A 57671-nucleotide genomic window follows, 5' to 3' on the forward strand; every position below is an offset into this window, starting at 1 on the left:
CGGTGACCCGATCGCCGACGCACTGCAGAACGACAAGAACTTCTGCGACATCATGTACGGCCCCTCGAAGGAGGACGCCAGCCCGGTCGGCCCCGCAGCCACCGCCGGACCGCCTCGCAGTCGCCGCGGCCGGTCCCGCGGGCATGGTCATCCCTTCAGGCGCGCCTCCAGTTCCTCAACCGTGGTCACCGGCCGGTCGCAGACGAACCCCCGGCACACGTACGCCGCGGCCCGCCCGTCGATCAACGGCCGCTCCGCCAGCAGCGGCACCCCCGCCTGATCCGGCGCCCCGAAGACGATCACCGTTCCCGGCGGCGCATGCCGATGTGCCGCCCTGATCAGCGGGTCCTGCGGATCCCGGGTCGCGACGGCGATCTCGTACGGCCCCGCCAGCACCGCTTCCGCCACCGCCGCCGCGTAGCCCGCGAAGCGCGGATGCTCCCCGATCAGCGGCCCGACCGTCTCCAGCGCCTTGTCGGCAGCCTCGCGGTACCGGGACTCGCCGGTCAGCGCCGAATACGCCACGAGCCCCGCGCACACCGCCGACAGCCCGGACGGCGTGGCGTTGTCGGTGGGGTCGGCGGGCCGGGTCACCAGCCGTTCCGCGTCGTCGGCCGTGTCGTAGAAGCCGCCGTCCCCGGTGCCGAAGTGCGCGAGCGCGACGTCCAGCAGCGAACCCGCGAGCGTGAGCCAGCGTCCGTCACCGGTCAGCTGGTGCACGGCGCAGAAGCCTTCCGCCACCGCGCCGTAGTCCTCCAGGACACCGGCGGGCTCGCCGGCCACGCCGTCGCGGGAGACGCGGCGCAACCTGCCGTCCACGAGATGACGGTCGGCGAGGACACCGGCGAGCTGCACGGCCGCTTCCCGCGAGGCGGGCGCGTCGAGCACCAGGGCGTGCTCGGCCAGAGCCGTGATCGCCAGGCCGTTCCAGGAGGCCACGACCTTGTCGTCGCGGGCCGGTTGCGGACGCCGGACGCGGGCGGTCAGCAGCCGGTCGCGTACGCCGCGCCAGCGCTGGACGATCTCGTCGGCGGCGTCGTCGATGTCCCGGGCGAGGACCAGCACGCTGCTGCCGTGCTCGAACGTGCCGCCGGGCGTGACCTGGAAGAGGTCGGCGGCCCAGGCGCCGTCCTCCTCCCCCAGCGCCTCGGTGAGCTGGGCGGGCGTCCACGCGTACGTCAGCCCCTCGACGCCCTCGGTGTCCGCGTCCAGGGCTGAGGCGAGCCCACCGGCCGGCGTGGCGAGGTCGCGGAGCAGGAACGCAGCTGTCTCGTCGGCGATACGGCGGGCGAGCGGGTCACCGGTCAGCCGCCACAGCTGGGTGTAGACGCGCAGCAGCAGGGCGTTGTCGTACAGCATCTTCTCGAAGTGCGGCACGGTCCACGTGTTGTCGACCGCGTACCGGGCGAAGCCGCCGGCCAGCTGGTCGTAAATGCCGCCGCGGGCCATCTGCTCGGCGGTGTGCCGGACGATCTCCAGGACCTCCCCGGACCCCGTGCGCTGGTGATGGCGCAGCAGGAACAACAGGTTGAGGTGCGGCGGGAACTTCGGGGCGCCGCCGAACCCGCCGTACCTCTCGTCGTGCTCCTTGGCGAGCCGCGTCGCCGCACCGTCGAGCAGCTGCGCCGAGATCGGCGCGGTCGGGCCGCCGACCAGCTGGGCACCACCGATCGCCTGGACCACCGCGGAACCCTGCTTGACCACAGCGTCGCGCTGATCACGCCACGCGGTCGCGACGGAGTCGAGCAACCGCGAGAAATTCGCCTTCGGAAAGTACGTCCCGCAGAAGAACGGCTGGCCGTCAGGGGTGGCGAAGACCGTCATCGGCCAGCCGCCCTGCCCGGTCATCGCCTGCGTCGCGGTCATGTAGACGGCATCGACGTCGGGCCGCTCCTCCCGATCCACCTTGATCGCCACGAACCCGTCGTTGACCTGCCGGGCGATGCCCTCGTCCTCGAACGACTCGTGCGCCATGACATGACACCAGTGGCAGGCCGCATACCCGACGGAGATCAGCACGGGCACGTCCCGCTCCCGCGCCTGCGCGAAGGCCTCGTCGCACCACGGCCACCAGTCGACGGGATTGCCGGCATGCTGCAACAGGTACGGCGAGGTCGCCGAGGCGAGACGGTTGGCCATGACCCCAACCTAGCCCGGGCGTACGTCAAAACCCGGCAGGCGTCAGCGGCCCCCTACGCGACTGAGATCAGCACTGGCGTCAAGGCACCGGATCAGCGCTTCCTCGGCCAGGCTGCGCTGGCCCTTGTCATCGCGGCCAGCGGCGGAATGGGCGGCGCGCCCGTCCGGCCCACTCACGATCAGGGTTCCGGCCGACGGCCCTGCTGTCGCACCGTCGAGCTGACGGCGTGTGCTGGATCGTCACTGGAACCTGTGCTATCTAGTAACCGAAGGATGTTTCAAATAGGCACTACCCGGTGTGCTAGATCATCATTGGCTGGAGCTTCCGCTGAGCGCTTACGTCTCTCGTATCGTCGACACAGAGCTCGCCGAGATCCTGACGACCCACCCCGCTACGCTGGTCGTCGGCCCCCGCGCCTGCGGAAAGACCACCACGACACGGCGATTGTGCCGTTCTATCCTGAGGTTGGATGTCCCTGCTCAGGCCGCGGTCGTTCGCGCCGACCCCGACGCCGCGCTCCGCGCCCTCGACGAGCCGGTCCTCGTTGATGAGTGGCAGCTGGTCCCTGCGGTCCTCGGCGCAGTCAAGCGCGCCGTCGATGACGATCCCCGCCCTGGCCGGTTCATTCTGACCGGTTCCTCCCAGACCGACCTGACCACCGCGGGCTGGCCCGCCACCGGCCGGATCGTCCGGCTGACGATGCACCCGCTCGTGGGTCGGGAACGGCACGGTGACCCGTCCGCGCCGTCACTGATCGACAGAATCCTCGTCGACGGCTCCGGCAGCTTCAGCAATCCCTCAGCCGAGTGGGACGTGCACCGCTATGTGGAAGAGGCACTGACCAGCGGATGGCCGGAAGCTCTCCGCGCCCCCACCGATCGAGCGCGCGATCGGTGGTTGACCAGCTATGTCGATCATCTGGTCACCAGAGAGGCCGCAGCACTCGGCGTCTCCAGAGACCCGGTCTTGATGCGTAGATATCTTCAAGCGCTCGCCGCCAACACCGCCGGCGTGCCGAACCACAAATTGCTATACGACGCCGCCGGCATCACTCGGCACAGCGCGGTCGGCTACGACGACCTCCTCGACACACTCATGATCACGCAGCGCGTACCTGCCTGGGCCGGCAACCGGATGGATCGCACCGTACGGCTGCCCAAGCGGTACCTCACCGACCCGGGCCTTCTCGGCCCGCTGCTCCGCATCGACCAGCGCCGCGTGATGCGCGACGGCGACCTCCTCGGGCGTGTCCTGGACACCCTCGCCGCCGCCCAGCTGCGAGCCGAATGTGCCGCCAGCATCGTCGGCGCGGATCTGTTCCATTACCGCGATGCGAATGGTCGGCACGAGGTCGATCTGCTCGTCGAAGCCAGGGACGGCCGCATGATCGCCGTCGAAGTCAAAGCCACCGCCGCACCCTCAACCGCCGATGCTCGGCACCTGGAATGGTTCGCCGAACGCGTTGGCTCGGCCTTCGCAGCCGGCATCGTCCTCCACACCGGCCCTCGTGTCTTCCGACTTGCTGAACGGATCGTCGCTGTACCAATCGCCAGCCTCTGGGCGCAGTAGGTGGACTGATCGGGCCCTACACGGCGATGACGTGACACCAGTAGCCGGCCGCATACCCGCCGGAGATCAGCACAGGCACGTCCCGCTCCCGCGCCTGCGCGAGTACGTCAAAGCGCCAGGTGCCGGCCGGCCTCAGCCGCTGGCGTGGTCACGCTGCCACGCCGGGCCGCTGTAACCGAGCGTACGAACGGTGACCGCGAACGCCGCGACGGTGGTCAGCACGGCGATACCCACCCTCCCCACAGGCACCGTTCCGGCACTCGGCCAGCCGATGGTCGCCAGCGGGGACCAAGCGGCGATCGACGGGCCGAGCTGGGCGAGCACGGTGAGAGTGAGTTCCAGTCCGAACATGAGCCAGGTCGCTCGCAGCGTGCCGGCGAACGGGGCGACGAGCACGCCCAGGGCCGCCAGGAACAGCACCGACGTGGCAGCGTGTGGCCAGGTTCCCTCGGGTACGCCCGCAGCAACCGCCGCGACCAGCACCAGTTGCGGGCCGGCTATGACCGCGACAGCCGCGCCGATGGCCGGCAGCCACCGGCGGGACCGCACGCCGAACCGGTCGATGATCCACAGGCGTGACCGGGTCACGATGAGCGCCGCGGCGGCGAGGAACACCGCGCACATCTCCGGTACGGCCAGCACCACCGCATCGTGCGCGGGCGCGAACTGCAGCTTGAACCCGTACCGGGAGCAGAGGGCGCCCAGCGCTGCGAAGCCGCCCAGGACGGCGAGATACCGCCTCCCCGCGCGCGACGCCAGCAGGATGCCGGTCATCAAGGGAGCATCTCGTCGGTGACCTCACAACGCGTGATAGCCGTACGGTGCTCGGTGAGCCACCGCCGCAACTGCGCGCCGGAAATCTCGCCGAAGGCGTTCTTGCTGTCGCCGTCCTGGCCTGCGAGGTGCAGGAACAGAGCGAACGAGTTGAGGCCCGCCTCGCTTTCCTCGCCGCCGGGCTTGTTCGCACAGATCTCGCTACCCGCCACCAGGCTGGCGATCTGCGATCGGACATCGCTGATCCCCCACTCCGGGGACGCGTCGGCGTAGAAGACGGTCGAGTCCTTCGGTGGCGAGGTGCCATCACTCAGCGACCAGTCGTACACGCGGTCGAAGGGCAGGTTCTCCCGCCCCACCAGGGTGACGATGGGTTCGGTGCCGTCGATGAGCGGCTCGAGATCCTTCTCGTGCGCACGGTGCATGCAGAACTCCAAGCCGATGGCCTGCCGGCACAACAGCGGCGGGGAGGCCTGCAGGATCTGCGGTGCGGGCGGGTGCACCAGGGCTGCGACGGCGAGGGCGGCCGGCAGGAAGAGCGGCAGCAGCGGCTTCGCCGTCAACCGCCGGTCGAATCCGCGGTTCGTCAGCACCGAGCTGGCGGTGACGAGCGCAGCGACCATGAGGACCGCGAAGAACGACGCCCGGAACAGGGAGAACGTGAAGGAGGTCTCCCGTCCCGGCGTGCCGATCGAGGAGATCACCGGCGTGATCGTGTTCCAGGCGCCGATCGCGTATCCCACGACCGAGGTGGCGAAGCCGACGGCGAACACGATGGGCGCGGCGTACGCGGATCGGATCAGCAGGCCGGCAAGCCAGCCGAGGACCAGCAGGACGTTCACGACCAGGACGCCACGTGCCACGGATCCCGGGGCCAGCGTGTCGGCCGTGGCGGTGCGGAACGTCTCGACGGTCACCGGGAGCACGCCGAGCAGGTAGCCGGCCGTGACGACGAGGGCGGCCGGGGCCAGACTCTGGGCCAGGTACTGCGCCGTGTCACGCGAGAAGCGCGGAAGGGCGTACAGCATCCGCGGCGGTGTCAGCCGGCCACTGAGCAGGGCACCGAACGCGGCGACGAGCGGACCGGTGAAGTCCAGCGCCTGCTGCTCGAAGAGGACGTTCGTGTGCGCCCACTCCTGATAGGACCACGACAGCTCCTTGGCCGTCCGGCCGAAGGTCACCGCGAAGACGATCACGCCCGCAGCGAGGAACACCCACCCGCCGACCGGCCAGAAGAAGCCCGGCTTGGTCCGCTTCGCCGACCGCTCACTCATAGCGGCTCCCCAGCTGAGCGACGATCCCCGCGTACGCCTGCTCGAAAGCCGACCCGCGGCCGCGGGCGTCGGCGTTGTCCTCGACCAGCTCCGCCAGCTGCTCGACCGTCCCGTCGAACGCGATCCGGCCGCCCGCGAGGACGCCCACCCGGTCGCACATGTAGGTCACGTCGTCGACGAGGTGGGTCGAGACGATGACGGTCCGCCGCGTACCGATGGTCGCCACAACATCCCGCAACCGCAGTCGCTGCGCCGGGTCGAGCCCGACGGTGGGCTCGTCCAAGATCAGCAGCTCGGGGTCGTGAGCGAGGACCGCCGCGAGGCCGAGCCGTTGCCGCTGCCCGCCCGAGAGCGACCGGACGCGGTCCGCGGCACGGTCGAGCAGGTCGACGTCGTCGAGCGCAGCTTCGGCCGCGGCCACGCACGAAGCCTTCGGGACCCCGTTGACCCAGGCCGCGTACGACACGGTGTCGACGACCCGCAGCTCGGGAGCGAGAGTGAAATGCTGCGGAAGGAAACCGATCCACCGGCCGTACGCCCGCTGTGTGCTCGCCACGGACCGCCCGCCTGCACGGGCCACGATCGATCCGCTGCGGGGCCGGACGATTCCGGCGAACAGGTGCAGAAGCGTGGTCTTGCCGGCGCCGTTCGGCCCCAGCAGGCCCGTCACGCCGACACCGACCGACCAGTCCAGACTGCTCAACACGGAGACGCGGCCATATCCGGCCGACACCCCGTCCACCTCAATCTTCATCTGCGACCGATCGATGCACGTGAGCCTGACATGGGCTCAGTGGATCACATCGGATCGGAGGTCAGCCGACCTCGCCCGCCCGCAGCGGCACGATCTTCGCCGGGGCGGCGTCGGCGAGCTGACGCAGCGCGCCGACGATCTTGTCGGCCGGGAGCGGCCGGCTGAAGTGGTAGCCCTGGGCCGCCGTACATCCGAGCGCCAGCAGGGCCGCACGCTGGTCGGCGGTCTCGACGCCTTCCGCGACCACCCGGGCGCCCAGCCGCGCGCCCAGCTCGACCGCGCCTCGGACGACCGCGGCCGCGGCTGCCGAGTCGGTCATCTCGGTCACGAACGAGCGGTCCACCTTGAGTTCGTCGACCCGGACGCGGGTGACGAACGCCAGCGAGGAGAAGCCGGTGCCGAAGTCGTCGACGGAGATCTGCACCTCCAGGTCGCGCAGCGCGGCCAGGACCTCGTCCACCACGCCCTGGTCGCTGACGGCCATGGACTCGGTGATCTCGAGGACCAGCTGGGCGGGCACCATGCGGTGCCGGCGCAGCGCGTCGGCGACCTGCGCCGGGAAGGTCGCATCGAGCAGGCTGCGGGCGGAGACGTTCACGGAGACGGGTACGTCGAATCCGGCGGCCGCCCAGCCGGAGGCGGCGGTCAGCGCGAGGTCGAGCACGTGGCGGGTGAACGGCGCGAGCAGCTCCCCGTGTTCGGCGGTGCCGACGAACAGGTCGGGGGTGAGCAGCCCGCGCCGCGGATGGTTCCAGCGGATCAGCGCCTCCACGCCGGTGGGGGCGCCGGTCTCGAGGTCGACCTCCGGCTGCAACATCAGCACGAGCTGGTCGTCCGAGGTGAGCGCATCCACCAGCTCGGCGGGCAGGGCCAGGTGGTCGGTGCTGGAGGCGTCGCTGGCGCTGTCGTACGCGGCGACGCCGACGTGCAGCTCCTTGGCCTGGTCCAGCGCGATGCTCGCCCGGCGGATCAGCTCGCCGAGGTCCGCGTACCCGGCCTTCTCGACGACGACGCCGACCGCGACCTCCACGACGAGCCGGACGCCACCGATGTCGACGGGACGGCCGATCTCGTCGACGATCTCACGGGCCCGGCGTACGGCCTGCGGCAGCGGGCTGGGCACCTCGTGCAGCGGGGTCGCGGAGTCGGCGAGCGTGGCGACCGACGGCAGCAGGACGGCGAACTCGTCGTCGCCGAGCCGGGCCACCAGCTCCTGGTCGCGGGTGAGGTCGGTGAGCCGCTCCGCGACCGTGCGCAGCACCTCGTCGCCGGCCCGGTGCCCCAGCGTGCCGTTGATCTCCCGGAAGTCGTTCAGGTCGAGCAGCAGCACGGCGACGGGCCGGTCCCGGTGCAGCGACTGCAGCAGCGCCTCGCCGTCGGTCAGCAGCGACCGGCGGTTCGCCAGGCCGGTGAGCTGGTCGTGCACCCCGTCGTGGGCGACCTTCGCGTCGAGCAGCATGAGCCGCTCGTGCGCGGCGGCGTCGTGCAGCGCCCCGGCCAGCGCGTCCGCGTACGCGGAGACGGCCAGCTCGTCGCGCGCGGCGGGCAGCGTCGGCTCGGCCAGCCAGACGGTCAGCTCGCCGACCCGGGTACGGCCGACGGTCATCTCCCGCGTGATCACGGGCCCGGGCGCCGCGCCGGGCATCGGGTCGTACGGCGCCTCGTCCACGTACCGCCGGCCGCCGTCACCGTCGGCGGCGGTCTCGATGACGGACAAGCGCCCTTCGTGGACGACGACGGGTTCTCCGTCGCGCTGATGCGGCGGCAACGACACCTCGATCTCGACGCGCCGCGCACCGAAGACGTCCAGGGCGCCCCGCAGCCCCGCATCGGCGACGGCCGCCTCGCTGGAGCCGCCGAGCGTACGCGTGGCCCGCGCGAACGCCTCCCACACCCGGCGCTCCTCCTCGGCCCGCAGGTGGTAGCGATATGTCCGCTGCAGCAGCCACAGCACCGGCGGCGCCATGAGCAGCCACCACGGCCCGTTGACCAGCGCGTACACGACGGAGATCCCGACGAGCACATTGCCGACGAACATCGGCAGCTTGGCGTGCAGCACGCGGGCCGCTATCTGCCGTGGCGGGGCGTCGCGGCGCAGCGACAGCGTGGCCACGGCCAGCCCGAGCGTGATCAGCAGGTAGGCGACGGATCCGACGATGAGCCCCGCGTACGTCCGCGTGCTGTCGACGGGTGCGCCGGGCCCGGCGATCGCGTACGCGGCGGCGGTCCCGCCGGCCGTCCCCAGACTGAGGGACGCGGCGAGATGAACGATGTCGGTCACGGCCCGCTGGTCGTTGAGCCAGGTGATGAGGAACCACGCGCCGGCGGCCCCGACCAGCGTGGCGGCCGGCAGCCATCCCGGCGGGGCCAGCACGAAGCTCAGGATGAGGGCGGTCTCGCCCCAGGACACGCTGACCGTGCCGCGCCCCAGCCGGAACCGCAGCCGGGCGAACTGCGCGAACGCGGCGAGCACCACGGCGGCGCCGATCCCGACCGCGGCCGGCTGCGCGAGGATGTCCGGTCGCTGCAGCGGCAGCACCGCCGCGACGGTGGAGAGCACCACGGCGGCAAGAACAACGACACCCATCAGCATCCGTACGCCGAGAGCGCGCCGGACAGACGCACCATCGGTGCTGGACGAGTCCGAGCGCACCGCCGGGGAGACGGCAGTCGGTGAAGTCATGCCACCTCCCCACCGATCGACCGGAGTGCTCCCGCGGGCTCTACCGATGTCCCCGTACGACACATCGAAAGCACCAAGTCCGAATTCCCGCCATCTGCACACCGGGCCGCCCGGACGCGGTTCGGAGCCGCTTCCCTACCGTCGATCCCGCGCTCGCGGAAGCCGCCGAGCCACCCGCCCGGAGGCGTCGGATCGCCCGCCCGCGCCATCGCCGAGACCCCGCGAAGGCCGTCGCGCGCCGCTCCGGCGAGCCCGCTGCTGCGATCTTGTCCGAGGTCACGCCGCAATGCGCTGACCAGCGGCACAGGAGGATGCACGTGCATCTGCAGTGGAGGAAGTGGGGGGCGGATGATGGTCATCGACGGCCCCCCTTTCCGCGCAGGGTGGGGGGACGTCAAGGCCCCCCGGCGGAAGGCTAAGCCAAAGCGGCGGACAGCAACAGGGGTTGACGGAGGAGCACTGTCGATGTTCGCACCGTGACCATCCACGCCTCGAACCGCTGCCGGCCGCTTGACACTGTGGACCGAACCCTGACGCGGTTAAGGCCGCGGCCCCGCCTCACGCCCCTCACCGGACTGCCCGCGGTCCGGCGTCTCCACGTCTCCGGCCTCCCCGGATACACCCTCCACATCAGAACCGCCACCACCGGCGGACGACGAACCGGCCCGCCCCGCGGACGCCGGCCGGGAACCCGCCGTGCCGGCCGCGAGGTCGGCCTCCAACCGGGCAACCTCGGCCTCCCGGGCGCTGCCGGCGGCATCCGGAAAACTGTCAGGAAGCCGACGCAACCGCTTGTTCATGTTGCGGATCAACAGCACGGTCGCCACGGACATCAGCACGATGATGAACAGCCCCATGGGCCCGGCAAGCCCGCCGGACCGGGTGTCCCCGAAGTTGTTGACCGCCACGACGAAATCCACTCGTCCACGGTACGCCCACCGGCACCACGCCCGACCCCGGGATCCCGCATCATCCGCAATCCGACCGCCCCCTGCGACCAGCATCACGTCTTCCGCGCGCCCCGCAGCACCGGCTCCGCGCGTCCCGCCCGAGCTGAACCCCAACCCGCAATGGCGTCACGCGTCGCGGCGCCCCGCAGCGCCACATCCCGGCCTGCACAGCCAGCAGCGCCACGCCTGCGCTACATAGTCAGCAGCGCCACGTCCGGCCTGCACAGCCCCGGCACTGCTCGCCCACGCGACGCAGCACCCTGCACCGCTCCGCCGGGGCGGCCCACCAAGCCCCACCGTCACCCCGCAGGCGACGCCCGCAGAAGGTGCACCACCCCCACCGTCACCCCGCGGGCGACGCCCGCAGAAGGTGCACCACCCCTGCCGTCACCCCGCGGGCGACGCCGGCGGAAGGTGCACCGCCGCGGCCGATGAGCTCAGCGAGCGTCCACCGTCTCCCGGACCCCGGCGAACAGGTCCGACTCCGGCACCGGGCTGTCGACCAGCGACCGGGCCAGCTCGAAGTCCTCCGTCGGCCACACCTTCTGCTGCAGCTCCATCGGCACGTGGAACCAGAAACCGTCCGGGTCCACCTGGGTGGCGTGCGCGCGCAGGGCGTTGTCGCGGACCTCGAAGTACTCGCCGCACTCGACCCGGGTGGTGATGCGGTCGCCGCGGTCCTCGCGGTCCTCCCACTTGTCGAGCCACTCCTTGTACGGCGACTCGAGCCCCGCCGCGAGCATGCCCTCGTGCAGGGCGAGCATGCGGGCGCGCGTCCAGCCCGAGTTGTAGTACAGCTTGAGCGGCTGCCACGGCTCGCCCAGCTCCGGGTGCTGCTCGGGGTCGCCGGCCGCGTCGAAGGCCACCACCGAGACCTTGTGGCACATGATGTGGTCGGGATGCGGGTAGCCGCCGTTCTCGTCGTACGTCGTGATGACGTGCGGCTTGAACTCGCGGATGAGCTTGATCAGCGGGATCGCGCCCTCCGCGGGATCGACGAGCCCGAAGCAACCCTCCGGCAGCGGCGGCAGCGGGTCGCCCTCGGGCAGTCCGGAGTCGACGAAGCCCAGCCAGGCCTGCTTGACACCGAGGATCTCGCGCGCCTTGTCCATCTCCTTGCGGCGGATGTTGGCGATGTCGGCGAGCACCTCGGGGCGGTCCATCTTCGGATTGAGCACGCTGCCGCGCTCGCCGCCCGTACAGGTGGCGACCAGGACGTCGACGCCTTCCGCGACATACCGGGCCATGGTGGCCGCACCCTTGCTGGATTCGTCGTCGGGGTGCGCGTGCACCGCCATGAGACGCAACTGCTCAGCCACTGATTTCTCCCTCGACCGGACCTCGATGGGCGGGCCCGGCTCCGGCTGCGAAGATGGACAGGGCCATTCTGGCCGATGGCACCGACACTTTTCCCCGGAGAGGTCCCCTGGTGAGCGAGACGCGCGCCACAACCCCGGTATTCCCGCCGGGCCGTTACGGCCGTCGCCGCGACGGGCGCCGCCGGCCGGCCGCCGTGATCGTCTTCGGCGTGATCGTCGCGGCGCTCGCGGTGCTGCTGTCCGTACGTCTCTACCAACAGTACGGCGACCCCACCTACGACGCGCAGATCGTGCGATGGACCGGGGCGACGGAAACCCAGATCACCATCGATTTCACCGTACGGGTACCGCGAGGCGGAGCCGCCACGTGCACCCTCCGCGCGCGCGACTACAACGGAGCCGAGGTGGGCACGCGCACGGTGACCGTGCGAGCCGCCGGCGACAAGTCGACGATCGAGGCGTCGGAGGTGGTCCCGACGACGGCCAAGGCCTTCGTCGGCGAGGTGCTCCGCTGCCGAGCGGCGGGCTGAGCAGGGAGTCGCCGAAACCTGTCGTACCCCCGCGGTACAACAGAACGTGCAGCCGGCAGGGCCGCGGATCGGGCGAACCGGCCGCGGTGCCCACCGCTGGTAAGCTTGGTGATTCGCTCCGTACGCCTGTCCCGCCCCAAGGAGAAGAGTCTGTGACCAGTTCAGAAGCGTCGAAGACCTGGCTCTCCCAGGACGCTTACGACCGGCTGCAGGCCGAGCTCGACGAGTTGATCGCAGCCCGGCCGGTCATCGCCGCCGAGATCAACGCCCGCCGCGAGGAGGGCGACCTGCGGGAGAACGGTGGCTACCACGCCGCCCGCGAGGAGCAGGGCAAGCAGGAGGGCAGGATCCTGTACTTGAAGGAGTTCCTCCGCAACGCCGAGGTCGGTGAGGCCCCGACGGCCGACAAGGTCGCCCCGGGCATGGTCGTCACGATCTACTTCGACGACGACAAGACCGACACCGAGAAGTTCCTGCTCGGCTCGCGCGAGATCGCATCGACGACCGACCTGACGGTCTACAGCCCGGAGTCGGCCCTCGGCAAGGCCATCCTCGGCGCCGGCCAGGGCCAGACGGTGACCTACACGGCCCCTAGCGGCGCCGACATCAAGGTCACCGTCGTCGAGTTCAAGCCGTTCGGCGTCTGACCGCACGCCCCCGCAAGAGATCGCACGCAGCGGCTGACCGCGCACCTCCACCCAGGCCACCCCTGACGGAGGTGCGCGGCACGCACCGCCCACCGGAACCCGAGCCTCGGCCCCGGCCCGAGCGGCGGCCTCGGCTGCGGCGCCGGCCCGGTTGCGGCGCCGGCCCGGCCCGAGCGGCCGCCCGGCTCTGGCCCCCGACCCCGGCCCGAGCGGCGGCCTCAGCTGCGGCGCTTGCCCCAGCCCCCAGCGGCCGCCCCGGCCCGGCCCCGGCCCGAGTGGCGGGCGCCGGCCCCAGCACCGGCCCGGCTGCGGCGACCCCGGCGTTTCGTGCAAGGCGCGCTACGGCGTTCCGGACAGCAGCGTGACCGCGTAGCCCGAGTCGCGGAGGGCGCCGATCAGCGTCGCCGAGTGGTCCGGGCCGCGGGTCTCCACCGAGAGCTGCACCTCCACCTCGCCGAAGTGCAGCCGGGGGTTGTGGCGGGAGTGCATCACGTCGACGATGTTGGCGCGGTGCTCGGCGATCTGCGTCAGCAGGCGCGCGAGTTCACCCGGCTGGTCTCCCGTCTGCACCGCGAGCCGCAGGAAGCGGCCCGCCGAGGCGAGGCCGTGTTCGATCACGCGCATGAGCAGCATCGGGTCGATGTTGCCGCCCGACAGGATCGCGACGACCGGGGCGGTCAGGTCGGCCTTGCCGGTGAGCAGCGCCGCGACCGCCGCTCCCCCGGCCGGTTCCACCACCATCTTGTGCCGTTCCAGCAGCACCAGCAGGGCCGCGGACAGGTCTTCGTCGGTGACCGTGACGATCTCGTCGACGAGCTCGCTGACGTGGGCGAACGTGATGTCGCCCGGGCACATCACCGCGATGCCGTCCGCGATGGTCGCCGACTCCTTCAACGCGACGGGGGTGCCCGCGGCCAGCGACGGCGGGTAGGCCGCCGCGCCGGACGCCTGGACGCCGATGATCCGGATGTCCGGTTTGAGGGCCTTCGCTGCGACCGCGACGCCTGAGATCAGGCCGCCTCCGCCGACAGCCGTCACGATCGTGCCGACGTCGGGGCACTGGTCGAGGATCTCCAGGCCGACCGTGCCCTGCCCGGCGATCACGTCCCGGTGGTCGAAGGGGTGGATGAGCACCGCACCGGTCCGCTCGGCGAACGCGCGGGCGGCGACGAGCGCGTCGTCGACGGTGAGCCCCGCATACTCGATGGCGGCGCCGTAGCCCTTCGTGGCCGTGACCTTGGGCAGCGGGGCGTTCTCCGGCATGAAGACCGTGGCCTTCGCTCCGAGCAGGCCGGCGGCGAGCGCCACGCCCTGGGCGTGGTTGCCCGCGCTCGCGGCGACCACGCCGCGGGCGCGTTCGGCGTCCGAGAGGCGCGAGATGCGGGTGTACGCGCCGCGCACCTTGTACGACCCGGCCCGCTGCTGGTTCTCACACTTGAGCCACACCGGCATGTCGAGGGTGCGGGTCAGCGGCATGGAGGGCTCGAGCGGGGTGGTTTTGACGACCCCGGTGAGCAGCGCCCGCGCGGCTTCGATGTCGGCGAGCGTAAGCAGGTCACTCATGCCTGAGATCGTGCCACCCGGCGATTGCCCGAAATCCTGCCACCCGCCCACTGCCTGAGACCGCGCCACCCGGCCACTGCCTGAGACCGCGCCACCCGGCCACTGCCTGAGACTGCGCCACCCGGCCACTGCCTGAGACCGCGCCACCCGGCCACTGCCTGAGACCGCGCCGCCCGGTGTCAGACGAAGGAGTGGCGCGTCCAGGGGTTCGCCACCTCGAGCTGACCCGCGATGGACAGCAGCAGCAGCTCCGAGTCCGGTGGGCCGACGAACTGCACGCCCACCGGCAGGCCGTCGGGCCGCATGCCCACCGGCACCACGATCGCGGGCAGGCCGGCGATGTTCCAGGGCGCCGCGTACGGGGCGTACCGCGTGTTGACGAGCATGTTGCGCCGCCAGCTGCCCGTGGAGTGCCCGTCGGCCGGCGGCGGGGTGGCGGCCAGCGCCGGGGTCAGCAGCACGTCGATGTTCCGGTCGCGGAAGAACGCGATGCTCTGCTCCCGCCAGGCGTCACGCTGTTCCTGGCGTACCCATCCGCGGTTCCAGGCGATCTTGCCGAGCTTGATGTGGCGGCGGGTGCGGGGCTGCAGCTTCTTCAGGTCGAGCCCGGCCGCGTCCGCCTCCCGGTACGCCGACGCGAACCACGTGAGCAGGCCCATGAGGCCGAGCTTGGCGGAGTACGACGGCTCGGCGGTCAGCGTGTCGTGTCCCGCCGCGGTCAGGATCCGTGAGGCGGTGGCCACGGCATCGCGGTTCGGCCCGTCCGCCCGTACCCCCTGCACCGGGGAGCGCAACGCCACGCCGACCCGCAGCTTCTCCGGCGGGGTGAGTTTCGCCGGGGCGCGGCCCGCCAGGACGCTGAAGCCCAGCGCGGCGTCGGCGACCGTCGTGGCGAGGATGCCGTGCTCGACGAGGCCCATCCAGCCGTCCAGGCCCAGGTCGCACGGGATGACGCCGCGGCCGGGCTTGAGGCCGACCAGGCCGCAGCACGCCGCCGGGATGCGGACCGAGCCGAGGCCGTCGTTGCCGTGCGCGATCGGCACCAGCCCGGCGGCGACGGCGGCGGCCGCGCCGCCCGACGAGCCGCCGGGGGTGCGGTCGAGCGACCACGGGTTGCGGGCGGGGCCGCCGGCGCCGTCGGTCGTCGCCCACAGCCCCATCTCCGGCATCTTGGTGACGCCGACGACGACCGCGCCGGCGCCGCGCAGCCGGCGGACCACTTCGTGGTCCTCCTCGGCGACGTCCGTGCGCGCCGCCTCGGAGCCGTGCCACGTCGGCAGACCGGCGACCGGGGTGTTCTCCTTCACGGCGACCGGTACGCCGGCGAGCGGCAGGTTGGCCAGGTCCTCCTGCTCGTCGACCTTCTCCGCCTCGACGATCGCCTCACCGCCGCGCACGACCCGGAACGCGCCGAGCGCCGGTTCGGAGATGGCGATCTGCTCGAGGTGGTCGGCGACCACCTGGGTGGCGGTCGTGTCGCCGCGGCGCACCGCACGGGAGATCTGTTTCGCCGTGGCACCCACCCACGTGGTCGCCAGGTTGTCCATGGCCGGTCCCGCCTGTCTGTGAACCCTCAGCCGAGCGCCTGCTCGAGATCGGCGAGCAGATCGTCAACGGTTTCGATGCCGACAGACAGTCGCACGAGATCGGCGGGTACTTCAAGCGGCGAGCCCGCGGCGCTCAGGTGTGTCATCTGGCCGGGGTGCTCGATGAGGGACTCGACGCCGCCCAGCGACTCGGCCAGCACGAACAGTTTCGTCCGGTTGCAGATCTCGATGGCCTGGTCACGGCCGCCCTTCGCGCGGAACGAGACCATGCCGCCGAAGCGCGACATCTGCTTCGCAGCTGTCTCGTGGCCGGGGTGCGACTCCAGGCCCGGGTAGAGGACCTGGCCGACCTTCGCGTGGGTCTGCAGGTACGCGACGACCCGCTCGGCGTTGTCGCAGTGCCGGTCCATGCGTACGCCGAGGGTCTTGATCCCGCGCAACGTGAGCCACGCGTCGAAGGGGCCGTTCACCGCCCCCATGGCGTTCTGGTGGAACGCGAGCTCCTGACCCAGCCCCTCGTCGGCCGTGATCAGGGCGCCGCCGACCACATCGGAGTGCCCGCCCAGGTACTTGGTCGTGGAGTGGACCACCACGTCGGCGCCGAGCGCGATCGGCTGCTGCAGGTACGGCGACGCGAACGTGTTGTCGACGGCGAGCATGGCGTCGTACTCGTGCGCCAGCGCGGCCAGCGCGGCGATGTCGGCGATGTTGAGCAGCGGGTTGGTCGGCGTCTCGGCCCAGATCAGCCGGGTGTGCCCGGGACGGAACGCCGCCCGCACCGCGTCCAGGTCGTTGAGTGGCACGGCCGTCCAGTCCACGCCCCACTTCTCGGCGACCTTGCTGAAGAGCCGGAAGGTGCCGCCGTACGCGTCGTCCGGGATCACCACGTGGTCGCCGGGGCGGCACACGGTGCGCAGCAGTGTGTCCTCGGCGGCGAGCCCGCTGGCGAACGCGAGGCCCCGCCGGCCGCCCTCGATCGCGGCGAGGCACTCCTGCAGGGCGTCGCGGGTCGGGTTGCCCGAGCGGCTGTACTCGTAGCCCAGCCGGGGCGCGCCGACGGCGTCCTGGGCGTAGGTGCTGGTCTGGTAGATCGGCGGCACCACGGCGCCCGTACGCGGGTCGGGGTCCTGCCCGGCGTGGATGGCCAGAGTGTCGAAGCCGTACTCGTTACCCGTCATGAGGGGCAAGGCTAGTCTGCGCTGATGGCCGACTGCCTCTTCTGCGCGATCGTGGCGGGCGAGGTGCCCGCGTTCAAGGTGGTCGACTCCCCCGACGGCGTCGGCTTCCTCGACGTCCGGCCGGTGTTCAAGGGCCACGTCCTGGTCGTGCCGCGCTCGCACGTGCCGCAACTCGTGGACCTCTCCCCGGAGCTGCTGCCGGGCTTTTTCGCGCTGGTCCAGCGGGTCGCGGCGGCCGTACCCCTCGCCACCAGGGCAAAAGGGACGTTCGTCGCGATGAACAACATCGTGTCGCAGTCAGTGCCGCACCTGCACGCGCACGTGGTACCCCGGACGAAGGGGGACGGGCTGCGCGGGTTCTTCTGGCCCCGGCACAAGTACGACTCCGACGAGGAAGCCGCCTCGTACGCTCGATCCATCGCCGACGCGCTCGGGTAAGGATCACGCCGGGGCTGGTGTTGCACCGGGCGGACGAAGGGAGACACCGTGTTCCTGCGGTACAAGAAGCTCGAGCTGCCCACCCTCGACCAGGCCCCGCCGGGCCGCCTGATCGCGATGCCGGTGGCCGACACCCACACGGTGCTCGGAACCCCGCTGAAGGGCCCCTGGCCGGCCGGCTACGAGACGGCCGTGTTCGGCATGGGCTGCTTCTGGGGCGCCGAGCGCATCTTCTGGCGCCTGCCCGGGGTCCACTCGACCTCGGTCGGCTACGCGGGCGGCTTCACGAAGAACCCCACGTACGAGGAGACCTGCTCGGGCGCCACCGGGCACGCCGAGGTCGTCCAGGTCGTCTACGACCCGTCGAAGATCGCGTACGAGGACCTGCTCAAGGCCTTCTGGGAGAACCACGACCCGACGCAGGGCATGCGCCAGGGCAACGACGTGGGAACGCAGTACCGCTCGGCGATCTACACGACGACGCCGGAGCAGGCCCGGATCGCCCAGGCGTCGCTGGAGGCCTTCCAGCCGGTGGTGACGGCCGCGGGCCACGGCCGGATCACGACGGAGATCGCGCCGCTGGGTGAGTATTACTACGCCGAGGACTACCACCAGCAGTACCTGTCGGACTCGAAGAACCCCGGCGGCTACTGCAACCACGGCCCGAACGGCATGACCTGCCCGGTCGGCGTCGCCAAGACCGCGTAACGCAGGTGCGGTGCCCTCACCGAGGTGAGGGCACCGCACCGTCGGGCCAGGCGGCGACGCAGACCCGGTTGCCGGCGCGATCCGCGAGGATCCAGGCCGCCGGCGCTTCGGAGTCGTCCACGATGCGGCCGCCGGCCGCCAGCGCCGCCGCCACGCGCGCTCCGGCCTGGTCGCGGGCGACGGATACGTCGATGTGCATCGCGTGCCGCAGCATCTTGTCCGGGTCGAGCTCCTGCATCCACACGGTCGACCCGTGGCCCAGCGGGTCAACCGCGTTGTCGTCGGCCAGGGGCGCGTATCCGAGGACGGCCCGCCAGAAGCCGGCATCGACCGCCTCGGGCCGGGCTGCCACCGCCAGCTGGATCTCGTGCACCGCTGCCCGGTCAGCCGCGGCACCGTGTCGCCGGGCGAGCGCCGAGATCGCCCGTGCGAGCTCGACGTGCTGCTCCTCGAGCCGGAACGCCGCGGGTCAGCCGTACGGTGAGACGGTCGTCGGCGGCCGTCAGGAGTGCCCCTGCGAGGCCGGGGACCTGTGCGATCACGGCGGCCAGCCGGGTTGCTTCGCCGAGCGACGGGACGCGGAAGACGGCCGTCGCGCCGCCGTGCAGCACCACCCAATCCTGGAGGCCCTCCGCCGCGAGGAACTGCCGCCAGCCCTGCTCGCTCATTCGCTCACCGTACGCGGGCATCACCCGTGAGCAGCACATACGGCCGTACCCCGAAGGGGTGTAAAAGATCGACAAGCGCCGAACCCGCCGCACACACTGAATGGACAGACAGATCGGGAGGTAGCCCCTCGGGAGGTGTCACCATGCCCCGGTTCAGCAACGAGGAGGAGCGCGCTGCCTGGCTGCTCGCCGAATCGCTCATCGAGAGGGCGCGGGCCATGATGCGGCAGGCCGAGAACGCCCTGGATTCGTGGCGGCTCGGCAAGGAGCTGAATCGGCGGCGGTGTGCCCGGCGGGGGATCAGCGAGTCGGATGCCGAGATCCGGTGGGCCGAGACGGCCGCCGCGAAGAACGCCATGGCCGACAACACGTTTCATGTGTCGCTGGCGACGATGTACTACGGCGCCGCGGCGGCGCACTACTCACGGGCCCACTACCTGCGCAGCCAGGTCGAGGCGGGCGTCTGAGAGCGGGCGCCGCCCCGTCCGGGGCGGCGGACGGAGCGGCGCTTCGCAGCGGCCCGCGGGGCCGGCGCTCGCACGGGGGACGAGCACCGGGTCCCGCGGAACCTAGCGCCAATAGTGCGGGACCCGGCTGGGATTGCGCTGAACCGCAGCCCTGCATCACCTGGGAGTTCGCCGACACAGCGCCGAGCCGGCCGAGCGATCAGCCGGGAGTCATTCGGTCCCCGGCGGCTGCGGCGGGTCGGCCGGGGCGGCAGCGGTCGGCGGCAGCGCGGTGGGGTCGTCGCCCGTGGCGCCGGGAGCGGTCAGGGCGAGCCCGAGGACCGCGCCCGCGCCGATCAGGCCGAGGCCGGCGAGGGACACCCTGCGACGTTCCGGTTCGTTCACGCGCGTCAGCGTCTCTCGCGTTCCTGTGAGGTCGCTGAACCGGACCCTGCACAGTCGCTCTACCGGGCCGGATCGGGAAGACTGGATGTATGCAGACGGCCACCGAGAACGAGCGCAAGTACGACGTCCCGGACGGCTTCGCCCTGCCGGATCTGACCGGCGCCGGGGGTGCGGGCGGGCTCGGTGAGGCCGAGACGCACGAGCTGGACGCGACGTACTTCGACACCGAGGATCTGCGGCTGGCGCGGAACAAGCGGACGTTGCGGCGGCGCACCGGCGGGACCGATGCGGGCTGGCATCTGAAGACCCCCGGGGACGGTTCGGCGCGTACCGAGCATCGGCTGCCGTTCACCGAGGGCGACGAGGTGCCGGCCGAGCTGGTCGCCGAGGTCCGCACGATCGTGCGGACGCGTCCGCTGCGGCCGGTGGCCCGGTTGCGCACCCGCCGGGTGGAGACGCCGCTGTGCGACTCCGACGGTGGCACGCTGGCGCTGGTGGCGCAGGACGAGGTCACGGCGGAGACCGACGACGGTGAGCAGCGCTGGCAGGAGCTCGAGGTGGAGCTGGTGGACGGCCACCCCGAGGTGCTGGAGGCCGTGGAGGGCCTGCTGCGCGCGGCCGGCGCCACGCCCGCCGCGGGCCCGTCGAAGCTGGCCCGGGCGCTCGGCGACCGGCTGGCCGCCCCGAAGGCCGGCAAGAAGATCAACCCCGTTGTCGCGTACGCCCGTGCGCAGCGCGAGGCCATCGAGGCGCAGGACCCGGCGGTACGGGCCGGCGACGCCGAGGGCGTGCACAAGATGCGCGTGGCGACCCGCCGCTTGCGCAGCACGCTGAAGACGTTCAAGGGGTCGTTCGATCCGGAGCGCGCCGAGTTCGTCAAGGGCGAGCTGAAGTGGCTGGCGCAGTGCCTGGGCGCGGTCCGCGACGGTCAGGTCCTCTCGCAAAAGCTGGTCGCCGCCGCCGAGGGCTTCCCGGAGGTGGCCACCCGGGTCCGCGAGAAGCTCGAGGCCGACGTCGCGCAGGGCCGCCGCGCGTTGACCGAGGCCCTGGACAGCGATCGGTACCTGGCCCTGCTCGACGCGATCGACGACATGGTGGACGAGCCGGGCCCGGGTGACCGGGATGCGCGGCGCCGCGCCGCCAAGGTGCTGGCCAGGGCGGACCGGCTGCTGGACGAGGCCACCGCCGACGGCGTCGACGCGGAGCTGCACGAGGCTCGCAAGAAGTTCAAGCAGGCCCGGTACGCCGTCGAGGTCTTCAGCCCCGGCGCGGGCAAGCCGGGCAAGAAGCTGGTCGGCGCGCTGACCTCCCTGCAGGATGTGCTCGGCGCGCATCAGGACTCCGTGGTGGCCCGCGACGTGCTCCGTGAGGTGGCGCGAACGGCTCCGGACGCTTTCCCGTACGGAATCCTGTTCGCCCGGCAGGAGCAGGTGGGTGAGCGGACCCTCGCGGATCTCCCGGCAGCGACCCGGGCGGCCCGGAAGAAGAAGCTGCGCGCCTGGCTGGGCTGAGTTGGGACGCTGGTCCTCGTGGGTATGGAACGGGCCCATGGAGGCCGAGCAGCACGAGGACCAGCAGGACGAGGACCAGCAGCAGGAATCCCCGACCGACGACATCACCACCCCGCCGTACGCGGGGCCGGTCAAGGAGCTCGGCGGCTACCGGGTCGCGGACGACGATGACGACGATCCGGTGCTGCTCAACGCCGACGGCAGCCCGGTCGACACGTGGCGGGAGGACTACCCGTACGACTACCGCATGCCCCGCGCCGAGTACGACCACCACAAGCGGCTGCTGCAGATCGAGCTGCTGAAGCTGCAGAACTGGTGCAAGGACACCGGCGAACGGCTGGTGATCCTGTTCGAGGGCCGCGACGCCGCCGGCAAGGGCGGCACGATCAAGCGGTTCATGGAGCATCTGAACCCGCGCGGCGCCGGGGTGGTCGCGCTGGAGAAGCCGAACGAGCGCGAGAGCACCCAGTGGTACTTCCAGCGCTACATCAAGCATCTGCCCGCGGCCGGCGAGATCGTGCTGTTCGACCGGTCCTGGTACAACCGCGCCGGCGTGGAGCGGGTCATGGGTTTCTGCACCCGCGCCGAGTACCTGGAGTTCATGCGGCAGGCGCCGGACCTGGAACGGATGCTCGTGCGCTCCGGCATCAACCTGGTCAAGTTCTGGTTCTCGGTGTCCCGGGGCGAGCAGCGCACCCGCTTCGCCATCCGCCAGGTCGACCCGGTACGCCAGTGGAAGCTCTCGAAGATGGATCTCGAGTCGCTGGACAAGTGGGACGACTACACCGAGGCCAAGGAGGCGATGTTCTTCTACACCGACACCGCCGACGCCCCGTGGACCGTGGTGAAGAGCAACGACAAGAAGCGGGCCCGGCTGGAGGCCATGCGGTACGTGCTCAACCGGTTCGCGTACGAGGGCAAGGATCCGGAGGTGGTCGGCACCCCGGACCCGCAGATCGTCGGACCGGCCTCGCTCGCGGTGGAAGGTACCGAAATGTCCCCCCGGGTATTCCCGCGCCTCTAGTGAGAAATAAGGCGTTGTCGACCTCCCTTCGCAGTGGCTAACGTGGCCGTACACGTGAAGGGAGGTGGTCCGAAGTTGTATAGCAACGGGACTCGTGAGGTGGCTGTCCGCTAGCCGCTGTCCTCGACAGCTTCGAGAAGTTTTGTAGTACGTCGAGACCGTGTGGCAGCGGTCAGGCGAGTACCAGGCAGCCACCCGACCCCCGGGGATCCGGCCTTGTCCGACCGGACCATCGTTCGCGCGCAGGCGTGGCGGTGGAAGTCCCCGGGGGTCGCTTAATCTCTCCGGCGGGGGGCGACGTGCGCGAGCTGACGATCCTGGGCAGCGCCAGCCAGGTGCCCACCCGCCATCGCAACCACAACGGCTACCACCTGCGCTGGGACGACGAGGTGATCCTCTTCGACCCGGGCGAGGGCACGCAGCGCCAGATGCTCCTGGCCGGGCTCGCCGTCACACCGCTGCGGCGCATCTGCATCACCCACTTCCACGGCGACCACGCGCTGGGACTGCCCGGCATCATCCAGCGCATCTCGCTCGACAAGGTGACGCACCCGGTCCACGTGCACTACCCCGCCGGCGGCCACGCCTACTTCGACCGCCTCCGCAACGCCACGAGCTTCTACGACGTCGCCGACCTCGTGCCCACGCCGGTCGGTCCCGGCTTCGCGGCGGAGACCCCGGCGGGCACGCTCACCGCGCTGCCGCTGCGGCATTCCATCGAGACGTACGGCTACCGCCTGGCCGAACCGGACGGCCGCCGCATGCTGCCCGCGCTGCTCGACGCGTACGGGATCAGCGGGCCGGCCATCGGCGAGCTGCAACGCACCGGCCGGGCCGGAACCGTCACGCTGGAGGACGTCAGCGCGCCGCGCCCGGGCCAGAAGTTCGCGTTCGTGATGGACACGGGCCTGTGCGACAGCGTCTTCGCCCTCGCCGAGGGCGCCGACCTGCTGGTGATCGAGTCGACGTTCCTGGCCGAGGACGCGGTGATGGCCGCCCAGGTCGGCCATCTGACGGCCGGCCAGGCTGCCTCGGTGGCCCGGCAATCGGGGGTACGCACGCTGCTGCTCACCCACTTCTCCCAGCGGTACGCCGACAGCACCCGATTCCTCGACGAGGCCCGCGCGGAGTTCGACGGCGACATCGTGATCGCCGAGGACCTGATGCGGGTCCCGGTGCCTCCGCGGATAGGTTCGTCGCATGACCCTGCTCCTGCGGCCGGCCGGTGAGCACGACCTGGCCGGCGTCGGCGACCTGCACTACCGCTCACGCGCTTCGGCGTACGCGGGGATCGTCTCCCCCGCCGCGCTGACCTTCGGTTCGCCGGCCGCGATGGGCGAGTGGTGGACGGAACGCTGGACCTGGGAGCGGGAGACGCACCGGCTGACCGTGGCCCTCGAGGACGATCGGCTCGCCGGGTTCACGTACCTGGGCCCGAGCGAGGACGACGGGATCGCCGAGCTGTCCGCGATCCACGCCGATCCGGCGTACGTGGGGCGGGGCGTCGGCCGGGCGATGATGATCGACGCGCTGGCCGCCCTCACCCGGTACGGCGACCGCGCGGTGCTGTGGGTTCTCGAGGAGAACGCGCGCGCCCGCCGCTTCTACGAGCGCGGGGGCTGGGTCGCGGACGGCGAGAGCCGCGTCGAGCCGATCGGCGACGAGCCGGTGCACCAGGTGCGCTACGCGATTTCTCTGAGCGGCGCCGGAAGGTAGGGCTCAGTGCAGGACAAGCAGGTCCAGGACGTCGACCACTGGGCCCGTTGCGGTCTGCGCGGCGACGCGGAGCCGTTCGGCGCCTCCGGCATAGGCGTCATCGCTGATCAGCTGCAACAGGGTGTGCGCCTCGCGGCGTAACCCGGCGGCGGCCTCCGGCAGGGACGGTGCGGAGACCTGGGCGACCGGCTCGAGCCCGGCGGTGACGAACCCGGCACCGGCGAACGCCGCCTCGACGGTGGCCACGGTCGGATAGTGGTCGTTCAGCGCGGTCCCCGCCTCCGGCCAGAAACGGCACAGGGTGATGCCGTCGAGCAGACGCATGCCCGGCCGCGGGTCCACGTACCGGGTGATCGCTTCCCGCCACGCGCCGAGCGCGTCGTCGCCCAGATGCCGGGTCGCCCCGAACGCGGCAGCGTCGGCATCGTCGTACGCGATGAGCGCCATGCCCCGAGCCAAACCGACGGCGACGCCACTACGCAAGAGTGAAGTGGATCGCTCCTTCCGGAGGGAGGGCGGGAGCGCGTGACCGAGTGAATGCGGGGGAACCTGTGGTCACGCACTCCCGCCTACCGCGCCCGCCCGCACCGGGGTGCGCCTGGCCGGAGGCGCCGACCGGCGGAGGCGTGCCGGTCGATCGGTGTGGGCGGGTCCAGTTGCGGGACACCGGCGAGCTGGCGGGGCAACGGCGGTGTCACCGCGGGATGGCGTCTACGGGGCCGGAACTTGCCGGGGGACGGTCAAGCGCCCGGTCGACGCCGGTCAAGGCCAGTCAGTCGAAATAGCCTCGGTTCAGGTCGTCGGTCTTGCGGACTTCGCGGCGTACCCGGTTGTCGTCGAAGACGCCGGGGATGTCGCGCAGGCTGTTGAGGTCGTGCCGCAGCGTCCACGCCTCGCGCCAGGGGCGCCGGGACGCCGTCTCGGCGCGCTCGGCGAGGCGCCGCGGAGCGCACGGCCACCGCCATCCGCACCAGACACAGTTGCCGTCGTGACCGGCTCCGGCGTGCCTCCCCAGCATCTGCTGGGCGTCCTGCCAGAGCAGCCGGTCCACGATGCCGGCCGGCATGTCCTGGTCGACGATGGCCATCTTCTTTCGAACCTCCCCGGACGAGTGCAGCTCTGTCGCACCCCATACAACCCCCGCACATCACCCGTCGATCGGACTGACTGTGCGACCTTCGCGACTATCCGTGACGGCCGATGTTCGCCGTGGGCGGACGGCGGACGGACATCGATGCGGCGGCGGGGGCGTTGACGATGCCATGGACACCGAACACACGAGCGCCGAGACCGCGGCGCTCGACGCGTACAGCCGGGTCGTGACCGGCGTCGCCGCCGGTCTCCTGCCGTCCGTGGCCGCGCTCAGCGTGCGCACCCCGCGGGGTGCCGGGGCCGGCTCGGCGGTGACGTTCACCGACGACGGATTCCTGCTCACCAACGCCCACGTGGTCGCCGGCGCGAACGCCGGCACCGCCTCCTTCGCCGACGGCACCGAGACCCGGTTCGACGTGGTGGGCGCCGACGTGCTGTCCGACCTCGCGGTGGTCCGGGTGCACAACCCCGGCGCCCCGGCGGCACCGCTCGGCGACGCCGAGAACCTGCGCATCGGCCAGCTCGTCGTGGCCGTCGGCAATCCGATGGGTCTCGCCGGCTCGGTGACGGCCGGCGTCGTCTCCGGCCTCGGCCGGTCCCTGCCGGCCCGCGACGGCAGGCGCGTCCGCATCATCGACAACGTCATCCAGACCGACGCGGCGCTCAACCCCGGCAACTCCGGCGGCGCCCTGGCCGACTCCGGCGGCACCGTCGTCGGCGTCAACACGGCGGTCGCGGGTTACGGCCTCGGCCTGGCCGTACCGATCAACAAGACCACCCGGCAGATCATCGGCGAGCTCGTCGGCACCGGGCGGGTCCGCCGCGCCTGGCTCGGCGTCGCGGGCGTGCCGGTCCCGCTGCCGCCACCGCTCGCGGAGCGGCTCGGCCAGAGGCTCGGGCTGCGGGTCGTCGAGGTCGTCCCGGGCAGCCCGGCCGGCACCGCCGGCATCTACCTGGGCGACATCCTCATCACCGCCGGCGGCGAGCCGGTCCAGACCGTGCAGGCGCTGCAGCGCCTGATGCTGGGCCCGGCCATCGGCAAGAACCTGCCCATCACCGTCCTGCGCAAGAACGCGCTGGTCGACGTCGTGTCGGTCCCCGAAGAACTGCGCTGAGCTCTTTCCGGGCGCAACCATTCACGCAGGTCGCCGGGGTCGGGAATCCGCTCATGAGCGCAAGCGAATGGATTCCCGTCCCCGGCCCTCGGCGTGAGCAGCGGTCCGCACCCACCACCCCGCTACGACATCCGGCTCTTGATCTGGATCTTTCAGCTCAGGTGCGCCAACAGGTCCTGGCGGGTCAGCACGCCCGCGGGCTTGCCGTCGATGAGCACCATCGCCGCGTCCGCGCGCTCGAGCAGGGCCACCGCCTCGCTCACCGGCTGGCCGCCGCCGATCATCGGCAGCGGCTCGCCCATGTGCCGCTCGATCGTGTCGTGCAGGTGGGCCTGACCGGTGAAGAGCGCGTCCAGCAGCGCCTTCTCCGCTATCGAGCCGGCCACTTCGCCGGTCACGACCGGGGGCTCGGCCTTGAGGACGGGGAGCTGGCTGACGCCGTACTCGCGCATGTAGTCGATCGCGTCGCGGACCGTCTCGGTGGGGTGGACGTGCACGAGCGGGGGCATGGCGCCGCCCTTCGCGGCCAGGGCCGTGGCGACCGTGGGAGAGCCGTCGCCGGTGGAGAGGAAGCCGTACCGGGCCATCCAGTCGTCGTTGAAGATCTTGGAGAGGTAACCGCGGCCGCCGTCGGGCAGCAGGACCACCACGACGTCGTCGGGGCCGGCCTTGCGGGCCACCTCCAGCGCGGCCACCACCGCCATGCCGCAGCTGCCGCCGACGAGCAGGCCCTCCTCGCGGGCCAGGCGGCGGGTCATCTCGAAGGAGTCCGAGTCGGACACCTCGATGACCTCGTCGCAGACGCTGCGGTCGTACGTCTGCGGCCAGAAGTCCTCACCGACGCCCTCGACCAGGTACGGCCGGCCCGTGCCGCCGGAGTAGACCGAACCCTCGGGGTCGGCGCCGACGATCCGGACGTTGCCCTGCTCCTTGAGGTAACGGCCGACGCCGCTGATCGTGCCGCCGGTGCCGACGCCCGCCACGAAGTGCGTGATGCGGCCCTCGGTCTGCTTCCAGATCTCCGGGCCGGTCTCCTCGTAGTGCGAGCGCGGGTTGGCCGGGTTGCTGTACTGGTCGGGCTTCCAGGCGCCGGGGATCTCCCGGGCCAGCCGGTCGGAGACGTTGTAGTACGAGCGCGGGTCCTCCGGGGCGACGGCGGTCGGGCAGACCACCACCTCGGCCCCGTACGCCCGCAGCACGTTCTGCTTGTCCTCGCTGACCTTGTCGGGGCAGACGAAGATGCACCGGTAGCCGCGCAGCTGGGCCACCAGGGCCAGCCCGACGCCCGTGTTGCCGCTGGTCGGCTCCACGATCGTGCCGCCCTCCTGGAGGAGACCGGCCTTCTCGGCGTCCTCCACCATCCGGACGGCGATCCGGTCCTTCACCGACCCGCCGGGGTTGAAGTACTCCACCTTGGCGAGAACGGTCGCCGAGATGCCCTCGGTGACGCTACGCAGCCGGACGAGGGGGGTGTCCCCGATGATCTCGACGACGTTGTCGTAGTACCGCACGTCTTTGTGCCCTTCTCGGTGCTGGCCTGCAATGTCAGGTCAGCCTACGGCTCACGGCACGACGGTCCCGGGCAGGACGGCGTCGCGTTGCTTCTCCCACTGCAGGAAACGCTCGGTCTCGCTGAGCACGGAACCCGCGAGCCAGGCGATCATCGCGGCGTCGTCGACCAGCCCGAACACGAACAGCGCCGCCTCCGGGATCACGTCGATCGGCGACACCACGTACGCGGTCGCGGCCGCCATCATGATCACTCGCATGCCGCCGTCGTACTCGCCGCGCGCCGTCGCCTTCATCATCCGTGGCAGCGCGGCCAGCCGCTTCCCCAGAGAGGGGCCACCGCGCGCCCCGGACACGAGCGCCTTGGCGAGCGCACTGAAGGCGGAGGCCCGTCGCAACGTCTTGGCCATGGTCGTCCCCTTTCGCTCTCTTCAGCATGACGTCCACCTGCCAGTTGTGCCCGCTCGGCGCGGAGTTCAGACTTTTGTCGCACCTGCGCGCTAGCCTCGAAGACCCCACCATCGCCGGACGCCGGTTGTTTGAGACCGGTGCAGTGCCGCACCGGCTGAAGGGCAGGTTCCCACCGAGCGAGAGCGAGGGAGAGCATGCACAAGGCAATGACCTTGACGGAGGCGGAACGCCGGCGGATCAAGTTCGCCGGCCAGGTGGCGGGCGGTCTCACCGGCGCCGCGGCGGGCCTCACTCTCCTCTCGGCGGGGGTGCTGTTGCGCCAGGCGGCCGACGCCCGCCGGATCATCCCGATGGCCGAGGCCCCGCCACCGCGGGGCGACGGCGTCTACGGAACGAAGTTCCCCGGCAAGCCCCTGAGCATGGTGATCCTCGGCGACTCCACCGCCGCCGGGTACGGCGTGCACCGTCCCCGTGAGACGCCCGGCGCGCTGCTGGCCACGGGCGTGTCGCGCCGGCTGCGCCGGCCCGTACGGCTGCACCGGCTCGCCGTGGTCGGCTCGGTCTCCGCCGGGCTGCGCCACCAGGTCGACGCGGCGCTCGAGCACCACCCCGAGGTCGCCGTGATCATCATCGGCGGCAACGACGTCACCCATGTCTCCGACCGCTCCTCGGCGGTGCGTCACCTCGCCGACGCGGTCCGGCGGCTGCGCGCGGTCGGCTGCCGGGTCGTCGTGGGCACCTGCCCGGACATCGGCGTCATCCAGCCGATCAAGCCGCCGCTGCGCTGGCTGGCCCGGTCGTGGAGCCGCCAGCTCGCGGCGGCGCAGACGGTCGCGGTGGTCGAGGCGGGCGGCCGGACGGTCTCGCTCTGCGACCTGCTCGGCCCCACCTTCGCCGCGGATCCGGTACGGATGTTCGGCGCCGACCGCTTCCACCCGTCGGTCGAGGGGTACGCCCGCGCCGCCGCGGTCATCATGCCGACGCTGATGGCGGTGCTGGGCGAGGACGACCGCGCGCCGGCCACCGGGCCGGACGGGGTGCGCACGCTGCCGCAGGCGGCCCACGAGGCGGCGCGCTCGGCGGGCACCGAGGTCAGCGGGGCCCGGGTCGACGGGCGTGAGCGCGGACCGGCCGGGCGCTGGGCGCAGTTGCGCCGCCACCCGTGGTTCGACGAGCCGAGAAGCTGGTTCCTGCACCGCGCGGCGCCCCTCCAGCCGGTCGGCTCGGCAGAGCCGCCAGCTGCGCAAACGGCCCCCTCGAGCGGCTTCGGCGCGGCGCTGTCCGACGGCTCCCTGGCACTGCGCGGAGCGTGGCGGCGCGCGGGGGCGCATGTCGCGGGCCGGATGGGTACTCGTGTTACCGGCGGGACCGGCCGGTCGCGTCCCGGGGCCTTAGGCTGGACCTCGGAGGATCATCAAGCGGCCGTCGACTGACGGACCGGGCAGTGCCCGCGACCGGGCGGACGCGGGCGCCGCGAGCGGCAGGGAGGCGACATGACGGGCCTGACGGGACGGATCGGCAAGGCGACGGCCACGACACTGTTCGCGTCGGCCGTGGGCGGCGTCGCCCTGCTCGCCGGCGAGGCGATAGCCGCCCGCACCCGGCGGTACGCGAAGCCCACCATGGGACTGGCCCTGCGGACGTCGATGGGCCCCGCCGCGGCGCCCGCCCTGCGTCTCGTGCTACTCGGCGACGCGGCCGCGATCGGGGTCGGCGTGGAATGGCTGTCCGAGACCGTCGGCGGCCAGCTCGCCCGGCTGCTCGCCGACGGCACCCCGGAGACCGGCCGGCGGCACGTGCTGCTCTCCAGCGTCGGCGTGGCCGGCTCGCGCTCCGCCGACCTGGCGACCCAGGTGGCCCGGGCCCTGCTCGGCGACCGTCCTGACGTGGCGGTGGTGCTGATCGGCGCCCGCGACGCCACCGGCCTGCGCAGCCCGGAGGAGTCCGCGCAGCACCTGGGCGACGCCGTCAAGCGGCTGCGCGACGCGGGCGTCCAGGTCGTCGTCGGCACCTGCCCGGATCTCGGCGCCGTACGCTCCATCGCCCAGCCGCTGCGCCAGGTCACCGGCTGGCTCGGCCGGCGGGTGGCGAAGGCCCAGGCGGAGGCGGTGAGCAAGGCCGGCGGCGTGGTGGTGGACCTGGCCGAGGAGACCGGCGCGGTGTTCCGGGCCGACGCCGGCACGCTCTGCTACGACGGCTATCACCCCTCCGCGGACGGCTACCGGGTCTGGGCTCACGCCCTCTACCCGGCGGTCTTCGACGCGGCGCAGGCGGCCGGGCGGCGCTCGACCCAGGAGTGAAACGGCGCCCCGCCGGGCGCTTCGCCACTTGTGACGAAAAGTGACAATCCGGTGTGACGAAGTTGCGCTACCGCCATAAGTTACCGGCGCGTTAACGTGGGTCCATGCCGGAAGCCGTCATCGTCGCCACCGCCCGCTCCCCGATCGGCCGGGCCGTCAAAGGGTCGCTGAGGGATCTGCGCCCGGACGACCTCGCCACCACCATCGTCGACGCCGCGCTGGCCAAGGTGCCGCAGCTCGACCGAACCCTCATCGAGGACCTCTATTTGGGCTGCGGTCTGCCCGGCGGCGAGCAGGGCTTCAACATGGCCCGCGTGGTCGCCACCAAGCTCGGCCTGGACGGCCTGCCCGGCGCCACCGTCACCCGCTACTGCTCCTCGTCGCTGCAGACGACCCGGATGGCGTTCCACGCGATCAAGGCCGGCGAGGGCGACATCTTCGTCTCGGCCGGCGTCGAGACCGTCTCCCGGTTCGCCCGCGGCAGCTCCGACGGCCTGCCCTCCGAGGCGCAGGCGCTGGTCGGCGGCGGCTGGGAGAACCCGCAGTTCGACGAGGCCCGCGCCCGCACCGCGGAGTACGCGCAGGGCGGCCGGACCTGGCACGACCCGCGCGAGGACGGCAAGATCCCCGACGTCTACATCGCGATGGGCCAGACGGCGGAGAACCTGGCGCAGCTCAAGGGCGTCTCCCGCGAGGAGATGGACGAGTTCGGCGTACGCAGCCAGAACCTCGCCGAGAAGGCCATCGCCAACGGCTTCTGGGCCCGGGAGATCACGCCGGTGACCACCCCGGACGGCACGGTGGTCTCGGTCGACGACGGTCCCCGCCCGGGCGTGACGATGGAGGGTGTGTCCGGCCTCAAGCCGGTGTTCCGCCCCGACGGCCGGGTCACCGCCGGCAACTGCTGCCCGCTGAACGACGGCGCCGCGGCCGTGGTCATCATGAGCGACACGAAGGCCCGGGAGCTGGGCGTCACGCCGCTCGCCCGGATCGTCTCCACGGGCGTCACCGCGCTCTCGCCGGAGATCATGGGCCTCGGCCCGGTCGAGGCGTCGAAGCAGGCGCTCCAGCGTGCGGGGATGAGCATCGGCGACGTGGACCTGGTGGAGATCAACGAGGCGTTCGCGGCCCAGGTCATCCCCTCGTACCAGGACCTCGGCATCCCGATCGAGAAGCTCAACGTCAACGGCGGCGCGATCGCGGTCGGCCACCCGTTCGGCATGACCGGCGCCCGCATCACCGGCACGCTGCTGAACTCGCTCGACTGGCACGACAAGAGCATCGGCCTCGAGACGATGTGCGTCGGCGGCGGCCAGGGCATGGCGATGGTGCTCGAGCGCCTGAGCTGACACCGCAAGTCTTCCGCCGGGTCCGGCTGCGCTTGACGCGCCGGGCCCGGCGGATCTCATTGTGCCTCGGGTACGGCTCTCACAGCGCCTTGCGTACGGCCAGCACGTCGGCGGTCGCGCGGGCCAGCACCTCGTCCGGAGCCCCGGCCGCAAGCAGGTCGTCGGTCATCACGCGCAGCTGGTCGGGCAGGATCATGTCCGGCTCCCGGGGCACGGGGCGCGGCGTCCGGTGCTCGGCGTGCGCGCCCAGGTCGGCGAGGCGCTGGACCAGCCCGTACACGTGGTCGGCGCGGGTCCCGCCGGACGGCCCGGCGGCTTCCCACCGGCCGGTCTCCCAGTGGCCGACCTGGTTGAGCAGGCGCTGGACCGCGAGGCGGAAATCTTCGGCAGACACCCGGCAACCCTATCGGCGGCGCACGGGTTAGGGTCGGGGCCGGAGCCCTCGAGGAGCTGACACATGCCCGGTCGTTGAGCACGCGTTGACTGCTGAGGCCGTCATCGGCCTGTCATCGCGTGCTGCCCTTGAATCGCGCGGCACAGCGAGCGCCGCCACCTGACCGTCGGTCGGTGGGCCTTGTCCGCAGCCATCCAAGGGATCACTGTGTCCTCCGTTCGATCCGGTACGCCGCCGCTGTGGCGCGACTCCGACTTCCGTACGTTCTGGGCCGGCCAGACCGCCTCCCAGCTGGGCGAGCACACGAGCCTGGTGGTCCTGCCGCTGCTCGCCGTCCTGACCCTCGACGTGGGCGCCGACCAGCTGGGCGTCCTGCGCGCGGTCGGGCAGGCGCCGCAGCTGCTGCTCGCGCTGTTCGCCGGCGTGTGGGTGGACAGGTGGCGGACCCGTACGGTCATGGCCCTGACGGATCTCGGCCGGGCGCTCGCGCTGGGCACGGCCGCGGTGGTTGCCCTGCTGAGCGGGTTGAGCCTGGCCGCGCTGCTGGCCGTCGCCTTCGTCGTCGGGTCACTGTCGGTGCTCTTCGACGTCGCCTACCAAGCCTGTCTGGTACGCCTCCTCCCCCGCGAGCAGCTGCTGCGGGCGAACAGCGCGGTCGAAGCCAGCCGGTCCGCGGCGCAGATCGGCGGGCCGGCCCTCGGCGGGACGATGACCACCCTGCTCTCCGCCCCGATCGCCGTCGCGGCCGGCGCCGCGCTCTTCGTGACGTCGTTCGGGGCGATCATCCGGATGCGCCGCCGCGAGGAGCCTGCGCCACGCTCCCCCGGGCGAACGCTGATCCTCCGGCAGATCCACGAAGGGCTCCGGTTCGTGGTGCGGGACGCCTCGCTCCGTACCGTGTGCTTCGCCTCGGGGGCGTTCCAGTTCTTCCTCGCGGCCACGATGACGGCGTACCTGCTGTTCCTGCCGCGGGAGCTGCACCTGTCCGGTGCGGCGATCGGGCTGGCACTCGCCGCGACGGGGCCGGGGGCGCTGATCGGCTCGCTACTCGCGGCTCGCCTCCCCGGCCGGCTCGGCCACGGGCCCGTGCTGGTCGCGGCCGCCGCCGTCGGCGACGGTGTGATGCTCGGCGCCGGGGCGCTGCGCGGTGGCTCCACCGGTACGGTCGTCGCCCTGATCGCGATCAACCTCGTCTTCGGCGCCCTCGGTCAACTGGTCAACGTCACGATCATGGCCGTACGGCAGGCGCTGACGCCGGTGGCGTTGCAGGGCCGGGTCGCGGCGACGATCACCTTCGCCGGGATGGGGCTGGCGCCGCTCGGGTCGTTGACCGGTGGGCTGTTGGCGGCGCATGCGGGGTTGCGTACGGCGCTGCTGGTGTCGGCTGCGGGGATGCTGCTCTCGCCGGTGCTGATGGCGTCGTCGCCGCTGGCCCGGCTGGGACGGACGCTGCCATCACCGGACGGCGACCGGTGACCTCACCACTCCCGGACAGCGAGCGGTGACCCGCGCTGGACAGCGGAACGGCCCGGACAGCGAGCGGTGACCCGCGCCGGACAGCGGAACGGCCCGGACAGCGAGCGGTGACCCGCGCCGGACAGCGGAACGCCCGGTCCGCGAGTGCGGGCCGGGCGTTCGCCGGTGCGTAGCCAAGGGGCCGGTGGTTGGCCGGCCCCGCGGGTCAGTCGTCGCCCTGCAGGAAGCTCAGCAGGCGCAGGATCTCGATGTACAGCCAGATGAGGCTGACGAGAATGCCGAACGCCGCCGTCCACGAGTACCGCTGCGGGAGGCCCATCCGGACCCCCTCCTCGACCTCGTTGAAGCTGAGGATGAAGCTCAGCGACGCGACCACGATGCAGACGAGGCTGAAGATGATGCCGAGCGCGCCGTTGTCGCGCAGGCCGGTGTGAACGCCGAAGAGCGACAGCACCAGGTTGATCAGCATGACCGCGAACAGGCCACCCATGACGGCGATCATGCCGCGGGTGAACTTCGGCGTCGCCCGGATCACGCGGGCCCGGTACAGGAACGCCATGAGGAAGAAGACGCCGAACGTGGCGACCACCGCCTGCAACACGATGCCCTGGTAGCCGGCGATCACCTGGAAGAACTTGCTGACCAGGCCGACGAAGGCGCCCTCGACCACCGCGTACGCGACGACCAGGGCGGGGTTGGCCATCCGGCTGAAGCTGATGATGAAGCCGAGCACGAGGCCGACGACGGCGGCGCCGATCCAGGCCGCGCCGAGCAGGCTCTGCGGGATGAGGTTCCAGGCCGCAACGGCGGAGACGCCGGTGATGCCCAGCAACGTCACGGTCTTGACGACGACGTCGTCGATCGTCATGGGCTGCACCGCGGGCGCCGCGGCGGGGAAGCCCGGGGCCGACGGGTACGGCTGACCGTAACCCGGCTGACCGGCGGGCGGTCCGTATGGTCCGTATCCGGTCGCGCGCTCCCGCTCGGCCGCCTGGCCGAGGCGCGAGAGCACCGGGTTGGAAGTTCTCACTGTGTCCAGCCTCCCTTGAGGTTGAGGCACGCAGGGGTCGTGCTTACCCCAGGGTATGCCGGGGACCAGCACAAAATCGCGTGGGGAACCTGTGAACGACCTGAAAAAGCCCGCACGAGCAAGCTAAACGTACGGACGGGGCAGATGAGGCGCCCGGGGCCGCTGGTGGGCGGTCGCCGTCTCAGCGGTCCGGCAGGTCGAACAGCCACAATCGGGCCGCGGGGCCGTAACCGCCGGCCACAGCGATCGGGTGCCCGTCCGGGCTGAAGGCCAGCACCGCCGACGGTGTCCGCGTGGCTGTCCAGTGATGGCCCCAGCCCCTACCGGTGTCGAGATCCCACAGCTGCACCGTGCCGCCGAAACCCGCCGTCGCCGCTGTGTGGCCATCCGGAGCCAAGGCGAACCCGTTCGACCGGCCGGTGGCGAGCGGCTCGCCGACCAGCCGGCCCGTGACCGGATCCCAGCGCCGGCGGCCGTCCTCCTCGTTCCGCTGATCGCCGGCCTGTCGCGGGTGAACGCGACGGAGTCCGGCATGCCGGTGGGGACGTCGAAGACGCGGACAGGAGCCGGTCCGGCGTCGGCGGCCGGCGCCTCGGCACAGCCGGCGAGGATCCGGCGGCCAGCCGGTGGGGGGCTCAACAGCTGGCCGGCGCCGGGGACGGTGCCGGCACCGTCCACGCCTGGGGCCTCCACAGGGGAGAGCGGATTCATCGGATGCGCACCCACGGCGGCCGGGCCGCGATCGCCGTGGGCGGCCCGCCCGAGCAAACGATCATCGCCGCCGGCACCGTCGGAGGCGGGCCGGGCCCGTTGTACCTCTGGGACGGGGACTCCGGGCGCCCGTTGAGTGAGCTGCCGGTTCGCCGCCGGCCCGGCGGGTTCGGCGCGCAGGCCGGGATCAATGCCCTGCCCTGCTGTAGCCGGTCTCTGACTGACCCCGGTCGACGACGCCGATCCTTGTGCGGGTTCATCGCGTGCCCGGGGCGGGTCACGCCGAGCATCTCACCCCCCGGCTACGCCGGGACGAACTGCCCGGCTCGTCGTTCAGGAACGGATCGTCTTGCCACCCCGATAGGCCCGACCGAGGGGATGGGCTTCAGGCCCATCTCAATGCCGACCCGCAAAGAGACGGGGGCGCGGTGGTGGGACCGTCGAAGTGTCTTCGTCACCCGACCCGATCACGAGAGGATTGGAGGGAGGGTACATCCGACTTCGGAGGTACGGTCGTTCGCCGCCGGGCTTTCGTGACGCGCCCCCCGGTGGCCTCCACATGGTTGACGATGGCCTGGCCGACGGCTTTCGCCAGCTGTGGCGGTACGGCGTTGCCGATGAGGCGGCCGAGCGGGGCGAACTGCACCGGATCTTCTGGGGCGACGAACTCGTAGTGTCGAGGGAAGCTTTGCAGGATCGCCGCTTCGCGTAGCGTGATCGCTCGGTCCTGCTCGGGGTGGCCAAAGCGGCCGGCACCGTAGTTGTACGACAACGTCGTGATGGTCGGCGACGGTTCGTCCCAGGCCATTCGGGCGTAGACGTTGCGGAAGGTCGAGCCGGAGGATCTGCGGTGGCAGGGGGCACGCAGGTCCTCGCGCCAGTCCTGCCAGGTTCCGCCCGGCGTCGAGCTTCTGATTCTCTCCAGGTTCACCGGCGTCAGCGTGCGGCTCTTGTGGAGGCGGTCGGAGGGGTCGGCTTCTCCATGGCCGAGCGGGGAAAGGTCGCGGATGACTTGCTGGACGGTGACGTAGTCGGTCGATGCGACCTCACCCTTTGGCACGCGGATTTCGCCGAGGAGCGAGGCGACGAGAACCATACGGCGTCGATGCTGAGGGACTCCGTACGCCGGGCAGTAGCAGGACTCGAAGTGCACCGAGTAGCCGATTTCGCGAAGCTTTGCAACGAATGCTTTGAAGATCGGAGTGCTTCCGATACGGGGCACGTTCTCCATCGTGACGATTTCGGGTTTGGTGTCCTCGACCAATCGGCGGACCTCGTCGACCAGGGGCCATTGGGCTTCCTGGGAGGTATCGGCGCCGCGGCGGTACGACGAGAACGGTTGGCAAGGAGCGCAGCCCGCGAGGAGGCGGACGGAATCCTTCGGCCACAGGGCGGCCAACGCGTCGGCGTCGAGTTCGCAGACGTCCTCCTTGTAAAACGGTGCGCGGACGTTGGTCCGATAGGGGTAGTCGCAAGTGGGATCGATGTCGATGCCGGCGACGACGTCGATGCCGGCCTCCTGGAGGCCGTAGGACAAGCCGCCCACCCCGCAGAACAGGTCGATTGCGGAGATCTTGGTGGTTCGCACGGCCATGCAGGGACTCTAGTTGGTCGGCCGGTATTGCCGCGTGCCCGGTGTCGACCTGTGTGTCGTCGGTCGCCCCCGAAACCGGTGAACGGCTCGCGTTCCGGCGATGGCGCGGCGTCGACGCTTAGGGTCGCTCGACAACCGATGGAACCGCTAGCGTATGCACGGTGACTCTCGGTCGAACTGGGCGCCACGACCGCCCCAGAGTGGCCGAGCCCATCACCGATGGTTAGAACGTCTGTTCTACTCATCCGTTTTTGTCGTACCTCAGCTTTACGCTCGGTTCCCCACGGATGGGGAGGGAAGACATGACGGCAGCCATGAAGGCTTCGGCATCACCACTCTCGAGGGTTTCTGCAGCTCTGGTCGACGAACTGCGGGCAATTCTCGATCGTGACGAGGGGCGTCGCGCGCAGTCGCTGGTGGCTGACTTCGTGGCCCGGCACGGCCTCACCCACCGCGACGTGGACGCCCTGCTGGCGATGCTGGCCCAGCGGCCCATGAGCTATACGACGGCACCGCCCGATCGGTCACCCGTCCGGCCTGTCGTCCACTTGGACGCGGTCGCCCCCGCGGCGGCGGCGGCGAGCGTCGTGCCGCAAGCTAGTCCCGCTGAGGTCACAGGAGGCAGCGGACGAGACGACGATGACGTACGAGACGAGGAGTTTTCGGACGACGGCCTCGACTGGATGTTCGGTGCCGACCCGGAGCCGGCGCCCGCTTCGCGAGTGTCGGACGGTGTAGTGGGCAAGGCGCTCGATGATCTGCTCGGTGACTGGACTCGTACCGGCGGGCGGCTGACGCGCGCCGAGGTCGCGCTGTTGGTGACACGGAGGGGTCTTTCCGCCACCCAGCATGGTGAACTGTTGACCCTGTTGGAGGACGCCGGCGTCGATCTGCCCTCCTTCACCGAAGCCGGCCCGGTGCGGTCCACCACCACGCGCCACGAGCTGCACGAGGACACCGTCCATCATTACCTGCGCGACATCGGCCGGTATCCGCTGATCGACGCCGCTCGCGAGGTTGAGCTCTGGTCGTTGATGAAGCAGGGCGAGGCGGCACAACACACGCTCGACACCAACGGGAACGAACTCTCGCGCAAGGATCGGCGTTGCCTGCGCGACCGCATCGATGAGGGAAACGCCGCGTATACCGCCTTGGTGTCCGCGAACCTGCGACTCGTGGTGTCGATAGCCAAAGCTCGGCATTTCCAACAGAGCAGCGTCGAGTTCGCCGATCGAATCCAGGACGGCAACATGGGCTTGATGCATGCCGCCCATCTCTTCGACGGGTCTAAGGGCTACAAGTTTTCCACCTATGCGACCTGGTGGATCAGGCAGCGCATCGAGCGAGGTGTAGCTGACAACGGCCGCACGATCCGCATTCCGGTCCACGTCCACGAGCAGATCCAGCGGGTTCGCAAGGCGGTTCGCAAGCTCACCGCCCGGCTAGACCGGGAGCCGACCCTGATGGAAATCGCGGAAGCGACTGACATGGAGCCCGGCAAGGTACAGGCGATGCTGGACTACATGCGGCCGATGCTCAGCATCGACATGCTCCTCGGGGACGAGGGTGATCTTCGGCTGTCGGACGTCCTCGTCCACGAGCATGAACGGGACGGACGCACCGACCCGGCGGAGATCGTCGGGCACGCCATGCTCCACGCCGACATCGAGCGCACCCTCCGAGAGCTGCTGCCCGAGCGTGCGGCGTGCGTGATCGAGCGCCGGTTCGGTCTCGGCACGGGTGAGGAGGAGACCCTGGACGAGATCGGCGCCCATTACGGCGTCACCCGCGAACGGATCCGGCAGATCCAGGTGAAGGCCATGAAGACGCTCCGCGAGCACGAAGGCGCCGCAGCCCTGCGTGCGTACGTGATCGACGAACCTATGGAGGCCCGTACGGGAAGCTCCGCCGAAGGGGAAGCGTAATGAATGACAGCAGCGGTCAGCCGTTCGAAGAGGCGTGCGACAAATTCGTCACCTGGCTGGACAGCCGTGTGGTCGCAGCGGGGCGCGGCGACGGTCTGGAGCGCCTGGAGGTGGACCCGTCGCGGACGTTCTGGCTCGGTCGACTCGCCTGCGAGGACGAGGTCCGCACGGGCGCGAACGACGAGCGGTCGGAAAGGCTGGACCCGTGCGCGATCGGCATCCGGCTGCGCCCCGCCGAGGGGGCGCCGTGGTCGATGACAGTGACGGTACGAGCCCGGGCTTGGGTGAAGGACCCCAAAGAAGGCAGCCCCGATCCGGATCGGCGCTGGTGGCGTACAGGCCTGGTCGAGGAAGAGATTCCCGTCGTGGTGGGTGCCGACGGGGGATTCTTCGGCGGCAAACTGCTCCAGGACGCCTTCGCCGCGGTGGGTGCGCCGGGCTTGACGGCCGAAATCCGTGTTGACGTCGAGGACTGGCACAGGGAGCCAGAGCTGGTAGTGCAACTGGTCAACACCAGTCCGATCAAGGCGCCAGGGCTGTCCGACTCCCACCTTTACGAAACTCAGCTGGAAGTAACCGGCGTCCTGACCGTCCCCTTCCAGTTGGAGGCTCTGCCGGACAGCTTCCGCTACGACCGGAACGTGCCGGCCTACGGCATCAATGTCGGGGTCGATGTGCTGGCTCCTGGAATCTTCCGTACATCCGACACCGTCAGCGTGCAGACCCATCGGCCTGACTACTGGAACAGCAGGCGTTCCGAGCCGGATATGTCGTTCGCCGCGCTTGCTGCCGATCCGATCCCCGAACTGACCGCCCTCGTAGACGCGCTCACCGAATACGACGACGAACACTGGTCGACGACCGCGCTGGACACGCGGCACGCGACCGAGAACTGGACGTCGGCGATGCGCGCCGAGGCGGACAAATCCGCGGCGGAGATCTTCGCCGAGCGTGATCGCCTACTTGCCGGCCTGGAGCTGCTGCGGACCCGCCCGGAGATCCTGCGATCGTTCCAGCTCATGAACCAGGCCATAGCGCTTAGCGCAGAGGGCCGCGGCTACCGCGCCTGGCGCCCGTTCCAAGTCGGCTTCCTGCTCTCCGCCATCCGGTTCCTCGCCGAACCGGGCGCCGAGGCCAAATACGTCGACACCGTGTGGTTCGCCACTGGCGGCGGCAAGACCGAGACGTACCTCGGTCTGCTGCTCACGGCGGCCTTCTTCGACCGGCTCACCGGCAAACGCATGGGCGTGACCGCGTGGTCGAGGTTCCCCCTGCGGCTGCTCAGCCTGCAGCAGACTCAGCGCTTCGCCGACGCGCTCGCCGGAGCGGAGATGGTCCGCTGGGACCAGAATGACCTGAAACGCACCAGCCCTTTCAGCCTCGGCTTTCTCGTGGGCCAGGCCGGCACGCCCAACAAAATCGTTCCCAAACCGGAAGGCGACGAGATCGGACCCGACAGCAGCGGCATGCCCGACAAATACCGGGTGTTGCTGCACTGCCCGTTCTGTCGGGACGAAAATTTGACAATGAAGTTCGATCGCCAGCGATGGAAGCTGGAGCACCACTGCATGAATCCGCAGTGCCCTTGGGGCCAACGGGCGCTGCCTATGTACATCGTCGACCAAGAGGTCTTTCGCTTTCTCCCGACGGTCGTCGTCGGAACGCTGGACAAGGCGGCATCGATCAGCTTGCAGCAAGCGATGCGCGGCCTGGTCGGGCCGCCGCAGAAGCTCTGCTCCGTCGAATGGCACGGATTCACCTACGCCACGCGACGCGCCACGCCCAATGGCTGCCTGGTGCCTGGTTGTCAGGGAACGCTGAAACCACTTCCCATGCCTGAGGACCGTTTCGGGCCCTCGTTGCGGCTTCAAGACGAGCTTCATCTCCTGCGCGACAGCCTCGGGGCGGTCGACTCGCACTACGAGAGCCTTTTGGATCACCTGCAGGACAGACTATGCGGCACCCGAGCCAAAATCGTCGCCAGTAGTGCGACCCTCACCGGATACGACCGCCAGACTGAGGTCCTCTATCGGCGCGAAGGCCGGGTCTTCCCGCAACCCGGTCCGCACGCGGGCGAATCATTCTGGACCGTACGCAAGGCCCAAAAGCTTCGACGCTTCGTTGCGGTCGCACCGCGAGGGGTGACGCTGGAGCATGTCAGCGACCGAACTTTGGATGCTCTGCAGAGTTGCATACGAGAGTTGAAGGACTATCCGGCAACCGTGTGCGCGGATGCCGGCATCGACCGCGCCCATGTGAAAGGCCTCGTCAGCCTCTACGGAACGGACGTGGTCTACGGCTCGACGCTCTACGACGTGGAGGCCGCGGGGCGAAGCCTCGCCAGCAACAACACCGTCGACGGCATAAACGTCGAGCAGCTCACCGGCCAGACCGACTTCGACGAGGTGCGTGACATCCTCGAGCGACTGGAGAAGCCGGAGGAAAAATTCGAGGACCGGATCCACGTCATCGCTGCCAGTTCGATGCTGTCGCACGGCGTGGACGTCGACCGGCTCAACACGATGGTCATGCTGGGCTTGCCGCTGACGACGGCGGAATTCATCCAGACCACCGCCCGGGTGGGCCGCCGGTATCCCGGACTGGTGTACGTCCTACACAAGATCGGCCGGGAACGCGACGCCCAGACCTTCCGGCACTTCGACAAGTACGTGAGCCAGGGCGACAGGTTCGTCGACGCTATTCCGATCACCCGCCGCAGCCGGCGCGTCCTCGCACTCACCATTCCCGGCGTGGTCGCGGCCCGGACCCTCATGATTCGTGAGCCGGCCAGCAAACAGCGGTTGAGTACGCCCGCGATGCTCCGCCAGTACGTCCGGGACACAGGGCTGACTCCCGCGGAGGAAGCCGCAACGGTGGCCTCCGTTCTCGGACTCGACGGTGCCGAGGACGCGTTGCACCAGGAACAGATCATGGAATGGGTCCGCGATTGGTTCGCCGATCTGGAGGACACGGCGAGCACCGCCAAGTACATCAACGATCTTGGCGATCCGTCCCCCATGAGAAGCCTTCGCGACGTCGAGGCTCAAGCTCCGATCCACGACTGAAGGCGGACGACATGACGATTTTGGGTTCCCGCAGCGGTAGTCAGATCCTGCGGACCTTCCTTCCGTCACAGACGGTCGACCTCCGGGGCGGCATCTACCGGGTGGATGAGTGGTCGGCACCCATGCCGATCGAAGTCGACTCCGACCTTGTGCGATGGAGCCTGTTGGCCGAGATCGGAGCCTGGACGGCCAACGACAAGGACAGCGGCATGGCCGCGGAACTGCTGCGCAAAGCGCCGATCGAGGTCGTCGAACTCGACGACCGACGGGGTGTCACGGTCGAGCGGTATCCGCGAGTGTGGTTGTGCCGGGTGTGCAAACGCATCGGCAAGTCCGACGAGGTGCGTTGCATCTGCGGGAAACGCTCTTGGGGACAGCTGCACTTCGTCGGCGTGCACGAATGCGGTGCCATCGTCGAGCCATGGATCCGGCGCTGTCCGGACCACGACGACGTGCAGGTGGTCATTCCCAAGAGCGCGAAGGCGTCTGACATCCGCTTCGTCTGCCCAACCTGTCAAAAGGCGACGATGTCCGGCGGGCTCGGCTACGGCAGAAAGTGCGCATGCGGGGACGGGCTCGTGCGTTGGAACGTCCACAAGGCCCGCATGGTCTACGTCCCGCGCGGCATGGTGCTGATCAACCCGCCGCGTCCGGAGCACCGCGAAAACCTCAAGCTTGCCGGCGGTCCCCGGAAGGCGCTCATCTGGGTCGTCGAAGGGTTGACGGCGGCGAAGCCGGCTGACCTCACGGCAAAACCGACGCGCCAGGAATTCATCAAACAGATGATCTCCAACGGGATGGCATCCGATTTCGCGGAGTCCATGGCGGACATGGCGGAGAAGGGCGGCCAACTCGCGGGCACCGGCGATCATCCGATCGATCAGTTGGCGCCGCATCGCCGGGACGAGGCCGAGCGCGAGGCTGTGGACATCGCCATGGCCCTGGCCGAGAGTCGGACACCGACGACCGAGCTGCACGCTCCCGACCCTGACGGTGCTCTCGGAGTGCGCTATCGGGACAAGTATCCGCTGGCCCTGGACCGGGCCGGCATCGACGGGCTCGACCTGGTCGACAGGTTCCCCGTGCTCAACGCGATGTACGGCTACACCCGTGGCGAGGACGACCCGTCGAAGTGCCGGCTGGTGCCGTTCCGCCGCAAGCGGGGTGGTTACCGCCTTTACGGCAACCTGGCGGAGACCGAGGCCTTCCTGATCCGCCTCGACCCGGTGCGTGTGGCGAAGTGGTTGACCGTCCGCGGCCATCGGCTGTCCGGCTGGACCCCTGAGTCGACCGACCCGTTCGCCGCTCGAGTCGCCATCCTGGAGTCCGCCGTGATCCCCACCAAGCGCGACGATCCCACGGTGGAGTCGGCGGGCACCGACATCCTCAAGCTGATCCACACGTACGCGCACCGGTTCATCCGGCAGACGGCGGTCTTCTCCGGTATCGAGCGAGACGCTCTCAGCGAGTACCTGGTGCCTGGCCACCTCGGCTTCTTCGTCTACGCCGCGGCCCGCGGCGACTTTGTCCTCGGCGGCATGCAGGCGGTCTTCGAGTCCAATCTCGACGACCTGCTGACCGCTTTCGTCGACGCCGAGCACCGCTGCCCGCTCGATCCCGGCTGCAGCATGGGCAGTGGTGCGTGCAGTGCCTGCGTGCACCTCGGTGAGCCATCGTGCCGGTTCTTCAACCGGTTCCTGGATCGGGGTGCGCTCTTCGGCCGGGACGGCTACCTGCGCAAGCGACTCACGGCATGATCCCGCACGTGCGCTCCCGCCATGCCTGTTCGACTCGGTCGGCCGCGGCCGGCGCCGCCTCGTGCTCCCAGACGTGCAGGACCGTCCAGCCGAGATCGTCGAGCGCGGAGTCCTTGGCGCGGTCCCGGGCGACGTTGCGGTCGAGCTTCGCTTGCCACCAGTCGCGGTTGTTGCGCGGCAACGTACCGTGCATCGGGCAGCTGTGCCAGAAGCAACCGTCGACGAAGACGGCGATCTTCACCCGGGTGAACGCGATGTCCGGTCGCCCCGGCAGTGCCGGATGGTTCACCCGGAACCGCAGCCCGCGGCGATGTAGTTCACGGCGCAGCGCCAGCTCCGGTTTGGTGGCCGCCCGCGCCTGCCGGGCCAGGCGGGCCGACGTGGCGGCGTCCAGCGGCGCCGGGACGGTGGACTTTCGGCCCATCGCTCCAACCTATCCGGTGGGATCCGGTCGGCTCGTCTCCAGTTAGGCTTCCGTGCAGAAGCCGACTTGTAGCCGAGTGTTCCTTTCGTCTGAAAAGTGGAGATCTGTGCTTTGACGGCAACGAAGCCCGACGTCCGCCGCTCGCTCGCCCCCGGCGCGGTAGTCGAGATCCGTGACGAAGAGTGGCTCGTCCGCGCGACCGAAGAAACCCCCGACGGCACTCTCGTGCATGTGCAGGGCCTCGGCGAGCTGGTCCGCGACACGACCGCCTCGTTCTATACGAGCCTCGACGCGATCACTCCACTGGAGCCGGCGGACGCGAGGGTCGTCGCCGACGACAGCCCGCGCTACCGTACGGCCCGGCTATGGCTGGAGTCGACGATCCGCAAGACAGCCGTTCCGCTCGCCGACCAGTCGCTGTCGGTGGCCACTCGCGGCCTCGCGGACGCCCTGAGCTACCAGCAGTCGGCCGTCCGCAAGGCGCTCGACCCCGCCAACCTGCGGCCACGGATCCTGCTCGCCGACGCGGTCGGCCTCGGCAAGACCCTCGAAATCGGCATGATCCTCTCCGAGCTGGTCCGTCGCGGCCGGGGTGACCGCATCCTGGTCGTGACTCCCCGGCACGTGCTCGAACAGATGCAGCACGAGCTGTGGACTCGCTTCGCGTTGCCGTTCGTCCGGCTCGACACCGCCGGCATCCAACGGGTACGCCAGAAGTTGCCGGCGACTCGCAACCCGTTCACCTACTATCGCCGCGCGATCATCTCGATCGACACGCTCAAGTCCGACCGATACGTGGCCAGCCTGCGCAAGCAGCGGTGGGACGCGGTGGTCATCGACGAGTCTCACAACCTGTCGAACGCCGCCACCCTCAACAATCGCCTCGCCCGCCTGCTGGCCCGCAATGCCGAAGCCCTGATCCTGGCCTCAGCCACCCCGCACAACGGCAAGGCGGAATCGTTCGCCGAGCTGGTGCGCCTCCTCGACCCCTCGGCCGTGCCACCCAGTGGCGAGCTGAACCGTGACGAGGTGCGCCGGCTCGTCGTCCGGCGCCACCGGCACAGCCCCGAGGTCGCCAACGTGGTCGGCGCCGACTGGGCCGAGCGCCAGGAGCCGAACAACGTCCTCGTGCCGGCCACCCCGGCGGAGAACGCCGTCGCCGACGAGCTTGAACAGACCTGGCTGTGGCCCGGCGAAGGCGGCAGCCCGTACTCGGGAGCACGAGGGACGTTCTTCCCCTGGACGCTGGCGAAGGCGTTCCTCTCCTCACCGGCGGCGCTGAAGGAGACCATCGAGGGCCGAATCGATCGAGTCCGTAGTGACAGGAAGGTGTCACCCGACCGGGCAGAGGTCGAACTGCGAGCGCTTCGTCACCTTCTCCACCTCAACGAGCGGACCCTCAGCGAACCGTCGGCCAAGTACACGCGCCTTGTGTCGTACTTGAAGGAGATCGGCGTCGGCCCGTATTCACCCACCCGCGCGGTGGTCTTCGCCGAGCGCCTGGAAACGCTGCGCTGGCTGCACCGCAGCCTGCCGAAGGCCCTCGGCCTCCCGGCGGGTGCCGTCGAGCTTATGCACGGCGGCCTCACCGACCAGGAACAGCAGGAGGTCGTCGAGCGCTTCAAGCAGGAGCAGGCCACCGTACGCGTGCTGGTGACCGGCGACGTCGCCTCCGAAGGCGTCAACCTGCACGCCCAATGCCACGAGCTGATCCACTACGACATCCCGTGGAGCCTGATCCGCATCGAGCAGCGCAACGGCCGCATCGACCGCTACGGCCAGAAGCACCCACCCCGTGTTACCGCCCTACTGCTCGACCCGGCCAGCGAGAAATTCTCCGGTGACGTACGCGTGCTCGCCAAGCTGATCGAGAAGGAGGACGAGGCCCATACCGCGCTGGGCGATGTCGCCTCCTTGATGGGTCAGTACGACGTCAAGGGAGAGGAGGACGAGATCCGTTCGGTGCTCGCCGGCACCAAGCAGCTCGACGACGTCGTCCGACCGGTCTCCGAGGTCGCTGCTGGAAACGACCTCTCGGCCTTGTTCGCGCAGCTGTTCGACGCTCCGGACAGGCCAGTCGCGGAGCCGGCAACCACTGTGGTCGCGGAAGATGCCGCGGGCGTGGACACGGGCCTCTACGACGACGAGGTGTCTTACCTGGAGGAGGCCCTGCGGGAGGCGTTCATCGATCCGACGGCATCGCCCGTACGCGGCGGCGTCGGCTGGCGCCGGGACGAGGCATTCGGCACCGTCGAGCTGACCCCGCCGCCCGATCTGGTGCAACGCCTCGACGTGTTGCCGCAGAGCTACCTCGCCGAGCGCAGGGTGACCGAACGCCTGGTACTCGCCACGACCACGGCCCGCGGCAAGGAGCGACTCGCGGCCGCCCTGCGCGACCGTAGCGGTACGACGTGGCCGGACGCTCATTACCTGAGCCCACTGCACCCCGTTCTCGACTGGGCCGCCGACCGGGCCCTGGCCGCCCTGGGGCGTAACGAGGTGTTCGCCGTGCGCGGTGCGGTCGACGCCCCGACGGTGCTGCTGCTCGGCACGCTCACCAACAAGCGGGGACAGGTGGTCTCCACGGCCTGGCTGACGGCCCAGTTCCCCGTCTCGGACGATCCGTCGTTCGTCCTGGTGACGCCGCAGGGCTCGGCGCGCGGCGCGCTGCGGGATCTCGGTTGGGCCGATCCCCGCGCCAACCCGGGCGCCCTGCCCTGGACCGACACCCTTCAGCCCTTGATCGCACCCGCCGTCCGCGAGGCCGCGGCCTACCTGGAGAAGAACGTCTTCGAGGCGGCCAGCCGCGACGCCGAGCAACGCGTCGAGAAATGGCGCCGCAAGCTCGATGCGTGGGACCACGAAGCACCGGATGTCCTGCTCCGGCGCAGCGACGTACAGGCCAGCCGGGCACGAATTGACGAGGAACGCGAATTGGCCGACATGATGACTCCGGCCCGGCAGTTGGTGCGTCCGCTGCTGCTGGTCGTGCCCGACACGAAAGGTACAAGCGAGTGAGCGGGTCGGACGCGATCCTCGTCGGCGAGGGCTGGATCTCGGAGCACTACTTCACCACCGAGGCCACCAAGGAGTCGTTCCGCGCCAAGGTCTTGGAACGCCGCGCAGCATGGGATGCCGAGGACGCGGCGAAGCGCTCGACGCCACGATCCCGGTTCATCACTGCTCGACAAGAGCTGGAAACCGACCTGGCCACCCTGACCGAGCTGCTCGACCCGGCCGCCGCCACCGACCAGCCTGACAGCCGAGCAGCCCACGGCGTGCCCGCCCGCGTGGCCACCACGATGCGCACCGTCATCGGCCTCGATGCGCCCAGCCTGGTCACCGCCCAGACCGGGCCGATCACCCGGGTCTCCACGATGGGCGTCTCGGGGCACCCACCGCTGGTCGTGATAGCCGGACTCCCGGTGGCCGCCGTGGAGGAGTTGCTCACCCGGGACACGGTGACGCTCGCCGAACCCGTTCAGCTGACCGACGACGGCGAGGAGATCAAGAGCGTCGCCCGGCTGCTGTCCGCCCTCTTCGTCGCCGACGATGCCCCGGACCTGGCGCTGGTGCTGGCCGGCCGGTGGGCGCTGCTCGCCGAACGTGAACGCTGGGCTGAGGGCCGCTACCTCGCCGTCGACGTGCAGCTGGTCTGCGAGCGCAACGACACGAAGAAGGGTGGCGAGATCGACCGGGCGCTGGCCTGCCTGTCCGCCGACTCGATCGCACCGGACGCCGACGGCAAGCTGTGGTGGCACGGCGTGCTGGAGGCGTCGGTCAAGCACACCGTCGGCGTTTCCCAGGACCTGCGCGACCGCGTACGCCTCTCGATCGAGATCGTCGCCAACGAAGTCGTAGCTCGCCGCCGTGCCCGAGGGTTGCCGCCGCTGCCAAAGGCCGAGGCGCAGCCACTGGCCCGGCAATCGCTGCGGTTCCTCTACCGGATCCTTTTCTTGCTGTACGCCGAGGCATCGCCTGAGCTGGGCGTGCTGCCGGTCGGTGCCCCCGAGTACGACCAGGGCTACAGCCTGGACCGCCTCCGTGAGCTAGTGCAGGTCGAGCTTGCCACCCCCCGGGCCCGGGCCGGCACTCACCTTTACGAGTCGCTGGGCGTCCTGTTCCGCCTGGTCGACAAGGGCACCGACCCAGTCGGCGACGACGAGGCCGCAAGCGCTTCGAGCTTGACGTTCAACCCCTTGCGCGCCGACCTGTTCCGGCCCGCGGCGACGGCGCACATCGACGAGGTCGGCCTCGGCAACGCCGCCGTCCAGCAGGTGCTAACGCATCTATTGCTCAGCAAGGAGCAGCGCGGCCGGGACCGGGGCTTCATCTCGTACGCCGAACTGGGCATCAACCAGCTCGGCGCGGTCTACGAGGGCCTCATGTCCTACACCGGCTTCTTCGCTGACGAGCGAATGTTCGAGGTGGCCAAGAACGGTGACAGCTCGAAGGGGTCTTGGCTCGTTCCCGACGGCCGCGCCGACCACATCGACGCTGCCGACTTCGTCAAGACCATCGACCCCGGAAACGGGGAGGCGCGGCCCGTGGTGCACGAGCAGGGGTCGTTCGTGTTCCGCCTCGCCGGGCGGGAACGCCAGCAGTCGGCCTCGTACTACACCCCTGAGGTGCTCACCCGCTTCACCGTCGGCCAGGCGCTGGAGGAACTGCTCACCGAGGAAACGACCGCCGAGCAGATCTTGCAGATGACGATCTGCGAGCCGGCGTTGGGGTCGGGCGCGTTCGCCATCGAAGCGGTCCGGCAGCTTGCCGACCACTACCTCAAACGCCGCCAGAAGGAACTCGACCAGCGCATCGACCCGGACGACTATCCGAAGCGCCTCCAGCAGGTCAAGGCATACCTGGCCCTGCACAACGTCTACGGCGTCGACCTCAACGACATGGCAGTCGAGTTCGCCGAGATCACGCTGTGGCTGGACACCATGGTAGAGGGCCTGTCGGCACCCTGGTTCGGCCTGCACCTGCGCCGCGGCAACTCGCTGATCGGCGCCCGCCGCGCCATCTATCGCCGCAGCCAGGTCGCCGACAAGTCGTGGCTGGGCGCCGTGCCGACCGAGGTGCCGCTGACGTCCCTGGTGACCGACATCCAGGACGGTCGCGTCGCCACCGACGGCATCCACCATTTCCTGCTGCCGGCCGACGGCTGGGGCTCGGCCGCCGACGCGAAGGAAGCCGTCAAGCTCGCCCCAGACAAGAACGTCGCGAAACTCAAGGAATGGCGGGGCAAGACCAAGAACAAGCCCACCAAAACCCAGGTCGACGCGTACGCGGAACTCGCGCACCGGGTCGAGACGCTGTGGCAGATCGCCTACCGACGGCTGAGCATCGCCGAGCAGGAGATCCGCCGCTCGATCCCGGTCTGGGGCGCGGGCGACCTGCCGGCCGGCGGGGCGGTGCAGCGCGAGCAGATCGAGGCGGCGCTGGCCGACGAGGAAGGCGCCTACCGGCGGTTGAGAAGGGCCATGGACGCCTGGACCGCGCTCTGGTTCTGGCCGCTCACCGATACCATCGCCACCGTGAACGACGAGGTGGTCGCGCCCCCGACGACCGCTCAGTGGATCGAGGGCCTGCAGGCGCTGCTGGGCCGCAACCCGGACGTGCTCAAGCGCAAGCCGGTCGAGCTGCGGTTCGGCGCGGGAATGAGCTGGGAGGAGCTCGACGAGGCCGAACGCCTGGAGATCGGCTTCGCCAGCGCGGAAGCCATCGACGAGGTGCTCCAGAAACACCCGTGGCTGGTGGTCTGCGAGCGAATCGCCCAACGACAGGGCTTCTTCCACTGGAACCTCGACTTCGCCACGGTCTTCGCCCGCGGCGGCTTCGACCTACAGGTCGGCAACCCGCCGTGGGTGCGACCGCGTTCCGACGTCGATGCCCTGCTGGCCGAGGGCGATCCGTGGTGGCAGCTCGCCCACAAGCCGACACAGGCGCAGGTCGCCGCAAAGCGCACCGCCACTCTCGCGCTGCCCGGCATGACCGAGTTCGTCACCGACGGCACGGCAGACGTGCTGGCGACGGCAGCGTTCGTCGGAGCGCCCCCGCAATATCCGCACCTTGTCGGACTGCAACCGGACCTGTACCGCTGCTTCATGGAGGTGATGTGGCGGCACGGGTCGAACCGCGGCAAGATCGGCATGATTCACCTGAACTCGCATTTTACCGACGAGAAAGCGGCCCTACTCCGCTCCGAAGCGTACCTTCGACTCCGCCGCCACTGGCATTTTGTGAATGAGCTCAGCCTCTTTGACATTCACCATCTCGTTCATTACGGCATCACAGTGCAGGGATATCGGCAGCCGGCTCCGGCGTTCATACAGGCATGCTGGCTCTACCACCCTGACACCGCGGTGCGTTCCCTTGCCCACGATGCCTCAGGGCCGGAGCCTGGCCTCAAGGACGACGACGGGAACTGGGATGTGCGCCCGCACGGGTCGCGGATCACGAGGGTCACCGACGAGACGCTGCGCGCCTGGCACGCCACGATGGAGAACGACGAGGTGCCGATCCGGCAGACCCGGATGGTGTATGCGGTAAATCGCTCCAGCGCCGCCGTGTTGGAAAAGCTGTCACGCGCACCACGCATGGGTGAACTGGGGCTGCGCTTCTCCGCTGGATGGCACGAGAAGAATGATCGAACTAAGGGCTACTTCGAGTCGGAGTGGGCGGTGCCGACCTCGTGGGACGACGTGATCCTGCAAGGGCCGCACCTGTTCGTGGCGACACCGCTCTACAAAACGCCGAACCCGACCATGCGCAACAACCAGGACTGGTCGGCGACGGACTTCGAGCAGTTGCCGGCCGACGCGATCCCGGCCACCGCCTACCAGCCTATCGGCGACCGCTACGACTACGACTGCGCCTACACCGACTGGGGCGACGAGGAGCACCCCGACCCCGCCCGCGACCACTACCGCATCGCCTGGCGCTACATGGCCGCCAATCAGGGCGAACGCACGCTGATTCCGGCCATCCTCCCTCCTGGAGCCGCTCATACGGACGGAATCATGTCAGCGGCATCCCCTCAGGACGGGAAGGCGCAGATGATCGCCGCTGGGTTTTTAGGCTCTCTCGTCTTGGACATGGTGGTGCGCATTTCACCAAAATCTACTGTCAGATCGGGAACGATACGGCGGCTACCAATTGCGAAGCAGCATAAGCTAGTCGGCCTTTTGCTTCATCGGACACTGCGCCTCAACTGTGTCACCGCCGTATACGCCGACCTTTGGCAGCATTGCTACCAGGAGGACTTCGGCGATGACGCGTGGGCTGGCGGGTTTTCGCACCGACGGCGTGGCTCGTTCGGGCGTGTCGGCCGAAAATGGACTTCCGGCACGCCGCTTCGAATTGCTGCGGACAGACGCCAGGCCCTCATGGAGACCGATGCGTTGGTCGCGCTGATGCTAGGTCTGACTGCTGATGAACTGTGCTCGATCTATCGCACCCAGTTCGCCGTGCTTCGCGGTTACGACCGGACCGTCTATTTCTACGACGCCAACGGTCGGCTTGTGCCGAACTCAGTGCTCGCGGTGTGGCGGAAGAAGGGTGAACGGATCACCGTGGAGGAGCGCACGGCGACCAACCAGGCCGGATACACCTACACCTACGAGCTGCCGTTCGTCACCCTGGATCGGGAGGCGGACATGCGGCAGGCGTATGCGGTCTTCGAAGAGCGGCTGCGGGAGCGGTCGTGACCGAGCTGCTCCCCACCTTTCAGGCGGCCCGGGTTCGGCAGGGTTTGGTCGACTATCTGACCACAACCTTCGGGCTGACCGACGGGGACGCGCGGGACGGCCTGGACCGCTTCCTCTCCGACCCGGTCACGGGCATGTTCAAGGGCCCGTACGTGCGCTTGCGCCTGCCGTTCCGGCCCGCCGAGGAGGGGTGGCGAGAAAGCCTCGAGTGGTACGAGGGATTTCCGCCCTACGGTCACCAGGCGGCCGCGTTCGCCCGGCTGGCGTCGGCGGTGGACGGTCAGCCACGACGGCCGCTGCCGACGTTGGTCACCACCGGCACGGGTTCGGGCAAGACCGAGGCGTTCCTACATCCGATCTTGGACCACGTCATCCGGGCCCGGCGTGACGGGGTGGCCGGCACGAAAGCGTTGATCCTGTACCCGATGAACGCGCTCGCCAACGATCAGGCGGCGCGTTTGACCAGGATGCTCACCACCCATCCGGAGCTGGCTGGGGTGACGGCCGCGATCTACACCGGTCAGGAGGGCCCGACCCGCACGACGGTCACCCCGGACGGCCTGATCACCGACCGCGCGGTCATCCGGGAAACCGCTCCGGATCTGCTGCTTACGAACTACAAGATGCTCGACCAACTGCTGCTGCGGGCCGAGGATCAGGAGCTGTGGCAGCAGTCGGCGACCAGCCTGCGCTACCTGGTGTTGGACGAGTTCCACACGTACGACGGGGCGCAGGGAACCGACGTGGCGATGCTGTTACGTCGGCTCGGGCTGGCGCTCAAGAGTCACTGGCGTGACGACGATCCGCTGATCGACGAGGCGGCCCGGTCGCGTCCGCTCGGGCTGATGACGCCGGTGGCGACCTCCGCGACGCTGGGCGACAGGGGCGACGCGTCGGTGATGCGGGGCTTCGCCCAGACGGTTTTCGGAGAGCGTTTCGACTCGACGTCGGTTGTCACCGAGACCCGGCTGCGCCTCGACGAGTGGACGGTAGGTTCGGCCGAGACGGTGGCGGCAGCCGGGTTCACGGCGAAAAGTCTCGACGAGTTGCGCGCCGCGGGGCTTCGGCCACTGCCTGAGGTGAGTCTGGATGCGGTCGGCGCGGAGACCGCGTACGCCGTCCTCGGTTTGCTCTATGGGGTGCCCACCGACAAGCTTGCCGGCGCGGCACCGGAGCTGTTGTCGGCGTTGTGCCGGGCGCACCCGCTCGTGGTCGATCTCGCGCGGACGGCAGGCCAGGCCGTCGCGATCAGCGACCTGGCGCTGCGGGTGTTCGGGCCGCAGGCCGAGCCGGAGCAGGCCGAGGCGCTGCTGTCGCAGGTGTTGGCGATGCTGGGGCACGTGCGCAAGGTCGTCGGCCGGGACGCCATGTCGGTCGACGTGCACCTGTGGGTGCGGGAATTGACCCGCATCGACCGGGCTGCGGCGGCGACCGCCCGGTTTCGGTGGAGTGACGACGGGCCGGCGGTCGCCGGTGACGAGGCCGAAGAAGCGCGCCCATCCTTTCCGGCCATTTTCTGCCGACATTGCGGGCGCTCCGGCTGGGGTATCGGGCTCGCCCCGGTGGGTGACAGCCTCGCCCCGGACGACGAGGGAATCCGTCGGCAGCACGCGGCCCGGGAGGGCCGGTTCCGGCCGTTGCTGTACGCGCCGGCCGAGGCCGCCGCGCGGTCGGGCGACGAGGCGCCGGACGAAGGGCTGGTGTGGTTCGCGGTACGCAGTCGGGAGCTGCTGTCCACGGTCGGCGAAGACGATCAGGATCTTCGGGACGGGTGGATCCTGCCGGTGTTGACCAACGTCGGGGCCGCCGCCGACGATCTCAGCCGCAAGGACACCTGCCCGTCGTGCGGCCAGGAAGACGGCATCCGGTTCCTCGGCAGCGCCATCGCGACCCTGCTGTCGGTGTCGCTGTCGACCCTGTTCGGGGCGCCGAGGCTGGCGGCCGAGGAGAAGAAGGCGCTGGTCTTCACAGACTCGGTGCAGGACGCGGCGCACCGGGCCGGTTTCGTGCAGGCCCGGTCGCACACCCTGACGCTGCGTTCGGTGCTGCACGAGGCGGTCGCCGAGGGGGCGTTGACGCTCGACCGGCTGGTCGAGGAGGTGCTGGCGCTGGCCGCCGACAACCAGGTGCGGCGCTACCGGATCCTCGCGCCAGACTGCGCCGACCGGGAGTCCTTTGCGCCGTTCTGGCAGGCGGCGCGGCAGCGGGCCGTCAAGACGTCGGTGCAGTCCCGGGTGCGCCGACGGCTCGCCCTCGACGCCGCCCTGGAGTTCGGCCTGAACTCGCGTACCGGTCGCACGCTCGAACTGACCGGCTCCGTCGCGGTCGAGGTGGAGGCGGGGCTGCCGGCCCGCATCGCCGGCCTAGCCCGTTCTGCCTTGAACGGCACCTCGTGGCAGGAGCATCTGGACTCCTCCGGCGTCGGCGACGACCGGCTGGTGCAGTGGGTGCGCGGCGTCCTGGACCGGATGCGGGCACAGGGTGCGATCGAGCACCCCTGGTTCGAGCGCTATCGCACCGACGACGGCCGCGACTGGTCGATCTGGGGAGGCCGGCCCCGCAGCGACGGCATGCCGGCCTTCCCCCGTGACCGGCCGCGACCGGCGTACCCGAAGGTGGGCGGCACGCCGGGGCCGACGAACTACTCCCACCTCGATCCGGTGACCTCCGCCCAGTCCTGGTACGCGCGGTGGACGTCGCGGGTGCTCGACGTCTCGCCGCCCGACGGTGGCCGACTCGCCCGGGTGCTGCTCGATCGGCTCGCCCGAGACGGTGTGCTGACCACGACGACCAGCCAGTCCGGCGCCACCGTCTACGCGCTGCCCGCCGCCGGGGTGGTGGTGGCACCCACCGACGAGGCCGATCTGGCCGCAGGGCGGCACCTGCTGGTCTGCGACACCTGCCGTGGCGCCACCCCCGGCGGGATCGCCACCGTGGCCCAGCTGGCGGGGGCGCCGTGCCTGAACGTGCGCTGCCGTGGGCGCCTACAGCCTCAGCCGCTGGCGGACAACTTCTACCGGCGGCTCTACGCGTCGCCGGACATGCGCCGGGTCGTCGCGCGGGAACACACCAGCCTGCTGGACGACACAACCCGGCTGGCGTACGAGGACGGCTTCCGCGGTGCGGCGACCAGCCCGCAGGCGCCTAACGTGCTGGTCGCCACGCCGACGCTGGAGATGGGCATCGACATCGGTGACCTGTCTGCGGTGTTCCTCGCCTCGCTGCCCCGTACCGTGGCGTCCTACCTGCAGCGCGTCGGCCGGGCCGGACGTCTCACCGGCAACGCGTTCGACCTGGCCTTCGTCACCGGTCGCGGTGAGCACCTGCCGAAGCTCGGCGACCCGCTGTCCGTGATCGACGGCGAGGTGCGGCCTCCGGCAACCTACCTGGCGGCCGAGGAGATCTTGCGGCGGCAGTACACGGCGTACCTGATGGATGCCCTCGCTCGGGAGCCGCGCAGGCGGCATCCGAGGAAGGCCATCGGCGCGATCGGATCGTGCGCGCCCGGCACCTTCCTCGGTGATCTCACCCTGCGCGCCGAGCAGCTCTGGGAACAGGACCTGGCTCGTTTCGTCGCGACGTTCGACGATCTCCCCGGTGAGGTCGTGGACGGGCTGCGGGACTGGCTGATGCCGAAGGGCGGCCCCCGCAGCAGCGGTTTCGCCCGGCACCTCCGCGAGGCCAGCGATCGTTGGCGGCAGACCGTGGCGGTGTTGGAGCAGCGCCAGGCCGCGATCACGGCGCTGCTTCCCGACCTGGAGGCGCGGGCACAGTCCCCGGCGGTCACCGACGACGACCGGCAGGCGCTGCGGTCGGCGCAGGCCACCCGCAGGTTGACCAGCGGCCAGCTGGCCCATCTGCGGAGCACCTACTGGATCGGTGTCCTGGAGGAGTACGGGCTGCTGCCCAACTACACGCTGCTCGACGACGCCGTCACCCTGGACGTCGGCCTGTCCTGGATCGACCCGGACGACGGCAAGTACCGCTACGACAGCGCACAGTTCCAGCGCGGCTCGGCCCAGGCACTGCGCGAGTTCGCCCCCGGCGCCACGTTCTACGCCCGTGGCTGGGAGATCGAGATCGACGCCGTGGACCTCGGCCTGGACGGCGCATCGATCCGTACCTGGGCCTTCTGCCCGGACTGCGGACACGCCGCCGACCTCGCGGCGACCGGCACCGAGGTCGTCCCGGTCTCCTGCCCACGCTGCGGGAGCCGCGGCATTCACGACACCGGGCAACGCCTGGACGTCGTGGAGCTGACCCGCGTCTCGGCCGAGCTGCGCCGCGACGAGGTGGCCATCTCCGACCGGCGCGACGAACGCGGCCGGGTCGCGTTCCAGATTGTGCCCACCGTCGACGTCGACCCGGACAACGTGACGCGACGCTGGTTCGCCGAAGGCGTCGGGTTGGGTTGCAGCCACCTGCGCTCGGTCGACATCCGCTGGCTCAACCTGGGGCCGTCGGGGCACGGACAGACCCGGACCATCGCGGGCGGCGAACGGCAGGGCACCCTGTTCCGGGTCTGCTCCGGCTGCGGGAAACGGGACACCGAATCGGGCCGCAACCGCCCCCACGAGCATCGCCCGTGGTGCCCGCACCGCACCTCGCCGAAGGAAGTAACCAGCACCGTCGCCCTGTCGCGGACGCTGCGCACCCAGGGCCTGCTGATCCGGCTGCCGCACATCGTCAGCCTCGGCGACGACTTCGCGATGCCGAGCCTGTCCGCGGCGCTCTTGCTCGGTCTGCGCGAGCAGATGGGTGGCCATCCCGATCACATCCGGGTCGAGCAGGTCGTCGACCCGACGCTGTCCGACGGCCGCGACAACCACGACGCTCTTCTGCTGCACGACACGGTCCCCGGCGGTACCGGCTACCTGGCCGGCATCGCCGATCCGGACCAGCTTCGAGAGCTGCTGATCCTCGCCTGGGACCGGGTGCGGGACTGCGAATGCCGCCTCGAGGAGCGTCTCGCCTGCCATCGCTGCCTGCTACCGTTCACGCCACCGGGAGTGATCCGCCGGGTCTCGCGGGCCTCGGCCGAACGGCACCTGCGCACCCTGCTCGGACTGGCTCCCGACGACCAGACGGCCGAGGACACGACCTGGACGGTGACCGAGGTGGCCCCGCACGAGGAACCAGAGTCCCATCTGGAGCGTGCCTTCCACCGGGTGTTCCTGGGCCGGCTGCGCCGGTGCGGCGCAGCCGTCACCGAGACACCGTCCCCGGTCGGCAACATCGCCCGGTTCACTCTGCCCGGTACGCCTCGTCACTGGACGCTGACCCCGCAGGCGAACGTGGCGGATTCGCGGCCGGACTTCCTGCTCAAGGCCAACGACACCAACGTGCCCGACGTCGCGATCTTCACTGACGGCCGGGCCTACCACGCCACCGCCGCGGTGAACCGGCTCGCCGACGACGCCGCCAAACGCGCGCATCTTCGTGACCTCGGCCTGGTGGTCATCGGGCTCACCAGCGCCGACATCGCCGCCGCTGAGACCGGCACGCACACCCCGCCGTCCTGGTGGAACGCCGCCCTGGCCGGCAACCTGATGAACGTGCCCAGCTTTCAGGCGCCGCCGGAGGCGTACAAGGCAGTGGGCCGAGGCGTGATCGACTGGCTGGTCGGCTGGGTCGTCGACCCGAACCCCGCCGCGGTGCAGGCAGTGGCCCGCGCCGTGCCGATGTTCCTGTCCGCCGGCGCGCAGCCGGTCCAGATTCCCCCGGACCTCGCTCTGGCTCAGGTAGGTCGCGCCGTGCTGCTCGGTGAAGAATCGCCCACCGGCGAGCGTCGGGTGCATCTGCATCGAAGCGGTTCCCTCGCGGCCGTCGTCGAGATGAAGCCCACTGCCGTCGTCGAGGTCACGATCGTGCTCGACGACCGCTCCGAGGTGCTCGACGAGAAACACGCCGGTTCCTGGCGTGCCTGGTTGCAGCTCGCGAACGCGGTCGGCCCCCGCGACTGGCCG

The 57671-nt window shown here is 70.3% G+C and carries 44 protein-coding genes (1 of these 44 running past the window's edge); 21 read left to right on the plus strand and 23 right to left on the minus strand.

The annotated features are described in order from the left end of the window. Positions 1 to 147 precede the first annotated feature (147 nt). Positions 148 to 2139 carry a thioredoxin domain-containing protein gene (locus AB0K03_RS20580; protein ID WP_364687152.1) on the minus strand — a complete coding sequence of 664 codons (1992 nt, stop codon included), beginning with the start codon at positions 2137 to 2139 and terminating at the stop codon, positions 148 to 150. A 298-nt stretch (positions 2140 to 2437) separates the two neighbouring features. Between AB0K03_RS20580 and AB0K03_RS20585 the strand changes: the two genes are divergently transcribed. Beyond that, positions 2438 to 3709, plus strand: coding sequence for a DUF4143 domain-containing protein (locus AB0K03_RS20585; RefSeq protein WP_364687154.1), 1272 nt, complete (start codon positions 2438 to 2440; stop codon positions 3707 to 3709). 16 nt (positions 3710 to 3725) lie between these two features. Here the strand turns inward: AB0K03_RS20585 and AB0K03_RS20590 are convergent, their stop codons facing one another. The 7 genes from AB0K03_RS20590 to mca form a co-directional block, all read right to left on the minus strand. Then, positions 3726 to 3845: a DUF255 domain-containing protein gene (locus AB0K03_RS20590; RefSeq protein ID WP_364687468.1), complete on the minus strand. Its 120-nt coding sequence runs from the start codon at positions 3843 to 3845 to the stop codon at positions 3726 to 3728. After that, complete coding sequence (locus tag AB0K03_RS20595) at positions 3842 to 4483, minus strand: hypothetical protein (RefSeq protein WP_364687156.1); 642 nt, start codon at positions 4481 to 4483, stop codon at positions 3842 to 3844. The genes AB0K03_RS20590 and AB0K03_RS20595 overlap by 4 nt, the downstream gene beginning before the upstream one ends. Beyond that, positions 4483 to 5757, minus strand: coding sequence for a hypothetical protein (locus AB0K03_RS20600; protein ID WP_364687158.1), 1275 nt, complete (start codon positions 5755 to 5757; stop codon positions 4483 to 4485). Before AB0K03_RS20600 ends, AB0K03_RS20595 begins: the two co-directional genes overlap by 1 nt. Further along, complete coding sequence (locus AB0K03_RS20605; RefSeq protein WP_364687160.1) at positions 5750 to 6511, minus strand: ATP-binding cassette domain-containing protein; 762 nt, start codon at positions 6509 to 6511, stop codon at positions 5750 to 5752. The genes AB0K03_RS20600 and AB0K03_RS20605 overlap by 8 nt, the downstream gene beginning before the upstream one ends. 61 nt (positions 6512 to 6572) lie before the next feature. After that, positions 6573 to 9104 (minus strand): bifunctional diguanylate cyclase/phosphodiesterase, encoded by a 2532-nt coding sequence (locus tag AB0K03_RS20610; protein ID WP_364687470.1) that lies wholly within the window; start codon positions 9102 to 9104, stop codon positions 6573 to 6575. Positions 9105 to 9733: 629 nt separating this feature from the next. After that, positions 9734 to 10051, minus strand: a complete 318-nt coding sequence (locus tag AB0K03_RS20615; RefSeq protein ID WP_364687472.1) for a hypothetical protein — start codon at positions 10049 to 10051, stop codon at positions 9734 to 9736. A 530-nt stretch (positions 10052 to 10581) separates the two neighbouring features. Continuing rightward, positions 10582 to 11463, minus strand: coding sequence for a mycothiol conjugate amidase Mca (gene mca / locus AB0K03_RS20620; RefSeq protein ID WP_364687162.1), 882 nt, complete (start codon positions 11461 to 11463; stop codon positions 10582 to 10584). A gap of 110 nt (positions 11464 to 11573) precedes the next feature. On the opposite strand from mca, the gene AB0K03_RS20625 reads away from it, so the two are divergent. Next, positions 11574 to 11993: a DUF4307 domain-containing protein gene (locus tag AB0K03_RS20625; RefSeq protein ID WP_364687164.1), complete on the plus strand. Its 420-nt coding sequence runs from the start codon at positions 11574 to 11576 to the stop codon at positions 11991 to 11993. A gap of 152 nt (positions 11994 to 12145) precedes the next feature. After that, positions 12146 to 12640 carry a transcription elongation factor GreA gene (gene greA, locus AB0K03_RS20630; RefSeq protein ID WP_199515627.1) on the plus strand — a complete coding sequence of 165 codons (495 nt, stop codon included), beginning with the start codon at positions 12146 to 12148 and terminating at the stop codon, positions 12638 to 12640. Between the two features lie 339 nt (positions 12641 to 12979). Here the strand turns inward: greA and ilvA are convergent, their stop codons facing one another. The 3 genes from ilvA to AB0K03_RS20645 all read right to left on the minus strand — a co-directional run bounded on the left by ilvA (position 12980) and on the right by AB0K03_RS20645 (position 16928). Continuing rightward, entirely contained in the window at positions 12980 to 14203 is a 1224-nt protein-coding gene (gene ilvA, locus AB0K03_RS20635; RefSeq protein WP_364687166.1) for a threonine ammonia-lyase, read from the minus strand. Positions 14204 to 14382: 179 nt separating this feature from the next. After that, positions 14383 to 15750: an amidase family protein gene (locus AB0K03_RS20640; RefSeq protein ID WP_364687168.1), complete on the minus strand. Its 1368-nt coding sequence runs from the start codon at positions 15748 to 15750 to the stop codon at positions 14383 to 14385. A 26-nt stretch (positions 15751 to 15776) separates the two neighbouring features. Next, positions 15777 to 16928 (minus strand): cystathionine gamma-synthase, encoded by a 1152-nt coding sequence (locus AB0K03_RS20645; protein ID WP_364687170.1) that lies wholly within the window; start codon positions 16926 to 16928, stop codon positions 15777 to 15779. Between the two features lie 24 nt (positions 16929 to 16952). Here AB0K03_RS20645 and AB0K03_RS20650 point away from each other — a divergent pair, with 24 nt between their 5' ends. Next, positions 16953 to 17366 carry an HIT family protein gene (locus AB0K03_RS20650; RefSeq protein WP_364687171.1) on the plus strand — a complete coding sequence of 138 codons (414 nt, stop codon included), beginning with the start codon at positions 16953 to 16955 and terminating at the stop codon, positions 17364 to 17366. A gap of 48 nt (positions 17367 to 17414) precedes the next feature. Then, a complete protein-coding gene (gene msrA, locus AB0K03_RS20655) occupies positions 17415 to 18074 on the plus strand; it encodes a peptide-methionine (S)-S-oxide reductase MsrA (protein WP_364687173.1) in 660 nt (219 codons plus the stop codon). Positions 18075 to 18090: 16 nt separating this feature from the next. Here msrA and AB0K03_RS20660 read toward each other — a convergent pair whose 3' ends face one another. Both AB0K03_RS20660 and AB0K03_RS20665 read right to left on the minus strand, forming a co-directional pair. After that, entirely contained in the window at positions 18091 to 18447 is a 357-nt protein-coding gene (locus AB0K03_RS20660; protein ID WP_364687175.1) for a VOC family protein, read from the minus strand. 10 nt (positions 18448 to 18457) lie between these two features. Further along, on the minus strand, positions 18458 to 18742 hold the full coding sequence (locus AB0K03_RS20665; protein WP_364687177.1) for a hypothetical protein: 285 nt from the start codon (positions 18740 to 18742) through the stop codon (positions 18458 to 18460). A gap of 143 nt (positions 18743 to 18885) precedes the next feature. Here AB0K03_RS20665 and AB0K03_RS20670 point away from each other — a divergent pair, with 143 nt between their 5' ends. After that, positions 18886 to 19209 carry a hypothetical protein gene (locus AB0K03_RS20670; RefSeq protein WP_364687179.1) on the plus strand — a complete coding sequence of 108 codons (324 nt, stop codon included), beginning with the start codon at positions 18886 to 18888 and terminating at the stop codon, positions 19207 to 19209. A 210-nt stretch (positions 19210 to 19419) separates the two neighbouring features. On the opposite strand, the gene AB0K03_RS20675 is transcribed toward AB0K03_RS20670, so the two are convergent. Further along, entirely contained in the window at positions 19420 to 19593 is a 174-nt protein-coding gene (locus AB0K03_RS20675) for a hypothetical protein (protein WP_364687181.1), read from the minus strand. Between the two features lie 89 nt (positions 19594 to 19682). Between AB0K03_RS20675 and AB0K03_RS20680 the strand changes: the two genes are divergently transcribed. The 4 genes from AB0K03_RS20680 to AB0K03_RS20695 all read left to right on the plus strand — a co-directional run bounded on the left by AB0K03_RS20680 (position 19683) and on the right by AB0K03_RS20695 (position 23844). After that, positions 19683 to 21104 (plus strand): CYTH and CHAD domain-containing protein, encoded by a 1422-nt coding sequence (locus AB0K03_RS20680; protein WP_364687182.1) that lies wholly within the window; start codon positions 19683 to 19685, stop codon positions 21102 to 21104. Between the two features lie 37 nt (positions 21105 to 21141). After that, a complete protein-coding gene (gene ppk2, locus AB0K03_RS20685) occupies positions 21142 to 22128 on the plus strand; it encodes a polyphosphate kinase 2 (protein WP_364687184.1) in 987 nt (328 codons plus the stop codon). A gap of 299 nt (positions 22129 to 22427) precedes the next feature. Next, positions 22428 to 23357, plus strand: coding sequence for a ribonuclease Z (locus tag AB0K03_RS20690; protein ID WP_364687186.1), 930 nt, complete (start codon positions 22428 to 22430; stop codon positions 23355 to 23357). Next, positions 23329 to 23844 carry a GNAT family N-acetyltransferase gene (locus AB0K03_RS20695; protein WP_364687188.1) on the plus strand — a complete coding sequence of 172 codons (516 nt, stop codon included), beginning with the start codon at positions 23329 to 23331 and terminating at the stop codon, positions 23842 to 23844. The genes AB0K03_RS20690 and AB0K03_RS20695 overlap by 29 nt, the downstream gene beginning before the upstream one ends. 3 nt (positions 23845 to 23847) lie before the next feature. Here the strand turns inward: AB0K03_RS20695 and AB0K03_RS20700 are convergent, their stop codons facing one another. Further along, positions 23848 to 24291, minus strand: a complete 444-nt coding sequence (locus tag AB0K03_RS20700; protein ID WP_364687190.1) for a hypothetical protein — start codon at positions 24289 to 24291, stop codon at positions 23848 to 23850. A gap of 325 nt (positions 24292 to 24616) precedes the next feature. Further along, positions 24617 to 24931, minus strand: coding sequence for a hypothetical protein (locus tag AB0K03_RS20705; protein ID WP_364687192.1), 315 nt, complete (start codon positions 24929 to 24931; stop codon positions 24617 to 24619). 175 nt (positions 24932 to 25106) lie between these two features. Between AB0K03_RS20705 and AB0K03_RS20710 the strand changes: the two genes are divergently transcribed. After that, positions 25107 to 26051, plus strand: a complete 945-nt coding sequence (locus AB0K03_RS20710) for a trypsin-like peptidase domain-containing protein (protein ID WP_364687194.1) — start codon at positions 25107 to 25109, stop codon at positions 26049 to 26051. A 152-nt stretch (positions 26052 to 26203) separates the two neighbouring features. On the opposite strand, the gene AB0K03_RS20715 is transcribed toward AB0K03_RS20710, so the two are convergent. Together AB0K03_RS20715 and AB0K03_RS20720 are read right to left on the minus strand one after the other, a co-directional pair. Beyond that, the gene (locus AB0K03_RS20715) at positions 26204 to 27562 is read right to left on the minus strand and encodes a cystathionine beta-synthase (protein WP_364687196.1); all 1359 of its coding nucleotides are present in this window, start codon (positions 27560 to 27562) and stop codon (positions 26204 to 26206) included. A gap of 51 nt (positions 27563 to 27613) precedes the next feature. Beyond that, the gene (locus AB0K03_RS20720; protein WP_364687198.1) at positions 27614 to 27970 is read right to left on the minus strand and encodes a YkvA family protein; all 357 of its coding nucleotides are present in this window, start codon (positions 27968 to 27970) and stop codon (positions 27614 to 27616) included. Positions 27971 to 28177: 207 nt separating this feature from the next. Between AB0K03_RS20720 and AB0K03_RS20725 the strand changes: the two genes are divergently transcribed. The 3 genes from AB0K03_RS20725 (at position 28178) to AB0K03_RS20735 (ending at position 31620) form a co-directional block, all read left to right on the plus strand. Continuing rightward, positions 28178 to 29404 carry an SGNH/GDSL hydrolase family protein gene (locus AB0K03_RS20725; RefSeq protein ID WP_364687200.1) on the plus strand — a complete coding sequence of 409 codons (1227 nt, stop codon included), beginning with the start codon at positions 28178 to 28180 and terminating at the stop codon, positions 29402 to 29404. A 60-nt stretch (positions 29405 to 29464) separates the two neighbouring features. Next, complete coding sequence (locus AB0K03_RS20730; protein WP_364687202.1) at positions 29465 to 30271, plus strand: SGNH/GDSL hydrolase family protein; 807 nt, start codon at positions 29465 to 29467, stop codon at positions 30269 to 30271. 104 nt (positions 30272 to 30375) lie between these two features. Beyond that, positions 30376 to 31620 carry an acetyl-CoA C-acetyltransferase gene (locus AB0K03_RS20735; RefSeq protein WP_364687204.1) on the plus strand — a complete coding sequence of 415 codons (1245 nt, stop codon included), beginning with the start codon at positions 30376 to 30378 and terminating at the stop codon, positions 31618 to 31620. Positions 31621 to 31699: 79 nt separating this feature from the next. On the opposite strand, the gene AB0K03_RS20740 is transcribed toward AB0K03_RS20735, so the two are convergent. Beyond that, positions 31700 to 32014 carry a hypothetical protein gene (locus AB0K03_RS20740; RefSeq protein WP_364687206.1) on the minus strand — a complete coding sequence of 105 codons (315 nt, stop codon included), beginning with the start codon at positions 32012 to 32014 and terminating at the stop codon, positions 31700 to 31702. A gap of 207 nt (positions 32015 to 32221) precedes the next feature. On the opposite strand from AB0K03_RS20740, the gene AB0K03_RS20745 reads away from it, so the two are divergent. Beyond that, positions 32222 to 33490, plus strand: coding sequence for an MFS transporter (locus AB0K03_RS20745; protein ID WP_364687208.1), 1269 nt, complete (start codon positions 32222 to 32224; stop codon positions 33488 to 33490). Positions 33491 to 33695: 205 nt separating this feature from the next. On the opposite strand, the gene AB0K03_RS20750 is transcribed toward AB0K03_RS20745, so the two are convergent. From AB0K03_RS20750 to AB0K03_RS20760, 3 genes are all read right to left on the minus strand, one after another. Further along, the gene (locus AB0K03_RS20750) at positions 33696 to 34520 is read right to left on the minus strand and encodes a Bax inhibitor-1/YccA family protein (protein ID WP_364687210.1); all 825 of its coding nucleotides are present in this window, start codon (positions 34518 to 34520) and stop codon (positions 33696 to 33698) included. Positions 34521 to 34701: 181 nt separating this feature from the next. Next, on the minus strand, positions 34702 to 34869 hold the full coding sequence (locus AB0K03_RS20755) for a hypothetical protein (protein WP_364687212.1): 168 nt from the start codon (positions 34867 to 34869) through the stop codon (positions 34702 to 34704). Positions 34870 to 35685: 816 nt separating this feature from the next. Next, the gene (locus tag AB0K03_RS20760) at positions 35686 to 36825 is read right to left on the minus strand and encodes a DNA cytosine methyltransferase (protein WP_364687214.1); all 1140 of its coding nucleotides are present in this window, start codon (positions 36823 to 36825) and stop codon (positions 35686 to 35688) included. Between the two features lie 302 nt (positions 36826 to 37127). Here AB0K03_RS20760 and AB0K03_RS20765 point away from each other — a divergent pair, with 302 nt between their 5' ends. Genes AB0K03_RS20765 through AB0K03_RS20775 form a run of 3 tightly spaced genes read left to right on the plus strand, consistent with a single transcriptional unit; the run spans position 37128 to position 43572 of the window. Continuing rightward, positions 37128 to 38750, plus strand: coding sequence for a sigma-70 family RNA polymerase sigma factor (locus AB0K03_RS20765; protein WP_364687216.1), 1623 nt, complete (start codon positions 37128 to 37130; stop codon positions 38748 to 38750). Further along, entirely contained in the window at positions 38750 to 41815 is a 3066-nt protein-coding gene (locus AB0K03_RS20770; protein WP_364687218.1) for a helicase-related protein, read from the plus strand. The genes AB0K03_RS20765 and AB0K03_RS20770 overlap by 1 nt, the downstream gene beginning before the upstream one ends. Positions 41816 to 41826: 11 nt before the next feature. Next, complete coding sequence (locus tag AB0K03_RS20775; RefSeq protein ID WP_364687220.1) at positions 41827 to 43572, plus strand: hypothetical protein; 1746 nt, start codon at positions 41827 to 41829, stop codon at positions 43570 to 43572. Here the strand turns inward: AB0K03_RS20775 and AB0K03_RS20780 are convergent. Continuing rightward, on the minus strand, positions 43562 to 43996 hold the full coding sequence (locus tag AB0K03_RS20780; protein WP_364687222.1) for a very short patch repair endonuclease: 435 nt from the start codon (positions 43994 to 43996) through the stop codon (positions 43562 to 43564). The two genes, AB0K03_RS20775 and AB0K03_RS20780, sit on opposite strands and share 11 nt — an antisense overlap. A gap of 111 nt (positions 43997 to 44107) precedes the next feature. On the opposite strand from AB0K03_RS20780, the gene AB0K03_RS20785 reads away from it, so the two are divergent. The 3 genes in view from AB0K03_RS20785 to AB0K03_RS20795 are tightly spaced (each overlapping or abutting the next) and all read left to right on the plus strand, a layout consistent with a single transcriptional unit that may run on beyond the window. After that, on the plus strand, positions 44108 to 47014 hold the full coding sequence (locus tag AB0K03_RS20785) for a helicase-related protein (protein ID WP_364687224.1): 2907 nt from the start codon (positions 44108 to 44110) through the stop codon (positions 47012 to 47014). Next, positions 47011 to 51705, plus strand: a complete 4695-nt coding sequence (locus AB0K03_RS20790) for an Eco57I restriction-modification methylase domain-containing protein (RefSeq protein WP_364687226.1) — start codon at positions 47011 to 47013, stop codon at positions 51703 to 51705. Before AB0K03_RS20785 ends, AB0K03_RS20790 begins: the two co-directional genes overlap by 4 nt. After that, positions 51702 to 57671: the 5' portion of a DEAD/DEAH box helicase gene (locus AB0K03_RS20795; RefSeq protein WP_364687228.1), read on the plus strand. The gene runs 366 nt beyond the window's last position; only the first 5970 of its 6336 coding nucleotides appear in the window; its start codon is at positions 51702 to 51704; its stop codon lies beyond the right edge, outside the window. Before AB0K03_RS20790 ends, AB0K03_RS20795 begins: the two co-directional genes overlap by 4 nt.

Origin of the sequence: Actinoplanes sp. NPDC049316 (genome assembly GCF_040677315.1) — a bacterium.
Lineage (GTDB): Bacteria > Actinomycetota > Actinomycetes > Mycobacteriales > Micromonosporaceae > Actinoplanes.

What these genes read in the sequence shown, in the direction of transcription:
- AB0K03_RS20580 (WP_364687152.1), bottom strand. Translation starts at nt 2,139, where the DNA reads ATGGCCAACCGTCTCGCCTCGGCGACCTCGCCGTACCTGTTGCAGCAT.
- AB0K03_RS20595 (WP_364687156.1), bottom strand. Translation starts at nt 4,483, where the DNA reads ATGACCGGCATCCTGCTGGCGTCGCGCGCGGGGAGGCGGTATCTCGCC.
- AB0K03_RS20600 (WP_364687158.1), bottom strand. Translation starts at nt 5,757, where the DNA reads ATGAGTGAGCGGTCGGCGAAGCGGACCAAGCCGGGCTTCTTCTGGCCG.
- AB0K03_RS20605 (WP_364687160.1), bottom strand. Translation starts at nt 6,511, where the DNA reads ATGAAGATTGAGGTGGACGGGGTGTCGGCCGGATATGGCCGCGTCTCC.
- AB0K03_RS20610 (WP_364687470.1), bottom strand. Translation starts at nt 9,104, where the DNA reads ATGCTGATGGGTGTCGTTGTTCTTGCCGCCGTGGTGCTCTCCACCGTC.
- AB0K03_RS20615 (WP_364687472.1), bottom strand. Translation starts at nt 10,051, where the DNA reads ATGGGGCTGTTCATCATCGTGCTGATGTCCGTGGCGACCGTGCTGTTG.
- ilvA (WP_364687166.1), bottom strand. Translation starts at nt 14,203, where the DNA reads ATGAGTGACCTGCTTACGCTCGCCGACATCGAAGCCGCGCGGGCGCTG.
- AB0K03_RS20640 (WP_364687168.1), bottom strand. Translation starts at nt 15,750, where the DNA reads ATGGACAACCTGGCGACCACGTGGGTGGGTGCCACGGCGAAACAGATC.
- AB0K03_RS20645 (WP_364687170.1), bottom strand. Translation starts at nt 16,928, where the DNA reads ATGACGGGTAACGAGTACGGCTTCGACACTCTGGCCATCCACGCCGGG.
- AB0K03_RS20650 (WP_364687171.1), top strand. Translation starts at nt 16,953, where the DNA reads ATGGCCGACTGCCTCTTCTGCGCGATCGTGGCGGGCGAGGTGCCCGCG.
- AB0K03_RS20665 (WP_364687177.1), bottom strand. Translation starts at nt 18,742, where the DNA reads ATGAGCGAGCAGGGCTGGCGGCAGTTCCTCGCGGCGGAGGGCCTCCAG.
- AB0K03_RS20670 (WP_364687179.1), top strand. Translation starts at nt 18,886, where the DNA reads ATGCCCCGGTTCAGCAACGAGGAGGAGCGCGCTGCCTGGCTGCTCGCC.
- AB0K03_RS20680 (WP_364687182.1), top strand. Translation starts at nt 19,683, where the DNA reads ATGCAGACGGCCACCGAGAACGAGCGCAAGTACGACGTCCCGGACGGC.
- ppk2 (WP_364687184.1), top strand. Translation starts at nt 21,142, where the DNA reads ATGGAGGCCGAGCAGCACGAGGACCAGCAGGACGAGGACCAGCAGCAG.
- AB0K03_RS20695 (WP_364687188.1), top strand. Translation starts at nt 23,329, where the DNA reads ATGACCCTGCTCCTGCGGCCGGCCGGTGAGCACGACCTGGCCGGCGTC.
- AB0K03_RS20700 (WP_364687190.1), bottom strand. Translation starts at nt 24,291, where the DNA reads ATGGCGCTCATCGCGTACGACGATGCCGACGCTGCCGCGTTCGGGGCG.
- AB0K03_RS20705 (WP_364687192.1), bottom strand. Translation starts at nt 24,931, where the DNA reads ATGGCCATCGTCGACCAGGACATGCCGGCCGGCATCGTGGACCGGCTG.
- AB0K03_RS20710 (WP_364687194.1), top strand. Translation starts at nt 25,107, where the DNA reads ATGGACACCGAACACACGAGCGCCGAGACCGCGGCGCTCGACGCGTAC.
- AB0K03_RS20720 (WP_364687198.1), bottom strand. Translation starts at nt 27,970, where the DNA reads ATGGCCAAGACGTTGCGACGGGCCTCCGCCTTCAGTGCGCTCGCCAAG.
- AB0K03_RS20725 (WP_364687200.1), top strand. Translation starts at nt 28,178, where the DNA reads ATGACCTTGACGGAGGCGGAACGCCGGCGGATCAAGTTCGCCGGCCAG.
- AB0K03_RS20730 (WP_364687202.1), top strand. Translation starts at nt 29,465, where the DNA reads ATGACGGGCCTGACGGGACGGATCGGCAAGGCGACGGCCACGACACTG.
- AB0K03_RS20735 (WP_364687204.1), top strand. Translation starts at nt 30,376, where the DNA reads ATGCCGGAAGCCGTCATCGTCGCCACCGCCCGCTCCCCGATCGGCCGG.
- AB0K03_RS20760 (WP_364687214.1), bottom strand. Translation starts at nt 36,825, where the DNA reads ATGGCCGTGCGAACCACCAAGATCTCCGCAATCGACCTGTTCTGCGGG.
- AB0K03_RS20765 (WP_364687216.1), top strand. Translation starts at nt 37,128, where the DNA reads ATGACGGCAGCCATGAAGGCTTCGGCATCACCACTCTCGAGGGTTTCT.
- AB0K03_RS20770 (WP_364687218.1), top strand. Translation starts at nt 38,750, where the DNA reads ATGAATGACAGCAGCGGTCAGCCGTTCGAAGAGGCGTGCGACAAATTC.
- AB0K03_RS20775 (WP_364687220.1), top strand. Translation starts at nt 41,827, where the DNA reads ATGACGATTTTGGGTTCCCGCAGCGGTAGTCAGATCCTGCGGACCTTC.
- AB0K03_RS20780 (WP_364687222.1), bottom strand. Translation starts at nt 43,996, where the DNA reads ATGGGCCGAAAGTCCACCGTCCCGGCGCCGCTGGACGCCGCCACGTCG.